This is a genomic window from Nonomuraea sp. B5E05 (assembly GCF_039880665.1).
Taxonomy (GTDB): domain Bacteria; phylum Actinomycetota; class Actinomycetes; order Streptosporangiales; family Streptosporangiaceae; genus Nonomuraea.
Genome location: NZ_JBDPMJ010000037.1, coordinates 1 through 55905, shown reverse-complemented (window position 1 = coordinate 55905; position 55905 = coordinate 1). Strand labels below are relative to the sequence as shown.

General features: G+C 70.5%; 53 protein-coding genes (1 of these 53 only partly in view). 33 read left to right on the top strand and 20 right to left on the bottom strand.

Annotated elements, in window-relative coordinates; genetic code table 11:
- Positions 1 to 666: the 3' portion of an alpha/beta hydrolase gene (locus tag ABGB01_RS40980; protein WP_347779300.1), read on the top strand. 51 nt of this gene lie to the left of the window's left edge; only the last 666 of its 717 coding nucleotides appear in the window; its start codon lies off the left edge, out of view; the stop codon is at positions 664 to 666.
- Between the two features lie 344 nt (positions 667 to 1010).
- On the opposite strand, the gene ABGB01_RS40975 is transcribed toward ABGB01_RS40980, so the two are convergent.
- Both ABGB01_RS40975 and ABGB01_RS40970 read right to left on the bottom strand, forming a co-directional pair.
- Positions 1011 to 1307: a hypothetical protein gene (locus ABGB01_RS40975; RefSeq protein ID WP_347779298.1), complete on the bottom strand. Its 297-nt coding sequence runs from the start codon at positions 1305 to 1307 to the stop codon at positions 1011 to 1013.
- A 51-nt stretch (positions 1308 to 1358) separates the two neighbouring features.
- Positions 1359 to 1859, bottom strand: a complete 501-nt coding sequence (locus ABGB01_RS40970) for a hypothetical protein (protein ID WP_347779297.1) — start codon at positions 1857 to 1859, stop codon at positions 1359 to 1361.
- Between the two features lie 206 nt (positions 1860 to 2065).
- Here ABGB01_RS40970 and ABGB01_RS40965 point away from each other — a divergent pair, with 206 nt between their 5' ends.
- The 7 genes from ABGB01_RS40965 (at position 2066) to ABGB01_RS40935 (ending at position 10898) form a co-directional block, all read left to right on the top strand.
- The gene (locus ABGB01_RS40965; RefSeq protein WP_347779295.1) at positions 2066 to 4978 is read left to right on the top strand and encodes a BTAD domain-containing putative transcriptional regulator; all 2913 of its coding nucleotides are present in this window, start codon (positions 2066 to 2068) and stop codon (positions 4976 to 4978) included.
- 135 nt (positions 4979 to 5113) lie between these two features.
- A complete protein-coding gene (locus tag ABGB01_RS40960; RefSeq protein ID WP_347779293.1) occupies positions 5114 to 5608 on the top strand; it encodes a hypothetical protein in 495 nt (164 codons plus the stop codon).
- 228 nt (positions 5609 to 5836) lie between these two features.
- Positions 5837 to 6127, top strand: coding sequence for a hypothetical protein (locus ABGB01_RS40955; protein WP_347779292.1), 291 nt, complete (start codon positions 5837 to 5839; stop codon positions 6125 to 6127).
- A 3-nt stretch (positions 6128 to 6130) separates the two neighbouring features.
- Positions 6131 to 10105 (top strand): toxin glutamine deamidase domain-containing protein, encoded by a 3975-nt coding sequence (locus tag ABGB01_RS40950; RefSeq protein WP_347779291.1) that lies wholly within the window; start codon positions 6131 to 6133, stop codon positions 10103 to 10105.
- A 32-nt stretch (positions 10106 to 10137) separates the two neighbouring features.
- Complete coding sequence (locus tag ABGB01_RS40945) at positions 10138 to 10383, top strand: hypothetical protein (protein WP_347779290.1); 246 nt, start codon at positions 10138 to 10140, stop codon at positions 10381 to 10383.
- 15 nt (positions 10384 to 10398) lie between these two features.
- Positions 10399 to 10653: a hypothetical protein gene (locus ABGB01_RS40940; protein ID WP_347779288.1), complete on the top strand. Its 255-nt coding sequence runs from the start codon at positions 10399 to 10401 to the stop codon at positions 10651 to 10653.
- 68 nt (positions 10654 to 10721) lie between these two features.
- Positions 10722 to 10898 carry a hypothetical protein gene (locus ABGB01_RS40935; protein ID WP_347779286.1) on the top strand — a complete coding sequence of 59 codons (177 nt, stop codon included), beginning with the start codon at positions 10722 to 10724 and terminating at the stop codon, positions 10896 to 10898.
- 97 nt (positions 10899 to 10995) lie between these two features.
- Here ABGB01_RS40935 and ABGB01_RS40930 read toward each other — a convergent pair whose 3' ends face one another.
- Positions 10996 to 11778 (bottom strand): SDR family oxidoreductase, encoded by a 783-nt coding sequence (locus ABGB01_RS40930; RefSeq protein ID WP_347779284.1) that lies wholly within the window; start codon positions 11776 to 11778, stop codon positions 10996 to 10998.
- Between the two features lie 136 nt (positions 11779 to 11914).
- On the opposite strand from ABGB01_RS40930, the gene ABGB01_RS40925 reads away from it, so the two are divergent.
- The 6 genes from ABGB01_RS40925 (at position 11915) to ABGB01_RS40900 (ending at position 15983) form a co-directional block, all read left to right on the top strand.
- Positions 11915 to 12268: a hypothetical protein gene (locus ABGB01_RS40925; protein WP_347779283.1), complete on the top strand. Its 354-nt coding sequence runs from the start codon at positions 11915 to 11917 to the stop codon at positions 12266 to 12268.
- 12 nt (positions 12269 to 12280) lie between these two features.
- Complete coding sequence (locus ABGB01_RS40920; RefSeq protein WP_347779282.1) at positions 12281 to 13678, top strand: HAMP domain-containing sensor histidine kinase; 1398 nt, start codon at positions 12281 to 12283, stop codon at positions 13676 to 13678.
- Positions 13675 to 14337: a response regulator transcription factor gene (locus ABGB01_RS40915; RefSeq protein ID WP_347779280.1), complete on the top strand. Its 663-nt coding sequence runs from the start codon at positions 13675 to 13677 to the stop codon at positions 14335 to 14337. Before ABGB01_RS40920 ends, ABGB01_RS40915 begins: the two co-directional genes overlap by 4 nt.
- Before the next feature lie 88 nt (positions 14338 to 14425).
- Entirely contained in the window at positions 14426 to 14971 is a 546-nt protein-coding gene (locus ABGB01_RS40910) for a DUF4956 domain-containing protein (RefSeq protein ID WP_347617679.1), read from the top strand.
- A complete protein-coding gene (locus ABGB01_RS40905) occupies positions 14968 to 15765 on the top strand; it encodes a polyphosphate polymerase domain-containing protein (protein WP_347779279.1) in 798 nt (265 codons plus the stop codon). Before ABGB01_RS40910 ends, ABGB01_RS40905 begins: the two co-directional genes overlap by 4 nt.
- A gap of 59 nt (positions 15766 to 15824) precedes the next feature.
- Positions 15825 to 15983, top strand: a complete 159-nt coding sequence (locus ABGB01_RS40900; RefSeq protein WP_347779277.1) for a hypothetical protein — start codon at positions 15825 to 15827, stop codon at positions 15981 to 15983.
- Positions 15984 to 16070: 87 nt separating this feature from the next.
- Here the strand turns inward: ABGB01_RS40900 and ABGB01_RS40895 are convergent, their stop codons facing one another.
- Positions 16071 to 17201 (bottom strand): MFS transporter, encoded by a 1131-nt coding sequence (locus tag ABGB01_RS40895; RefSeq protein WP_347779275.1) that lies wholly within the window; start codon positions 17199 to 17201, stop codon positions 16071 to 16073.
- Positions 17202 to 17363: 162 nt separating this feature from the next.
- Here ABGB01_RS40895 and ABGB01_RS40890 point away from each other — a divergent pair, with 162 nt between their 5' ends.
- Entirely contained in the window at positions 17364 to 17945 is a 582-nt protein-coding gene (locus tag ABGB01_RS40890) for a TetR/AcrR family transcriptional regulator (protein WP_347616091.1), read from the top strand.
- A gap of 188 nt (positions 17946 to 18133) precedes the next feature.
- Positions 18134 to 18718 carry a DUF6879 family protein gene (locus ABGB01_RS40885; protein WP_347779273.1) on the top strand — a complete coding sequence of 195 codons (585 nt, stop codon included), beginning with the start codon at positions 18134 to 18136 and terminating at the stop codon, positions 18716 to 18718.
- Between the two features lie 21 nt (positions 18719 to 18739).
- Here the strand turns inward: ABGB01_RS40885 and ABGB01_RS40880 are convergent, their stop codons facing one another.
- The 3 genes from ABGB01_RS40880 to ABGB01_RS40870 are packed head-to-tail and all read right to left on the bottom strand — an operon-like array spanning position 18740 to position 20685.
- On the bottom strand, positions 18740 to 19153 hold the full coding sequence (locus ABGB01_RS40880; RefSeq protein ID WP_347779272.1) for a DNA-binding protein: 414 nt from the start codon (positions 19151 to 19153) through the stop codon (positions 18740 to 18742).
- Positions 19135 to 19419 (bottom strand): hypothetical protein, encoded by a 285-nt coding sequence (locus tag ABGB01_RS40875; protein WP_347779271.1) that lies wholly within the window; start codon positions 19417 to 19419, stop codon positions 19135 to 19137. Before ABGB01_RS40875 ends, ABGB01_RS40880 begins: the two co-directional genes overlap by 19 nt.
- 42 nt (positions 19420 to 19461) lie before the next feature.
- The gene (locus ABGB01_RS40870; RefSeq protein WP_347779270.1) at positions 19462 to 20685 is read right to left on the bottom strand and encodes an acyl-CoA dehydrogenase family protein; all 1224 of its coding nucleotides are present in this window, start codon (positions 20683 to 20685) and stop codon (positions 19462 to 19464) included.
- 121 nt (positions 20686 to 20806) lie between these two features.
- On the opposite strand from ABGB01_RS40870, the gene ABGB01_RS40865 reads away from it, so the two are divergent.
- Positions 20807 to 21490: a TetR family transcriptional regulator gene (locus ABGB01_RS40865; protein WP_347779268.1), complete on the top strand. Its 684-nt coding sequence runs from the start codon at positions 20807 to 20809 to the stop codon at positions 21488 to 21490.
- A gap of 28 nt (positions 21491 to 21518) precedes the next feature.
- Here the strand turns inward: ABGB01_RS40865 and ABGB01_RS40860 are convergent, their stop codons facing one another.
- The 4 genes from ABGB01_RS40860 to ABGB01_RS40845 are packed head-to-tail and all read right to left on the bottom strand — an operon-like array spanning position 21519 to position 26243.
- Positions 21519 to 23435, bottom strand: coding sequence for a DUF6807 family protein (locus ABGB01_RS40860; RefSeq protein ID WP_347779266.1), 1917 nt, complete (start codon positions 23433 to 23435; stop codon positions 21519 to 21521).
- The gene (locus ABGB01_RS40855) at positions 23435 to 24487 is read right to left on the bottom strand and encodes a mandelate racemase/muconate lactonizing enzyme family protein (protein WP_347779265.1); all 1053 of its coding nucleotides are present in this window, start codon (positions 24485 to 24487) and stop codon (positions 23435 to 23437) included. Before ABGB01_RS40855 ends, ABGB01_RS40860 begins: the two co-directional genes overlap by 1 nt.
- On the bottom strand, positions 24484 to 25356 hold the full coding sequence (locus tag ABGB01_RS40850; protein WP_347779263.1) for a 5-dehydro-4-deoxyglucarate dehydratase: 873 nt from the start codon (positions 25354 to 25356) through the stop codon (positions 24484 to 24486). The genes ABGB01_RS40855 and ABGB01_RS40850 overlap by 4 nt, the downstream gene beginning before the upstream one ends.
- On the bottom strand, positions 25353 to 26243 hold the full coding sequence (locus ABGB01_RS40845; protein ID WP_347779261.1) for an NAD(P)-dependent oxidoreductase: 891 nt from the start codon (positions 26241 to 26243) through the stop codon (positions 25353 to 25355). The genes ABGB01_RS40850 and ABGB01_RS40845 overlap by 4 nt, the downstream gene beginning before the upstream one ends.
- A gap of 192 nt (positions 26244 to 26435) precedes the next feature.
- Here ABGB01_RS40845 and ABGB01_RS40840 point away from each other — a divergent pair, with 192 nt between their 5' ends.
- From ABGB01_RS40840 to ABGB01_RS40815, 6 genes are all read left to right on the top strand, one after another.
- A complete protein-coding gene (locus tag ABGB01_RS40840) occupies positions 26436 to 27389 on the top strand; it encodes a LacI family DNA-binding transcriptional regulator (protein ID WP_347779260.1) in 954 nt (317 codons plus the stop codon).
- A 213-nt stretch (positions 27390 to 27602) separates the two neighbouring features.
- A complete protein-coding gene (locus ABGB01_RS40835; protein ID WP_347779259.1) occupies positions 27603 to 28565 on the top strand; it encodes a sugar ABC transporter permease in 963 nt (320 codons plus the stop codon).
- Entirely contained in the window at positions 28549 to 29415 is an 867-nt protein-coding gene (locus ABGB01_RS40830; protein WP_347616080.1) for a carbohydrate ABC transporter permease, read from the top strand. Before ABGB01_RS40835 ends, ABGB01_RS40830 begins: the two co-directional genes overlap by 17 nt.
- Before the next feature lie 46 nt (positions 29416 to 29461).
- Positions 29462 to 30745: an extracellular solute-binding protein gene (locus ABGB01_RS40825; protein WP_347779257.1), complete on the top strand. Its 1284-nt coding sequence runs from the start codon at positions 29462 to 29464 to the stop codon at positions 30743 to 30745.
- A gap of 22 nt (positions 30746 to 30767) precedes the next feature.
- Entirely contained in the window at positions 30768 to 32060 is a 1293-nt protein-coding gene (locus ABGB01_RS40820; RefSeq protein ID WP_347779256.1) for a Gfo/Idh/MocA family oxidoreductase, read from the top strand.
- Positions 32050 to 33090, top strand: coding sequence for a hypothetical protein (locus tag ABGB01_RS40815; RefSeq protein ID WP_347779255.1), 1041 nt, complete (start codon positions 32050 to 32052; stop codon positions 33088 to 33090). Before ABGB01_RS40820 ends, ABGB01_RS40815 begins: the two co-directional genes overlap by 11 nt.
- 55 nt (positions 33091 to 33145) lie before the next feature.
- Here ABGB01_RS40815 and ABGB01_RS40810 read toward each other — a convergent pair whose 3' ends face one another.
- From ABGB01_RS40810 to ABGB01_RS40780, 7 genes are all read right to left on the bottom strand, one after another.
- Positions 33146 to 34930: an ABC transporter substrate-binding protein gene (locus ABGB01_RS40810; protein WP_347616076.1), complete on the bottom strand. Its 1785-nt coding sequence runs from the start codon at positions 34928 to 34930 to the stop codon at positions 33146 to 33148.
- Positions 34931 to 34948: 18 nt separating this feature from the next.
- Positions 34949 to 35224 carry a DUF2160 family membrane protein gene (locus ABGB01_RS40805; RefSeq protein WP_347779253.1) on the bottom strand — a complete coding sequence of 92 codons (276 nt, stop codon included), beginning with the start codon at positions 35222 to 35224 and terminating at the stop codon, positions 34949 to 34951.
- Between the two features lie 2 nt (positions 35225 to 35226).
- The gene (locus ABGB01_RS40800; RefSeq protein ID WP_347779252.1) at positions 35227 to 36033 is read right to left on the bottom strand and encodes a carbohydrate ABC transporter permease; all 807 of its coding nucleotides are present in this window, start codon (positions 36031 to 36033) and stop codon (positions 35227 to 35229) included.
- Positions 36034 to 36037: 4 nt separating this feature from the next.
- On the bottom strand, positions 36038 to 36991 hold the full coding sequence (locus tag ABGB01_RS40795; RefSeq protein ID WP_347779250.1) for a sugar ABC transporter permease: 954 nt from the start codon (positions 36989 to 36991) through the stop codon (positions 36038 to 36040).
- A complete protein-coding gene (locus tag ABGB01_RS40790) occupies positions 36988 to 38082 on the bottom strand; it encodes an ABC transporter ATP-binding protein (RefSeq protein ID WP_347779248.1) in 1095 nt (364 codons plus the stop codon). The genes ABGB01_RS40795 and ABGB01_RS40790 overlap by 4 nt, the downstream gene beginning before the upstream one ends.
- Positions 38075 to 39166 carry an ABC transporter ATP-binding protein gene (locus ABGB01_RS40785; RefSeq protein ID WP_347779246.1) on the bottom strand — a complete coding sequence of 364 codons (1092 nt, stop codon included), beginning with the start codon at positions 39164 to 39166 and terminating at the stop codon, positions 38075 to 38077. Before ABGB01_RS40785 ends, ABGB01_RS40790 begins: the two co-directional genes overlap by 8 nt.
- Positions 39167 to 39284: 118 nt before the next feature.
- Positions 39285 to 39836 (bottom strand): TetR family transcriptional regulator, encoded by a 552-nt coding sequence (locus ABGB01_RS40780; protein ID WP_347779244.1) that lies wholly within the window; start codon positions 39834 to 39836, stop codon positions 39285 to 39287.
- Between the two features lie 99 nt (positions 39837 to 39935).
- Between ABGB01_RS40780 and ABGB01_RS40775 the strand changes: the two genes are divergently transcribed.
- Positions 39936 to 41075 (top strand): FAD-dependent oxidoreductase, encoded by a 1140-nt coding sequence (locus ABGB01_RS40775; RefSeq protein WP_347779243.1) that lies wholly within the window; start codon positions 39936 to 39938, stop codon positions 41073 to 41075.
- A 42-nt stretch (positions 41076 to 41117) separates the two neighbouring features.
- Here ABGB01_RS40775 and ABGB01_RS40770 read toward each other — a convergent pair whose 3' ends face one another.
- The gene (locus ABGB01_RS40770) at positions 41118 to 41921 is read right to left on the bottom strand and encodes a methyltransferase domain-containing protein (RefSeq protein ID WP_347779242.1); all 804 of its coding nucleotides are present in this window, start codon (positions 41919 to 41921) and stop codon (positions 41118 to 41120) included.
- A 165-nt stretch (positions 41922 to 42086) separates the two neighbouring features.
- Between ABGB01_RS40770 and ABGB01_RS40765 the strand changes: the two genes are divergently transcribed.
- Together ABGB01_RS40765 and ABGB01_RS40760 are read left to right on the top strand one after the other, a co-directional pair.
- Positions 42087 to 43658 (top strand): DUF4434 domain-containing protein, encoded by a 1572-nt coding sequence (locus tag ABGB01_RS40765; RefSeq protein ID WP_347779241.1) that lies wholly within the window; start codon positions 42087 to 42089, stop codon positions 43656 to 43658.
- Between the two features lie 182 nt (positions 43659 to 43840).
- Positions 43841 to 45205 (top strand): HAMP domain-containing sensor histidine kinase, encoded by a 1365-nt coding sequence (locus tag ABGB01_RS40760; protein ID WP_347779239.1) that lies wholly within the window; start codon positions 43841 to 43843, stop codon positions 45203 to 45205.
- An 11-nt stretch (positions 45206 to 45216) separates the two neighbouring features.
- Here the strand turns inward: ABGB01_RS40760 and ABGB01_RS40755 are convergent, their stop codons facing one another.
- On the bottom strand, positions 45217 to 46227 hold the full coding sequence (locus ABGB01_RS40755; protein ID WP_347779237.1) for a LacI family DNA-binding transcriptional regulator: 1011 nt from the start codon (positions 46225 to 46227) through the stop codon (positions 45217 to 45219).
- Positions 46228 to 46369: 142 nt separating this feature from the next.
- Here ABGB01_RS40755 and ABGB01_RS40750 point away from each other — a divergent pair, with 142 nt between their 5' ends.
- The 7 genes from ABGB01_RS40750 (at position 46370) to ABGB01_RS40720 (ending at position 55751) form a co-directional block, all read left to right on the top strand.
- Positions 46370 to 47659, top strand: a complete 1290-nt coding sequence (locus ABGB01_RS40750) for an extracellular solute-binding protein (RefSeq protein WP_347779235.1) — start codon at positions 46370 to 46372, stop codon at positions 47657 to 47659.
- A 74-nt stretch (positions 47660 to 47733) separates the two neighbouring features.
- Positions 47734 to 48615 (top strand): sugar ABC transporter permease, encoded by an 882-nt coding sequence (locus ABGB01_RS40745; RefSeq protein WP_347779234.1) that lies wholly within the window; start codon positions 47734 to 47736, stop codon positions 48613 to 48615.
- On the top strand, positions 48612 to 49454 hold the full coding sequence (locus ABGB01_RS40740; protein WP_347779232.1) for a carbohydrate ABC transporter permease: 843 nt from the start codon (positions 48612 to 48614) through the stop codon (positions 49452 to 49454). The genes ABGB01_RS40745 and ABGB01_RS40740 overlap by 4 nt, the downstream gene beginning before the upstream one ends.
- Positions 49455 to 49456: 2 nt before the next feature.
- Positions 49457 to 50827, top strand: coding sequence for a cellulase family glycosylhydrolase (locus ABGB01_RS40735; protein ID WP_347779231.1), 1371 nt, complete (start codon positions 49457 to 49459; stop codon positions 50825 to 50827).
- Between the two features lie 103 nt (positions 50828 to 50930).
- Positions 50931 to 51293: a nucleotide pyrophosphohydrolase gene (locus ABGB01_RS40730; protein ID WP_347779229.1), complete on the top strand. Its 363-nt coding sequence runs from the start codon at positions 50931 to 50933 to the stop codon at positions 51291 to 51293.
- A gap of 46 nt (positions 51294 to 51339) precedes the next feature.
- Positions 51340 to 54492 carry a BTAD domain-containing putative transcriptional regulator gene (locus ABGB01_RS40725; RefSeq protein WP_347779228.1) on the top strand — a complete coding sequence of 1051 codons (3153 nt, stop codon included), beginning with the start codon at positions 51340 to 51342 and terminating at the stop codon, positions 54490 to 54492.
- 44 nt (positions 54493 to 54536) lie between these two features.
- Entirely contained in the window at positions 54537 to 55751 is a 1215-nt protein-coding gene (locus ABGB01_RS40720) for an amidohydrolase family protein (protein WP_347779226.1), read from the top strand.
- The last annotated feature ends 154 nt before the right edge of the window (positions 55752 to 55905 follow it).

Below are 55905 nucleotides of genomic sequence, written 5' to 3'. Positions count from 1 at the left end.
CTTGGCGAGCTGGTGATCTTCTTCGATGCGCCATCTGAGCTGTACTGGCCGGGGGTCACCGACCGTCCGGTGAGCGCCCACAACCTCCTCTGGCTGGGCGTGGTGATGACCGAGGGGCCGGACTGGCCTCTGGAGGCCAAGGTGCTCCTCGCCCTCGACGGCGGGCCGGTGCCTGATGACATGCCGGGCCCTCCCGGCAACGGGCCCGTGGGCGGCGAGTTCGCCGAATTCCCCACCGCGATTCTCTACGAGGACTGGAACCTGTCGCTCCGGGACTACAACGCGTACGCCGACGTGATGCGCGGCGCCAACGCGGTGGCCCCGGACATGCGGTACAACCCGATGCCAATGGGCGACATGCCATTTTGCCAGGGCCACCCGGTCAACAACCCGCAGTACCGGCTGCGATATACGGGTCGTGCTCCGCTGCTGGTGGGCGCCTCCACGCACGACCCCTCCACGCCGTACGAATGGTCGGCCAACGTGGCCCGCCAGCTCGGCCCCAAGGCCGTGCTGCTCACCTACGAGGGCTGGGGCCACGGCCTCTACGGCGGGACCGAGTGCACCACCGCGGCGATGGACAAGTACCTGATCTCGCTGACCGTGCCTCCGCAGGGCCTGCGCTGCCCAGCGGACCAGGAAGTCGGAGCCGAGGTCAAGCAGTAGTAGACAGGGCCGACGTCCGCGCTGACGCCGGCCCCACATCTGTTGCCGAGCCGGTCCAGCAGACATGGTCGGACAGCCTGGGCGCGACCATCCGGCCCGGGCAGGCGGCAGGATGAACCGTATGGAGGGTGAGCAGGACGGCGGGCGCCGGTTCCGGGATCCTGGGGTCCGGCTGTGGCATTTCGCCAGGGAGATCCTGGCCCGTTGCCCGCGGTGCTACGGGCGAAGGCCCGCTCCTTGGACGACGCGGCGTCGAAGGAGCGGGCCTCACCTCGGATGGGTGTTCATGGTGCTGCGGGACAGGGCCGGCGCGGGTTCACACCTCGGAAGACGGCACTGGGTGATCAGGAGGGAACGGAGACGCTGAGGCGCTCACCGACCGGCGTGGTCGGGCCCGGACGGACCGTTCGCGCCGAGCCGGTGCATCCGGGGCCGGTGTACACGGTGACGGCCGTGTCGGTGGCGTTGGTCACGGTGGTGAAGGGCGAGGCGGTGCGGTAGCAGCCCGGACGGGGGTCGGAGAGCGTCGAAGTGTGCCCGGCGCCGCTAAGGATCAGCCGGCCGTCCGCGGCCGTGGCGGGCGTGGCGGTGACGGCAAGCAGCCCGATCGTCGCGCATGCTGCCGCGGCGAGTCCTTTCATCGAGTTGTCCTCTCTTCATGTGTCCGTAGGTGGTGTGGGCACAGGCAGGGATCAGCAGATGAAGGAAACCTTCTTGGATTTCCGGTGCGCGAGCTTCTTGTTCGAGCCGTTGTAGAAGGTCGCCTCGGAATAGTAGGCGCCGTGGAAGGGGCAGTTCGTGTCGAAGTAACGCCCGAGAGTTCCCTTGCTCACTTTGAAGCACTTCGTATGGAGAGGGCCGGCGGGGATCGGCGGCTGGCCCGCGTACCAGGCCGTTATGCAGATCTTGCGCACCTTGGGGGCGTCCGTCTTGATGGCGGAGAAACGGAGATTGCCGTTGGCCAGTCTCTTCGGGGGTACTGCCGCGTACCACGCGGCGGCGCTGATTGCCTTGGTCATGGAGGTGCGGTTTTCGGCTGCGTCGGCTGGAGTCGCCAGTGCCGGGACGGTCGCGAGGGCGACGAGCAGTGTGGTGATGCGATGAAGAGGAGCGCTGGACCTCTGTTTCAACTGACACTCCTTGTTTGAGGTGAGCGGAATGCGGATCGCTCGGTGCAACGGGTCAGATGCCATTCCCCCGGTCTCCGCCATCGAGTTGTTCCGGCCTGACGGCGATTGCCGCGACGGTGGCCGCGGTGCGGTGGCGGATGAAATGGTGCGAGTCATATCAAGCGGTAGATCGACGGTCGCACACGGGTGTTAGTGTCGGCGTATGACCGGGCGTATGAGCCGGGCGTCACCAGGTCCAGTCACTCGTGCCGCTGTGAAAGGTCTCGCACATGGCCGAATTGACCTTCAGCGTGCTCGGTCGGCTTGAGGTCACCGCCCCGGCACACACTGGTCCGATCGGTGCCGGTCCGGCCGGCGAAGGTTCAGCGGGAGACGGCCCCGGCAGCGTCGGTCCGGTCGACATCGGTCCGCGCAAGCAGCGCATGCTGCTCGGGTTGCTGCTCTGCTCGGCCAACCGGCCCGTCGCCCCGTCCCGGCTCCTCGACGCGCTGTGGTGGGGTGGCGCACCCCCTTCGTCCTCGAAGGTCAGCATCCGGCTCTACGTGCACAACCTGCGGCAGGCCTTCGGGCAGGAGCGGCTCACGTCGACCAGGCACGGCTACATGCTCGCCGTCCATCCGGGGGAGCTGGATTCGCAGCGCTTCGAGGAGCTCCTGGCGCGCGGCCGGCGAGCCATGGCGGAAGAGGACGTCGCCGGCGCGGCCTCGCTCCTGCGTGAAGGGCTCGATCTGTGGCGTGACCCGGCCTACGCCGGGCTGACGGACTGCCCGCCGCTCGGCGAGGAGTCGGCCAGGCTGGAGGAACTGCGGCTGGAGGCGCTCCACGAGCGGCTGGCCGCCGATCTCTCCCTCGGCCGCTGCGCCGACGTCATCCCCGAACTGCACGCGCTCGTCGCCGACCACCCCACGCGGGAGCGGTTCACGGCACAGCTCATGATCGCGCTCTACCGGGTCGGGCGGCAGGCGGAGGCGCTGCGTGCCTACCAGCGGACCCGGCATGCCCTCGTGGACGAGCTGGGACTCGAGCCGGGTCCGGAGCTGCGGGATCTGCATCAGGCCGTGCTGCGCGGCGACTCGGTTCCTGAGCGGGCCGAGCCGGGGGTCAGGGCGGTGAAGGCCGGCGATGCCGCCGTGCCGGCGGTGAAAGCGAGGAAGGCCACCGTGCCGGCCGAGCTCCCCGCCGACATGGACGCGTTCACCGGCCGGGCGGCTGAGGCAACGCGGCTGTGCGCGGCCCTCACGGACGACGGCCGCCGCTCCGCCGCCGTCTGCGCCATCGCCGGGTCGGGCGGCATCGGCAAGTCCGCCCTGGCCGTGCACGTCGCGCACCAGGTGGCGAACCACTACGGCGACGGCCGGCTCTACGTCGACTTACACGGCTCCACCCCGGGTGTCAAGGCACTCGAACCGGCCGAAGCGCTCAGCCGCATGCTGCGTTCTCTCGGTGTCGGCAGCTCCGCCATACCGGCCGACACCGACGAGGCGGCGGCGCGGCTGCGCACCCTCACCGAGCGCAAGCGGATCCTGCTGCTCCTCGACGACGCCGTCGACGCCGCCCAGGTGCGGCCGTTGCTGCCCGCCAGCCCGACCTGCGGGGTGTTGGTCACCAGCAGGAAGGTGCTCGTCACCCTGGACGGCGCCGTCCACGAGCGGCTCGACGTCCTGCCGGAAGACGACGCGCTCGCGCTGCTCGCCCGGCTTCTCGGCGCGGCCCGGGTGGCCGCGGAGCCCGACGCAGTGGCCGAGGTCGTACGCCTGTGCGGCTCCCTGCCCCTGGCCATTCGCATCGCCGCCGCCCGCCTGACCGGGCGTCCCGGCTGGAAGGTGCGGACCCTGGCCGACCGGCTCGCCGCCGAGGAGAACCGCCTGGCGGAGCTGGAGATCGACGACCGGGCGGTCCGTACGAGCTTCATGCCCAGCTACCGCGACCTCGACTACCTGGCGGCCCGCATGTTCCGGCTGGCGAGCCTGCTGGACACCGCCGACGTGGGGGTGGATGCTGCCGCCGCCCTCGCCGGCGTGCCGGTCGGGCGCGCCGGATCCCTGCTCGACCGGCTCGCCGACGCCCAGCTGGCCGAGACGCGCGGCCCCGGCCGGTACGGCATGCACGACCTGCTCCGGTTGTTCGCCCGTGAGAGGGCCCAGGAGGACGAGACCGAGGAGGAGAGCCGGCAGGCCGTGGAACGGGTGCTGCTGTGGTATCTGGCCACCGCCCGCACGGCCACCAAGGTGGTCGCCGCCACGCGACGGACGCGGCTGCTCGACCTCGGCCCGGAGACGGACCAGCCCGGCGTGGCCCTGGAGCGCGCCGACGACGTCTACGCCTGGGTCGACGACGAGGCGCGCAATCTGCCCGCGATCGTCCGTCAGGCCGCCACCCCCGACCTGGCGGTGGGCCTGGCCGCCGCACTCTACGCGCCGCTCTACCTGCGCGGCCGCTGGAGGGAGCAGATCGTCATCGGGCGGCTCGCCGTAGAGGCCGCCGGCCGTACGGATGATGCCCGATATCACGCGGTGACTCACGGCGACCTGGGTGGAGCACTGACCCGGTTCGGCGACCTCGAAGAGGGAGTCGGTCATTTGCGGGCGGCGCTGGCGGCGTACCGGGAGATCGGCGACCTGCGGGAGGAGTCGAGCCAGCTCAACCTTCTCGGCGTCGCCTACAGCAAACTGCGCCGGTTCGACGAGTCCATCAGCTCGTTCCGCCAGGCCCTTGAACGCGACAGGAAACAGGGCAACCGGCCCATCGAGGGGATAACGCTCACCAACCTCGGCAACGCGTACCAGAAGGCAGGGCGGCTCGGCCACGCCGTCGAAGCGCACACCGAGTCGCTGGCCATCGCCGAAGAGGTGGGGAACGCGACCGGGGTGGCAGTGGCGCTGGGCCATCTCGCCGAGATCGACCGCATGTCGGGAGTGCCCGCGGCCGCCGTGAAGCGCTACCTGGCGGCCCTGGACGCAGACCGTACGGCGAACATGCTGGAGACGCCTCTCGAAGCCGAGCACTGGTGGGGGCTCGGCCAGGCCCACGACGACCTGGGGGACCGAGACCAGGCCAGGAAGTGCCGCAGCAGATGCGCCGCCATCCTCGACCGGCTCGACCTGATCAGCGCGGACGAACGGCGGATCATCGACACCAGCGACAACCCGGACACGCCGGAAGTGATCAGCAGGAACATGTAGGCGCGCAGGACGCCATTTTCCCGGTGTTCCAGCTTTGGCGAAGGGTCCTGTCCGTCCTGTCGCGTCGCTAATCTCCCTCGCATGACATACCCACGGTCTGAGAGGTCTCCGCGGCCGTCGGCTCGCTGGTATCTGGTGCCTGTCGGAGTTCTGGCCGTGGTCACGGCCGGCCTGTGGCTGCTCTGGTGGCTGCTGGAGGTGCCGCCGGATCCCGTCGCCGAGCTGCGGGCGGGGCAGGAGCAGACCGTACGGCTCGACCGCGAGGGCCTGGCGATCTTCCGGGAGCCGCCCAACTACGCGACCTTCTGCGAGGTGAAGGACTCCGCGGGCCGGGCGATCGAGCTCGACCACAGCCCGGGCCCGAGCACGACCGTCGGTGGCAAGGACTGGGTCGTCACCCTCACCTCCGACAATCCGGTGCCGCCGGGCACGTACACGATCACCTGCGGTGCCATCGACGACTCGGGGACGTTCGCGGTGGGGCCCGGCATGTTCCGGCTTCCTGACGCCGTCGAGGAGCGGATGGACGTCATCCCGCCCGTCATCATCCTCGGAGGTCTTCTCGTCGCGGCCACGTCCGCGACGGTGATCTTCATCCGCCGGCGGCGAAGCCGATCAAAGGCGGGATGAGCGGTCCGCTGGACGTGCTTCCGTCGAAGGTGCGGGCCATATTTCGACGTTTTTTGATGCATTCTGCTCTGCGGCGCAGCGACAGTACGATGGCCTGATGCCGCAATCCGAAACTGCGTTCACATTATTTCGCCGATAGTTGACCTGATATCCGGCCGCACATGTCACGTGACGCTGGATCGGCGCCATAACGCACCTAAGGAAAGGCGGAATGTGAACGTCAGGCGCATGGAAGTGCAGCCTGAAGGGCTGTCCGGCGACGCCGCGCGGCTGCACGCCCTGGCCGGGGAGCTCGACACGATCAGGTCGACGCTGGAGGGGGAGATCGCCGCCAACGAGGGCTGGGAGCGGAACGACGAGGCCGGCCGGCAACTCGCCGAATCGCTCGAGCCCAACAGCGACGTCGCGATGCACCTGTTCGGCCAGGTGGTCACGCAGCTGTCCGGAACCGCGGAGGAGGTCGTGGATACGGGTCGCCTCGCGGCGGAGACCGACGGCGGCATGGGGTCGAAGGCCTGATCCATGGAGTTCCCCGCCTGGGCCGAATGGGCGGCCGGATGGCTCGGCGGCTGCAAGTGGCCGGATGTCGACATCGAGGCCATGCGCCGCCTCGGCGACGCGTGGCTGCGCGCCGCGGACGACACGAAAGCGCTTCTTCCCGCTCTGGACGAGGCCCTCGGCCAGGTGATGTCGCACAACAAGGGCGACTCGTCCGAGGCGTTCTCAAGCCGCGCGACCGAGTTGCGCGAGTCGGCCGCCCGGCTCGAACAGCTCTGCCGGGCCATGGGCACGCAGTTCAAGGACGCCGCCACCGAGATCGAGTACGCCCAGATGATGATCCTCGCCACCCTGGCCGTGGTGGTCGTGTCGATCGTGCGGCTCGTGACCGCGCTCTGGGCCGGCGGGATCACCGCGGCTGCGGTCGCGGCCCGGCTGGCTCAGCAGCGCATGCGGATCACGCTCATCTACCGGCAACTGCTGCAGGCCATGCTGCGGTACGCCGCCGTCGACTTCGCGACGGGGGCCAGTCTGTCCGTGGCGGTTCAGGGCATACAGGCGTTCCAGGGCGACCGCGATCGGATCGATCTCGGCAAGGCCGCCATGGAGGGTTTCCAGGAGGCCATGGAGTCGGTGGTGCAGAGCCTCACCCAGGGCGCCCTGAACCGCAGGGGCGCGCCGGGCACGGCCGGCATCGCCGACGCCGGCCGAATGCTGCTGCTGCGATCCGCCGGCCACAGCGCGTTCAGCGGTGCCACCGGGGGCGCCGCGGCGGCCGCTGTCATGGGCTTCATCACGGGGCAGCCCGTCTCGCTCGAGGACATGGCCCGGGCGGGCGTCTCCCAATCCGTCATCGGCACCGCCACGGACATCCGCGAGCTGATCACCCCGTTCGACGCCGGCCCGACCCCCACCGCGCCGCCGGCTGGTTCTTCGGGGGCCGCCGGCTCCGCTCCCGGGTCCCTTCCCGGCCTTCCGGGGTCCGCCGGCCCCGCTTCCGGGCCTCCTCCCAGCCCTTCAGGGACCGCCGAACACCCTTCCGGACCTCCCGGGGTGGCGGGCCCCGCCGCCGCGCCCGTTTCCGGGCTTCCCGGAGTCGCGGGCCCTGCCGCCGCGCCCGTTTCCGGGGTCACCGGCCCCGCACCCGCAGCGGACCCGTCTCTCCCGCCCGCCGCACCTGCGGCCGCCACCCCCGACCCCACGCCGGTTCCGTCGGCCGGGTCCGCACCGGTCTCGTCCGATTCCGCGCCAACGTCGGTTACCTCCGCGCCGGTCTCGTCCGATCCCGCGCCGATCCCGGCCGGCTCCGCGTCGGTTCCGGTCGGCGCCGATGCCGCCACGCCTTCGTCCGCCCCGGCCCTTCCGGCGCCCGGCCTCGCGGGACACGAAGACGGCGGGCCGGCGCCCGGCGCACCTGCCCGCGAACCGCAGGGTTCCAGCGCGGGCGTGGCCCAGCCTGCGCCTGCCTCGGCGTCCGGTCCTGCCGCGCAGGAATCGTCGCCGCCCGACGTGGGTGCCCCGCCCCCTTCTCCCGCGACGACGGCCTCGGCTCAGACACAGGGAGCGTCGTCGCCCGCGACGACGGGAACGCCCCCGGCCGTCCACAACACTCCAGCCGGTCCCAGCTCGAACAGCGGTTCCGGATCCATCGACCAGGTGCCGCCCCTGGAGTCGCTTGCCAGGAGGCTGGACGGCTCACAGGCCGAAGCCGCACCGGCGTCGGGCCCTGTTTCGCCCGCGCGGCCGGGTTCACGCGCGGGGGAGGCAGTCCCGGCACCGGGTCCGAACGCCGTAGACGTCGAGGTGGTCGGCGGTGTGGTCGTGGATCTTGGGGGTTTGGACGCCGTGCCCGCCGAGCGCGTACGGGAAGCCGTGCACGACCTGGCGCGAGACTATCCCGCACAGTTCAGGACGCTGGAGGTCGTCGGCGTGCGGGACCCCGCCGGCCACTTCCCGTACGATCCGAACCTGCTCGCGTACCAGGACGGGGCGGGCGGCAGTTCCGGCCTGTACCTCAACGCGTCCGCCATCAACGAGCACGTCAGGACGTCCGGTCCGTCGCTGGAGGAGGAGACGGGGTGGACGGTGCCGGGAGGCGGGTCGCCGGGGGGAATCGTCCATCACGAATTCGGCGAGCACCTGGCGGAGCGGATCCTGGAGGACGCGGCCATGCGTGCGGAGCTGAACCGGGTCGTCTCCCAGGTTCTCGGCCGGCCGTACGACATCGCGGGGACACACGATCAGGCGCTGGTCGCCGCGGTCGAGCACGGGCTGTCCACGTACGGCGCGACCACCCCGCGCGACATGATCGCCGAAGCCTTCACCGAATACCGTGCCATGGACAGGCCACGGCCACTCGCCGATGCCGTGGGCCGGTTCATCGACCGGCACTTCTCCGGCGAGAGCGGCGCCGGACCGGTCGTCGCGCGGAGCATGGACGCCCCGGCCGTCGCGGCGCCCGAGATGGTCCACGCCCGCCGCCGCAGCGAGTCAGGCGCGGGCGGCCGCGACATCAAAGGGCTGCGGCGGCTGGACGAACGGCTGCACGAGGCCCAGCAGGATTTACGGCGCAACGACTCGGCCGAGCAGCGTGCGGCCCGGCTGGTACACAAGTTGGAGAGGGGACGCGGCCCGGAGCAGATCGCGGCCCTGGTCGACGCGGTGCGCCCGCGGTCGGAGTGGATGCGCTTCCTGCTGGACAGCGCCGCCAAGCGGGCAGCGTCACGGGGTGCCGGTCGCGGCGGTTCCACGTCGCCCGCGCAGCCCTCCGCGGCCGGGGGGCACAGGCCGCCTGCGAAGCCCTCGGCGGCGGGAGGGCACAGGCGTGTCGTCGTGCCGGACGAGCCGTCCGACTGGGGTGAGACCTACGAATCGCCGGCCGAACGGAACCGCTGGCATGCCCTGATGGACGAGGCGAACCGGCTCGCGGACGCCTATGACCGGTCGAACGATGACGAGGAGGTCGCGGAGATCCTCGAGACTGCGGCGCGGTTCGCGCAGGCGCACAACCTCGCCGGTGCCGACAGGACGAACTGGTACAAGTTCAAGGGAGCCGCCGAGCTGGACGACTGGGTGGCCTTCAAGGAGCACGACGACATCACCACGGGGATCGGCTTCATCGGCGACGTGCTGCTGGCGGACTTCGGCCTCACCATGGACCAGCTCCTCGGCGTGGGAGGAGCACGGGGCGGCGCGGAGAAGCGGGGCACGCCCTGGGCAGACGAGACACCCACGCCTCCGCACGGCGGCCGGCCTGTCTTCGTCGACGACACGCCCACGCCTCCGCACGGTATCCGGCCCGTCTTCGCCGACGACACGCCCACGCCTCCGCGAGGCTTCCCCGCCGTGCAGCCGGGCAACGTCCGCCCGCCCGCAAGGCCCGCGGGCAACGCGCCGAACAACGTCATCCGGCCGATGGACCCGCGGACGCCGGGCCAGGCGCCGCTCATGCATCTGCGCCCCATGGGGACGGAGCACCTGCACCATTACGAGGCACTGCGGCCCGATCACGCCCAGGACATGCGCGCGGGCTATGAAGTGGTCAAACACCTCCTCCACCGCATGGGACGCCAGCCCTCCACCATGGACGACCTGCGAAGGATCCTCCCGCACATCAACCCCACCAACTGGCAGACCAACTGCCCCGAGACCTCCCTCGCGGTCGACGAAATCCTGAGCGGACGCCCGGCGGTCGCCGGACCGTGTGTCGGAGCAGAGCACGCCCAGTCGGAAAGGACCTTCTCGGCCCGTGCCACGGAACGGCACATGGGGCTGCGCAGCTTCTGGGACATCGACGCACTCGTCCGGATGGCCGGCCCTGGAGCGCGCGGCATCGTCGTCGCGCGTCCCAACGGGGCTCCCGACGCCACCGGACACGTGTACAACGTCATGAATCTGAACGGGGAGGTCATCTATATCGATGCGCAGCTACGACATATCGGTCCGACCCACAGCGCCAACACAGATTTCACCCTGTTCCACTTCTTCCGTACGGGGTGAGGGGGACGTACGCCGAGGGAGGACGAGGAGACATGAGGCGCCGGCCCAGCATCTGTGACGCGTGCGCCAGGTTGCGGCAGCAGCCGGACGTCGGGCCCGCCGGGCGGTACACGCCCTTCTGTGAGGCGTTTCCCGACGGAATACCGGCCGAGATCTACACCGGCGGGTTCGACCACAGGCGTCCGTGGCCGGGCGACGGCGGGGTCAGGTTCGCGATGCGGGCAGGCGGGGAACGCGCCTTCCAGGCCTACCGTCGGGGCGCGGCGGCCTGGCCCTGACCCGGGGCGGCCGGTGTGCCGGCTGATGCCCAGGCTCTGCGCGATCTGCTGCTGGGTCAGGCCGTCGGCGACCCGCTCGCGGCGAGGTTCACGCTCGCACTGGCACTGTGCGGGCTCGGCTGGACACCGTGCACGATCCTGCTGGCCGTGGACGCGCCACCGGCCATGGCCGTGGCGAGCCTGTCGATGGCGGCGGTGGCGATCTGGGCCGGTGCTGCCCGTGCCCTGCCTCGCTCGCCGGCAGCGCGCACCGCGCTATCGCCGCGCTAACCGGCGGCGAGTGCCCCTGCCGATAATCGCCACAACCGTCAGTAGGCAGCGACAGAAGGAGGCAGGACGTGAGAGTGATCATCGACAGGGCTCTGGCGTTGGTACTTCCGGAGGAGAAGGCGGCGGCCGTGTGCGCGTACCAGTACAAGTGCTTCACGAACGGCTGGCACAGGAGGTTGTGCTGCTCCTCTTCCGCCGACAACTGCTCGCCCTGGCAGCGGCTCGGCCCCAGCTGCCCGGTCTAGCGAGAGGGCCTGCCACGGGCCGTACCGCCGGAGGCCATCGCCGCGGCGCCGATCCGGGGGCCGGCGACGCGGCGCGGTCCGCGGGCGGGCCGCTGTTTCAGGTCGTCAGCGAGTCGACGAAGCGGGACATGCCGGTGAGCCACCGGTCGGGGTCCTCGGCCTTGCGGCGGACGTACTCGGCCACTTCCGGATGCGGAAATATGTGGAACCGTTCCGCCGCAAGGCCCTCGATCACCGCGCCCGCCACGTCCTCCGCGTCCAGAACGGGCGCCGAGGCGCTGACGGCCCGGGCGGTCAGGTGGCCGTCCTCCAGACCCTGCTCCAGCATCGCCGTGCGCACCCCTTGCGGGCACAACACGCTGACCCCGATGCCCTGGGTGGCGTAGTGGATGGCCAGCCATTCGGCGAACGCGATCGCCGCCGCCTTCGTCACCGCGTAGGGCGCGTCGCCGGGGCAGCTGATCAGCCCGGCCGCCGAGCAGGTGTTGAGCAGATAGCCCCCGCCGCGGGCGATCATGGAGGGCACGGCGGCGCGGGCGGCGTAGACGTGGGCCAGCACGTTGACCGCGTAGAGGCGGTTCCAGTCCTGGTCGGAGGCGTCCAGGCCGTGGCCGTCGATGACGCCGGCGTTGGAGCAGAACAGGTCGACGGGGCCGAACGGGGTGTCGACGAGCGCGGCGACCTCCTGCTCCGACGACACGTCCACGCGTACGGCGGCCGCCCGGTCGCCGATCTCCTTGGCCACCGCGCTCGCCCCGGCGGCGTCGAGGTCGGCGACCACCACGCCCGCCGCCCCCTCAGCGGCGAACCTGCGGGCCATCGCCCTGCCGATCCCGCCGGCCGCGCCCGTGACGACGACGACCTTGCCCTCTACGCGCATCCGTGCTCCTCCTGAAGCTTGAGCCGATCGGCCGATAACAGAACAACATTCTACTGCCTTGGCGCGCGGCCCCAGATGAGAGTTCTCTCATCCACACCTCAGCGTGGTCTCCTCGAAGGGCGTCAGGCTCGACCCCATGAAACAGCGGGGAACCGTGATCCTTCTCGTCCTGGCGGCGGCCGTGGCGGGATTCATGTCGGTGGGGCTGGTGCAGGCGGCCGAGGAGCCCGACCTGGGCGGGCCCGTCGTCGTGACGCCCTCACCGGACGGGCACGACACGTACGATCCCCGGACGTCCGATCCCGGCCCGAGCGGCCAGAAGACCTCCGAGCCCGCCGTCTCCGGCTCGCCGTCCAAGAGCCCTGAGCCCCGCCACAGCGTTGGCCCCACACCGCGCACGACGAAGGCGGAGCCGGTCAGGCCACCCTCGCCGAGACCGGGCGGTGGCGATGACGACGATGATGGTGACGATGACGATGACGACGACTGACGGGGAGGTCGCATGCGGGTGAGCGCCCGTGCCCGGATCGTGGGCTGGATGCTCGCCGTCGTCGGTCTCGCCCTGTCAGTATCGATCTTCGCGACCTGGTCCGTCCTGCTCGCCCGGCTCGACAGCCGGATCAACCTCGAGATCAGCAACGAGGTGGACAAGCTGCGCGCCTACGTCGACCCGAAGACCGGCCACTCGTTCACCGCACTCGAAGACCTGCTCGACGGCTACCTGTCGGTCAACACGCCCGACCGGTGGGAGACCTTCTTCAGCATCGTCGACGGCGAGGCCCACAAGGTCACCGCCATCCCGCCGCCCGTACGCATCGACACCGACGCCGAGCTGGTCGCCGACATGGCCGAGGCCACCGAGGCCGAGCGCGGCACGGTCGAGAGCGCGCAGGGCCCGGTCAAGTACGCCGTCATCCCGGTGCGCGTGCAGGGCGACCCCCGCCAGGGCCACTTCGTCGTGGCGATCTTCTACGAGCGGCACCGCGACGAGATCGTGGAGGCGGTGAGCACGCTCGGGTTGTCCGCTCTGGCCGCGATGGCGCTGTCGGGCGGCGCCGGCTGGCTCGTGGCCGGACGCGTGCTCGCCCCGGTCCGGCTGGTCAGGCAGACCGCGGAGCAGATCAGCGACTCCACCGACCTCACGCGCCGGCTCGACGTGCCCGGCAACGACGACGTGGCCGCGCTGGCCGCGACCTTCAACCACATGCTCGACCGGCTGGAGCGCACGTTCGTCGGGCAGCGGCGCTTCCTGGACGACGCCGGCCACGAGCTGCGCACCCCGATCACCGTCATCCGCGGCCACCTGGAGCTCATGGGCGACGACCCCGCCGACCGCGCCGAGACCATCGCCCTGGTCACCGACGAGCTCGACCGCATGAACCGCATCGTCGACGACCTGCTCACCCTCGCCAAGGCCGAGCAGCCGGGGTTCCTCACGGTCGACGACGTCGAGCTGGCCGACCTGACGGTCAGCGTGGTCGCCAAGGCCCGCGCGCTCGGCGAACGCCGGTGGCGGGTCGACGAGGTGGCCGAGGCGCGGCTCCCGGCCGACCGGCAGCGGCTCACGCAGGCGCTCATGCAGCTGGCGGCCAACGCCGTGCGCCACACCGCCGACGGCGACCTGGTCGCCGTCGGCTCCGCCGTCCGCGACCGGCAGGTGGAGCTGTGGGTACGCGACAGCGGCCCCGGCGTGCCGCCCGCCGATCGCGAACGCATCTTCGGGCGGTTCGTGCGCGGCACGGGCCGCACCGGCGGCCACGACGGGGCCGGCCTGGGGCTGGCCATCGTCCAATCCATCGCCGAAGCCCATGGGGGCGACGTCAAAGTGACGGAGGCTCCGGGCGGAGGAGCCCGCTTTGTCATGACCCTGCCGCTGCGGCAGGTATGGAGGCAGTGGTGAACCGCATCCTGATCGCCGAGGACGAGTCCAGGATCGCCTCCTTCGTCGAGAAGGGGCTGCGGGCCAACGGCTTCGTGACCGCCGTGGTCGGCGACGGGATCGCCGCGTACGACCTGGCCTGCGCGGGCGGGTTCGACCTGCTCATCCTCGACATCGGGCTGCCGCTGAGCGACGGGTTCACGGTGTTGCGGCGGTTGCGCGAGTCGCGGGTCACCATGCCCGTGATCATCCTGACCGCGCGCGACAGCGTGAGCGACACCGTGGCGGGGCTGGAGGGCGGCGCCGACGACTACATCGCCAAACCCTTCGCATTCGAGGAGCTCCTGGCCAGGGTGCGGCTGCGGTTGCGCGCGGAGCGCACGCCCGAGGTGACCGTGCTGCGGGTCTCGGACCTGTCGCTGGACCTGCGCACGCGGCGGGCGTACGTGGGGGACCGCGCGGTCGACCTGTCGGCCAGGGAGTTCGCGCTGGCGGAGATCTTCTGCCGCCATCCCGACCAGGTGCTGACCCGCGAGCAGCTGCTCAGCCACGTGTGGGGCTTCGACTTCGACCCTGGCTCCAACGTCGTGGACGTGTACGTACGCTATCTGCGCCGCAAGATCGGCGCCGAGCGCATCGAGACCGTCCGTGGCACCGGTTACCGGATGAGAGTCGCCTAATCATCACCTCACGGTTGCTTCACCCCCTACGTAGAGGCTGTTCATCAACGGCACTACAGAGGGAGAAAACGTGGCAACCGGGCTGGTGATGGACCTCGCGGCGATCGTCGCGCTGGCGTACGGGCTCTACTATCGGCGGCACCACCGGCGCGACCTGTTGTTCGCCTACGTCGCTCTCAACGTGGGCATCTTCGCCGTGGTGTCCCTGCTGCTCGTCCAGCGGGTCGACATCGCGGTCGGGTTCGGGCTGTTCGGGGTGTTGTCGATCATCCGGCTGCGGTCCAGCGAGATCACCCAGCAGGAGATCGCCTACTACTTCATCGCGATCGTGCTGGGGCTGGTCAACGGCCTGGCCGGGGCGTGGCCGCTGACCGCGCTGCTGCTGAACGGCGTGCTGCTGGCGATCATGTACATCGCCGATCATCCCCGGCTGCTCGGCCGCACCCGGCAGCAGGTCGTGACGCTGGACGTCGTCCACGCCGACCCCGACCTGCTCCGCGCGGACCTGGAGAGCCGGCTGCGCGCGAGGGTCCTGCACGTCGTGGTGACCCAGGTCGACTACGTACGCGACGTGACCGTGGCCGACGTGCGGTACGCCGTCACGTCGCCCGAGGCGATGGGGGTGCGGCGATGACGGACGCGGACGTGCTGCTCGCCGGGGTGGCCGCGGCCGCCAGGCCGGTCGGGCTGGCGGACGTGCCCGAGCTGATGAGCCGGGTCGACAACAAATATCTCGTGACGGGCGCGACCATGGCCAGGCTGGCGGGGGAACTGGGGGACCGGTTCTCCGTGCTGCGGATCGGCGGGCGACGGCAGTTCCGCTACACCTCCACCTACTTCGACACCCCCGACCTGCTCACCTTCCGCCAGCACCGGCAGGGGAGGCGGCGCAGGTTCAAGCTCCGTACCCGTACCTACCTGGACGGTGGCGGGCGGTGGCTGGAGCTCAAGCTCAGCGGCGCGCGCGGCAGCACCGACAAACACCGCATCCCGTACGACGGCGTGCCCGCGCACGTCCTCACCCAGGAGGCGCGCGACTTCGTGCACAACACGCTGGTCGGGGAGCTGCGCCTCACCCCGCCCGCCGTGCTCGGACCGGTGCTGTCCACCGACTACCGGCGCGTCACGCTCATCGACCAGGCGGGGGCGGCCCGGCTCACCTGCGACACAGGGCTGCTCTGCCACGACGGGCGCAGGCGCGTGCCCGCGCGGCGCGACCTGGTGCTGCTGGAGTCGAAGTCGGCCGACGGCAGGGCCCTGGTCGACAGGGTGCTGCGCGGGATGGGGGTGCGGCCGGTCAGCGTGAGCAAATACTGCATCGGGATGGCGGCGACGCGGAACCTGCCGGGCGGCAACCGCTGGCGCCCGGTGGCGCGGCGCTATCTCGAACCCCAGGAGGACCTTTCCGGTCTGAGCCGGGTGGCATAGTTCGACCGTAAACTGATCACGACCCACGTCAGGAACGGCGGGACGGAGCCGGCGCGACCGTGGTCTTGCCCGAGCCGGAGTTGCCGCGCAGCACGATCAGCCGGGTTGGAGCCGACGAAGTGCATCCGATGCTCGACGGAACGTCGCTCAACTGGTCGGACACGGCGTCGAAGGTAGCACCCCTCAACCTCCTGAGCGGCCAGTTCAAGCAGGAGTGATGTGAACGTACTCGCATCTGGGACCTGTATCGATGTCCGAAGTCGATGCGCGGTGAACGTGATCGCCGCAGATCGGCGAGACGGGTGTCATCGAAGGCTGTCGTTTCGGCGTGCACTCCACACCGCCAGCCCGGCCCCCAGGATGAGAACGCCGGCGAGCCAGAGGATGCCCTGGAGCGGCAGGGCATCGACGATCGTGCCGCCGGCCAGCGCGCCGAGACCGATCGAGAGGTTGAACACCGCCACCCACAGAGCGGAGGCTTCCTCGACCGCTTGCGGCGCGGACCTGATCATCCACGTTTGGAGACTCGTGGAGACCCCGCCGTACACCAGGCCCCAGACGACGAGCAGCGCCACCCCACCCGCCGCGGTGAGCCCTGCTATCGGGTAGAGCAGCACGGTCACCCCCAAGGCGGCGGCGATGGTGAGGACCGTCCGATGGAGCCTGTTCGCCACGGCGGCACCCGCGATGAAGTTCCCTGCGACGCCCGCCAGGCCGAATCCGAACAGCAGAGGCCCGACGAGTTGCTCGTCGATGCCGGACAACTGCTGCAGCACCGGGCTGATGAACGTGTAGGCCGCGAAGTGGCCGGTCACGATCAGGAAGGTCGCCAGGATGCCGACCCGGACGCCCTGATTGCGGAACTGGTCGGCCAGCCGCCGCAGGCCGACGGGCTGAGCCGCCGTCAACGGTGGCAGCACGGCCAGCAGGGCGACCAGCACGACCAGGGCGAGCGCGCTCAGCGCGCCGAACGCGATCCGCCAACTCGCCAGCCCGCCGATCACCGTGCCGATGGGGACGCCGAAAACGTTCGCCGCCCCGACGCCGCCGAAGATGATCGCCGTGGCCCGCGGCACGAGCGGGGCGGGGACGAGCCGGACGGCCAGACCCCCGGCGATGGCCCAGAACCCGCCGATCGCCACCCCGACCAGCACCCGGGCGCTGATCAGGAGCGGATAGTCCGGGGCCAGGGCGGAGGCCACGTTGGCGAGGGTCATGAGTCCCATCAAGGCGACGAGCAGGAGCCGGCGATCCATCCTGCCGACGAGTACCGGGACCACCGGTGCCGCGATGGCGGCGACGATGCTGGGGACCGTGACCATCAAGCCGGCCGTCCCCTCAGAAACCGACAGCGCCGATCCGACGGGAGTGAGCAGCCCGATGGGGAGCTGCTCGGCCGTGACCAGGAGAAATGTGCCGAGGGCCACGGCGGACACCGCGATCCATGGATGCTTCGCTGACGTGTCTCGCCCGGTCGTCGTAGGGTCCGTTGCCGTCACGTCGTGTCTCCCTTCACTCATTCGGGAGCGATCGCTCCCATATGACGGCACACCCTAATACGGGAGCGCCCGCTCCACAACGTTGGTAGAGTGGCGACCATGGCACGACCCAGGGAGTTCGACGAGCAAGACGTGATCGCCAAGGCGACCGACCTGTTCTGGCGTCGCGGCTACAACGCCACGTCCGTCCGTGACCTGGGCGCCGAGCTCAGACTCAAGCAAAGCAGCCTGTATCGCACCTTCAACGACAAGCGCACACTGTTCTTGCGGACGCTGGACCACTATCGGGCGACGGAGTCCACGCAAGCGGAAGAACAGCTCAGCGCCGCCGGCCCCAGCCTCGAAGTCCTGCGGGAATGGCTGATCTGGATGATCAGCCACGAGGCCGGTCGCGGCTGCTTCGTGGTCAACACGGCTGCCGAACTCGGCACCACCGACCCCGAGATCCAGCAAAAGACCGAGGCCGCGTTCGAAGTCACCAGGAAAACCCTGGCGTCACTGCTCCGCCGCGGCATCCGCGACGGCGACCTGCCCGCCACACTGGACGTTGACGCCGCAGTGGAGCTGCTGTTCACGACGGTGCTTGGACTACGCGTACGCGAACGCACCGGACACGACCCCCAACGGCTCGCCACGGCGATCGACTTCACGATCAGAACGCTCGCGACCTCCGCGACCTGACCACGCCTGTCCCGGCCGCGGAGCGGCGAGGGACCGACCGCCCCCGCCGTGATTCGGCAGGGTTGTGATAGCCGGGCCTGCCCGTATGCATCGAGCGCGTACGCGCCGCACCAGGCTGGCCGCTTCCGTTTATCCGAGGGCCGGCCGGTGATAGGCAGGGTAACGGCCGGCGACGAGGGACAGTTTCCATGCTTGAGCGCATCCACGAGATACCGGCCGTCTCGCTGAGCGCCGACGACTACCTCGACGACTTCTGGCCCAGCTACCGCCGGATGGACGGCGTGTTGTGGAAGGTCGAGCGGGTGCAGAGCTTCTCCGACGCCGGCGAGCCGGGACGGGCCGCGCTGACGGCGGGCGACCGGGTCCGCTCCTTCAGGCTGATCGACGACGGGCAGGCCGCGTCCGGGGGGTTCGCGCGCAGGCGGCTGCGGATCGTCGAGCCGCCCCTCACCTCCTACCTGCGCTGGGAGATGCACGTGCTGGCATCGCGCGGCGCGGTGGGCGAGGAGGTGCGGGTGCTCGCCGCCCAGCAGGTGGCCGACCTGGAGATCGACCGGCGGTTGCCCGAGCTGGTGGTGCTGGGGACCTCGGTGATGTACGAGGTGACGTACGACGCTCTCGGCCTGCACAGCGGCGCCCGGCGGATCGACGACCAGGAGGTGATCGCCGCCTGCCGGGGCGATCTGGACAAGTTGTTCGCCGCGGGCGAGGACCTTGAAGGCTATTACGAGCGCGAGATCCTCCCGCTCACCGCACCGCGGGTGCCTTCCTGACCAGCGGAGAGCATTCGGCGCTCATATCCCGACGAGGTGTACCCGATCTCCGCAGAGCTTCTTCATGTCGTCCACATCCGAGGTCAGCATGACGACGGGCCGTTGTTGTCGTATGGCCATTTCGGCGACCGCAGCGTCGATCGCGTACTTGTGTCCGTGCAGCCCCGTGCCGAGCAGAAGAGCGGACGCCGCTCTGGCCTCCTTGTCGCTGATCGGCGAGATGCGGAAGCCTGACAGGAGCCAGGCCAGCCGGGCCTGGTCGGTGCGGCGATGTGTGGCCTCCACGATGGTGAGCGCGTTGATCACGACCTCCATGCCCCGGTGACGAGCCTCGGCCACCTGCGCGACCGTGGGCTCGTGGTCGTCGAGCAGCTTGGAGAGACCCTCGCAATCCAGGACGAGGGTCCCCTCGTGGCTCAGCTTGCGGCGGGCCACTGGGCCTCATCGGCGAACACTTCGTCGAAGATCTGACGCGCTTTGTCCTGCTCCTGCGCGGATATCGCGCCCTTGCGCCGCTCGTAGTCGGCGAGATATTCGTCCAGGATCTGGCCTCGCAGCTCGCGCTCGACCGCCGCCGCGACGTAGGCAGAGAATTCGCGCTTGCCGACCCTCTCGCTTATGGCCGCAGCCGTGCCTTCCGGCAGGGAAAGGCTGACCCGGGTCGCAGGACCTTCGCCGATGCCGTACGAATCTTCTTTCATGGGGACAGATTATCAATGAAGTAGGAAAATGTCCTGCCGACATTAGAGGGGCAGGTCGCCGGTGGCGGAGGCGGTGGAGCCGGTGGCCTGGTAGGCGGCGATGGTGCGTTCGGCGATGCGCATCTGGTGGATCTCGTCGGCGCCGTCGGCGAAGCGGGCCCAGCGGGCGTGCTGGAACATGTGCGCCAGCGGCGTGTCCGTCGAGTAGCCGAGCGCCCCGTGCACCTGGATGGCCCGGTCGATGATGCGGTTGAGGCTGTTCGCGACGAAGTGTTTGGCCATCGAGACCTCAGTGCGGAAGTCCTCGCCCTTGTCGATCTTCGAGGCGGCGTGCAGCACCATCAGCTTGCACTGGTAGAGCTCCATGGCCGAGTCGGCGATCAGCCACTGGACGCCCTGCTTTTCGGCCAGCAGGGAGCCGTGGCTGTAGCGGGTGAGCGCGCGGCCGACCATCATGTCCAGGGCGGTCTCGGCCTGTGAGATCCAGCGCATGCAGTGGGCGAGCCGGGCCGGGCCCAGGCGATGCTGGCCGAGCCGGTGGCCGTTGCCCCGGCCGCCGAGGATCTGGCTGCCGGGCAGCCGCAGGTCCTCGATGAGGATCTCGCTGTGGCCGGTCGAGCCGTGCATCGTCTCGACCTCGCGCACGTCGTTCCAGCCGGGGTCGGGCAGGTCGACGAGGAAGGCGGTGTTGGCGCCGCGCGAGCCGGCCGGCACGTCCTGCTCGGTCCTCGCGATGAGGATGGCGAAGTTGGCGCGGCGGGCGTTGGAGATGAACCACTTGTGGCCGTTGATCACCCACTCGTCGCCGTCGCGTACGGCGGTCGTCTGGATCAGGGTGGGGTCGGAGCCCGCGACCTCCGGCTCGGTCATGGCGAAGCACGACATCTTGGTGCCCTCCAGGAGGGGCCGGAGGTATTTCTCCTTCTGCTCGTCGTTCGCCCAGTGCAGCAGAGTGTGCATGTTGCCCTCGTCGGGGGCCTGGCAGTTGAGCACCCACGGGCCGATGCGGGTCTTGGCCGCCTCCGACTGCACCATGGCCAGCTCCACGTGGCCGAGGCCCATGCCGCCCCACTCCTTCGGCATGTGGGGCAGCCACAGGCCCTCGGCCCTGGCGAGGGAGCGCAGGTGGAAGATCGTGCGGAGGTAGGCGTCGCGGTCGCCCTCCGCCACCTCCTCCATGGCGGGGGCCACGGTGCCCTGGATGAAGGCGCGGACCCGCTTGCGGATCTCCTCGTGCTCGGGGGCGAGGGTGAAGTCGATGGCCATGCTGCTCCTTACGGTGAATCGGTGGGGTGGTGCCTCCCCGGTCAGCCCTCAATTTCACCGATAGTACTATCGGTGAAAATCCGCACAAGGGGAGACGCGTCACGGGAGGGGAAGGCCGTCGATGACGAGCACACCGCTCAGCAGGAGCGAGGCGAAAGACCTGACCCGGCGCAGGCTGATCAGGGCCGCGCTCGCGATCCTCGACGAGGAGGGCGAGGCCGGGCTGACCACCGTCAAGGTCGCCAGGGCCGCCGGCATCGCGCAGTCGAGCTTCTACGTGCACTTCAAGGACATGCAGGACCTGCTGAGGGTGCTCGCCGAGGAGGGCGGCCGGCGGCTGCGCCACTCCATGCGCGAGGCGCGCAGGGCCGCTCGCGAGGCCCCCGGCGACCTCGAACGCCACCGCGACACCTTCCGCATCCCCCTGGAGGCCATCTGCCGCCACCCCGAGCTGCTCCGCATCCAGTTGCGGGCCCGGCACGACCCGTCGTCCTCGCTGCGCGGCTTCGCCACGGAGACCGCCGCCGCCTACCGCGAGCACCACGCCACCGACCTGGCCGCCCTCGGCTACACCGCCGACGACGAGCACGACAGGCGGCGGCTCGAAATGATCGCCGACGGCATCAACGCGGCCACCAACGCCCTGGCCATCGGCCACCTGGAGGGCCGCTACCCCGACCTCGACGAGGCGGCCGACATCCTGGTGGCCCTGTCGCGGGGGGCGCTGCGCCTGCTCAGGTCCGGCGCGGGCCGTGACGAGGGCCCGCGCCCTCCGGAGCCCGCCGACCCGGCGCCGCGCGACTAGGGCGCAGCGCCCGGCGGGCGGTCAGGGCTCAGAGCGCGGCGGCGAGCGCGACGGCCGCCGCGTGGTCGAGCCGGCCGTCCACCACCGCCGTGACGACACGCCTGGTCAGCGTGTCCGCGACGATCAGCGGCCGGTCCCAGGCCAGCGCCTGGCCCACCCCCGGATACTCCTCGACGCGTACGAACCAGGGGTCGTCGCCGTCCTGCGCGAACACCAGCGTCCAGTCCCGCCCGTCCGGGTCGGTGCCGGACATGGCGATCCAGCGGTCCCGGCTGCCGTGCACCGCCCGCTCGTCCCCCGGCAGGGTCGTCCTGGCGGTCGAGGAGCCGGGGGCGCGCCAGAAGAAGCCGCCGTAGCCGGCGCCCGCGCGGCCCTTGGTGGCCGAGCTGTTGATCTCCAGCTCGGCTCCGGTGAGGTTGGTGAGCGTGAACGCGAAGTCCAGGGCCCAGGCGTCCTGGAGCGGCCGTACGGTGATCGTGCGCTCCTCGCGGGCCATCAGCCTGCCGCCGGGCCCGATCCACTCCAGTTGCTCGACGAAGCCGCCGTCGTCGAGCCGCGAGAACGCCACGTGCCGCTGGACGCCGTGGTCGTCGAGCCAGGTGGGCCCCTGGTCCCTGACGTAGGTGCGGCCGCCCCAGAAGTTCGCCCCGCCCAGGTCGGCGATGGCCACCCCGGCGCCGAGGTGGTGGACGTGGTCCTCGGGCCTGACCTCGGTGACCTCGACGCCGCCCAGCGTACGCACCCGGTGCAGGTAGGGGCGGGGGGAGCCGGTCGCCGGCAGGTCGGGCCGCGTCTCGTAGCGGGCCACCGGGCGGTCGCCGGCCAGCAGCTCCACCCGGGTCCATGGCACGTCCAGCTCGGAGTAGAGCGCCAGCCGCTCGGCGCTGCGGGCGGTGAGGCCGGCGATGTCCGGCAGGACCCGGCGCACGACCGCGCCCCCGCCGTCCCGCTCGACCTCCTGGTGCCGCTCGGCGATCGGCAGCGGCTCGGGCGCCAGCCGCACCGCGTCCAGCACCTGCGTGAACCTCTCCGTACGGGCCAGCGGGACCAGCAGCGGGGTCCCCGCGCGCACGTGGTCGAGCAGGTTGTCCAGCAGGTCGGTACGGTCGTACACGGTGGTCGTGACCGACCCGTCCGGCAGCTCGACCCTGACGCTGTCCTGGGTGTAGACGAGCGTGGCCCGGCCCGCGTCGCCGTGCACCACCAGATACGGCTCGTGCCGCTCCGGCGCGCACAACGACACCGCGACGGTGAGCACGAGGCCGTCGTCGAGGCGGATCCGCACGCAGGACGTGTCGTCCGACTCGATCGTGTTGGCGCGGTAGAGCTCGGTCTCGATGTCCGCGATCGGGCTGTCCACGAGGGCCAGGGCGGTGGCCACGGCGTGCGCGAACGGGTTGGTGAGCGCGCCGTCCACCACGTCGGCGCCGTCCAGCCGGCGCCTGCCCGACCAGGCCGAGCGGGTGAAGTAGGAGGCGGGACGCTCCCAGGCGCCCGCGCCGCCGATGCCGCGCACCCGTCCGAGGCCGCCGCCCGCGATCAGGTCGCGCAGCGCCGGGATCGCCTCGGAGCCGAGCGACTGGAAGCCGACCTGGCAGGCCAGCCCCGTCTCCGCGACGGCGGCGGCGATCTTCTGGTGCGCCTCGGGCGTCGCGGCCGGCGGCTTCTCCAGCAGCACGTGCGAGCCCGCGTGCAGCGCGGTCACCGCGAGGTCGGCGTGGGTGTGGATCGGCGTGCAGATGATCGTGATCTCCGCGCCGGTCTTCGCGATCAGCTCGCGCAGGTCGGGCGACTGCAGGGGCGCGCCGAAGCCGACCTCGACCGGGCGCACGTCGCAGATCCCGGCCAGCTCGGCCACGCCGGAGTCCGACAGCAGGTGCAGCTGACGCAGGTGGTGCCGGCCGTGCCCGTGGGCTCCGGCCAGCACGATCCTCGCGGGCGTCATCACGACCACCTCAGCCCGAGCCCGGCGTGCGCGCCCGCGCGGAGGGCGCCGCCGGAGATCTGCACCGGGTACGGCTCGGCCAGCAGCCCGAGGGCGGCGAACGAGGCGTCCTCCACGTCCTCGACCATGGCGGGCAGCGGCAGGGCCAGCGCGAGCTGCCCCGACATCTCGCTCAGCAGGTGCGGGTAGACCGGCACGTCGTACGTCCTGGCCAGCTCCACGATCCGCAGGAACGGCGTGATGCCGCCGACCCGCGCCACGTTCGGCTGGACGACGTCGCACGCGCCGGCCGCGAGCAGGTCGCGGAAGCCGTACGTGGTGTAGACGTTCTCGCCGACGGCGACCGGCACGTCGGTGGAGCGGCGCAGCTCCACGTGCGCGGCCACGTCGTCGGCGGGCAGCGGCTCCTCGATCCAGTGCAGGTCGAACGCGCGCAGCGCGGCGAGGGCCCGCCGCGCCCGGTGCAGGTCCCACCGCTGGTTGGCGTCGATCATCAGCAGCCGGTCGGGGCCGATCACCTCGCGGACCGCGGCCACCCGGGCCACGTCCTCGGCCAGGTCGGGACGGCCCACCTTGATCTTGACGCCCCGGTAGCCGGCCGCCACCCAGCGGCGGGCCTGCGCGACCAGCTCCTCCAGGGGGTAGTGCAGGTTGACGCCGCTGCCGTAGACCGGGACCTCGTCGCGCCGCCGCCCGAGCACGCCGGCCAGGTCGCGCTCGCCGCAGCGCAGGTCCCACAGCGCCAGGTCGACGCCGGCCAGCGCGACGGTGGTGATCCCGCCGGGGCCCGCCTCCCGCAGGCGCCGCCAGAGCCGGTCCCACACCACCTCGGGGTGCGGGTCGAGGCCGATCAGCGCCTCCCGCACGTCGTGGTCGAGCAGCGCCTTGACGGCGTGCGCGCCGATCTGCGGCGTCCACGAGAAGCCGCTGCCGGTGCGCCCGTCCGCCAGCGTGACGTGGGTGACGATCACGTGGTTGGCCGGCACGTCCGCGCCCCAGGGACGGGGCAGCGGGACGCTGCGCAGCTCGGTACGCAGCTCGGCGACGGTCATGACGCCACCAGTTCGAGACCGGTCTTGATCAGCGCCTCCAGCTCCTCGAGATGCTCGCCGGTGACGTCCACCAGCGGCGGGCGGACGCCGCCCACGTCCAGGCCGCGCAGCCGGACGCCGGCCTTGACCAGCGAGACCGGGTAGCCGGGGACCTTGCCGCGCAGCCGTACGAGGGGGGCGTAGAACTCCGTCAGCAGCCGCTCGTCGCCCTTCAGGTAGGCCGTGGCGATCTCCGGCGCGAACGCGAACACCGCGCTGGAGTAGAGCTCCACGCCGATGCCCCGGTAGGCGGGCATGGTCAGCTCGGCCGTCGGCAGCCCGTTGAAGAACAGGAACCCGGGGAACATCTCGCGCACGGCCAGCACGGTCCGCTGCATCCGGTCGATGTCGCCCAGGCCGTCCTTGAGCCCGATCACCCCGGGGATCCCGGCCAGCTCGACCACGGTGTCGGGCTCCAGCACGACCGTGCCGCGCTGGTAGATGATCACCGGCAGCTCGGCGGCGATCGCCGACACGTACGCGGCGTAGCCGTGCCCCGGCCCCTGCGCCAGGTACGGCGGCATGAGCAGCAGCCCGTCCGCGCCCGCCTCCTTGGCGGCCCGCGCCTGGCTCAGCGCCGCGCCGAGCGGGCCGCCCGCGCCCGCGAACACCGGCACCCGGCCGCCCACGGCCTCGGCCGTCACCCGCACCGCGCGGGCGTGCTCAGACTCCGACAGGGCGGAGAACTCGCCGGTGCCGCAGGCTGCGAAGACGGCGCCCGGGCCGTGCTCCATGCGCTGGGAGACGTGCTCGGCCAGCACCTCCTCGGCGAGCCCGCCGCCGGCGTCGAACGGGGTCACGGGGAAGAACAGCACACCGCTGAGATTCATCGAACGTCCTTGAGTTCGGTGCGCCAGCTCCGCTTCGGCTGCCAGCCGAGCAGGCGCTCTGCCTTGGTGATTGAGAAGGCCGGGGTGGTGCCGGTGAGCCCGGCCGCCAGCTGCTCGGTGCCGGGCACGGCCTGGGGGAGCAGCTCGGCCAGCGGCTTCCTGGCCAGCGCGTCGGCGGCGCCGGCGAAGAAGACCTCGCCGTTCGGCAGCTCCGGCAGGGCCTGGGCGAGCACGGCGATCATGTCGGCGGCGTCGCGGGAGTCGATGTAGTTGAACAGCGAGACACCGGCGAGCTCCGGCCGGTCCAGCCGCTCCTTGACGGTGTGCCCCGACTGGGTCGGCGCGCCCGCCCACTCCTCGGGCGGGATGACGAAGCACGGCCGGACCGCGGCCATCCTGGTCCTCCCGGCCACGGCGAAGGCCTTCATCGTCTGCTCGGCCGCCACCTTGGACAGGTTGTAGGCGTTCCACGGCCGCACGGGGTGTTCCTCGTCGATCGGCAGGTACGCCGGCGCCCAGCCGCCGGGGGCGCCGTACCCGAGCACGGTGGGGCTGCTGGCCACGACCACGCCGGCCACGCCGAGCGCCACGGACGCTTCGCAGACGTTGTACGCCAGCTGGGTGTTGACCTTGTAGATCACCGACTCCGGGCGGCTGAAGGGGGTGGCGATCGCGGCCAGATGGATCACCGTCTCCGGCCGGAATCGGGCGATCGTCTCGAACGCCTCTCCCGTGTCGGTGAGGTCGGCGGGTAAGGTGGCGGCGGCCTCACCTGGGGTTCCTGGGGCGCGGTCCACGCCGATGACCTCGTGCCCGGCCTTCGCGAGCGTTGTGACCACGCTGCGGCCGAGGCGTCCTGCGCTTCCGGTGACGAGGACTCTGCTCACCGTGAGGGGCTCCTTCAAGACTGCAAACAGTTGCACTAAACCTTTGTGTCAGGAAGGGCAGGGCGTCAAGAGGTGATTTCATGACCGGCGGTCTAGCTGGGGTTTTCTGGTTGCTCAGGGTGCGGGATAGTACAGCAAGCGCTTTCATCTGCCCCATGGCCTCTGCAAGCGGTTGCGTTAGGGTGTGCGATTGTGACTGTGACGATTCGTGATGTGGCCCGGGCCTCCGGTGTGCATGTATCGACCGTGTCGCGGACGTTCTCCGCGCCGCACATGGTGAACGCCGCCACCCGCACGAGGGTGCTGACGGTGGCCGAGGAGCTCGGATACCGGCCCAACAGGGCGGCCAGGGCGCTCACGACCGGGCGCACCCACAATCTCGGCCTGATCGTGGCCGACATCGCCAACCCGTTCTTCCCGCCGCTGATCAAGGCCGCCCACGCGGCCGCCAGGCAGCGCGACTACCACCTGTTCGTGGCCGACACCGACGAGGAGCCGGCCGCCGAGGAGGAGCTGGTGCAGGCGTTCTCCAAGCAGGTGGACGGCGTGGTGCTGTGCAGCCCGCGCTCGTCCAACAAGGCGCTGGAGCGGCTGGCCGAGCGGGTGCCCTTCGTGGTGATCAACCGGCGGCTGCGGGGGGCCGCCACCGTGCTGATGGACGTCGGCCACGGCGCCAGGCTGGCCGTCGAGCATCTGGCCGGGCTCGGGCACCGCAGGGTGGCGCTGGTGTCGGGTCCCGCCGGCTCGTGGACGAGCGCGGAGATCCGCGCCGCCGCCGAGCAGGTGCCGGGAGTGGAGCTCGCCGTCATCGGCCCCAACGCGCCCACGGAGCGGGGCGGCTTCGCCGCGGCGGGCCGGGTGCGCGACGCCGGGGTGACCGGCGTGCTGGCCTACAACGACCTGGTCGCGATCGGGCTCATCGAGGGCCTCGGCGATCTGGGGCTGAGCGTTCCCGCGGACGTGAGCGTCGTGGGGATCGACGATATCGTTCCAGGACGGCTCAACCGTCCCAAACTCACCACGGTCGCCATGCCCACCGCCGCGGCGGGGCGGCTCGCGGTCGATCTGCTCATCCAGGAGGTGAGCGCCACCACCTCGTTGGAGACCCGGCTGGTCGTCAGGGATTCCACGGCTGCTCCGCGTTAGCGGAGAACTGCAAACGGTTGTACTAAACGAGGGGCAAATTCATCTGACTTCTGTCGAGGCCAACTCGTCTAGCTGGGCAAACACCTCAACGATATATCGGTAACGGCTAGGTAACGCCTGCAAAGGGTTGACGCATCTTTCGTGCCAGCTATAGGAAAGCGCTATCCAGTACTCATCTCGCCGGAGGGTTCTTCATGAGGAGTGAGTTCCGTCATGGCTGACTCGGTGGCGGTGAAGCCCCGGGAGGCGGTGACCGGACCCGCGCGTGGTGGCGGACACCGCTCCACGAAACGCTCCCGTCGCGAGGCGCGGGCCGCCTATCTCTTCCTGGCCCCCTGGTTCGCCGGCCTGCTCGTCATCACGATCGGCCCGATCCTCGCCTCGCTCTACCTGTCGTTCACCGACTACAGCCTCCTGGAGGAGGCCAAGTGGGTCGGCTTCGACAACTACGTCAAGATGTTCACCGAGGACCCGAGGTACATCTCCTCGCTGAAGGTCACCACGATCTACGTGGTCGTCTCGGTGCCGCTGCAGCTCGCCTTCGCGCTCGCGCTGGCCCTGGTGCTCGACCGAGGGCTGCGCGGCCTGGCGATCTACCGCTCGATCTTCTACCTGCCCTCGCTGCTCGGCGGCAGCGTCGCGATCGCGATCCTCTGGCGCAAGGTCTTCGGGGCCGACGGCCTGGTCAACGCGCTGCTCGGGGCATTCGGCATCCAGGGCCCCGGCTGGGTCGGCCACCCCGATTACGCCCTCAGCACGCTGATCATCCTGCACGTGTGGACGTTCGGCGCCCCCATGATCATCTTCCTGGCCGGGCTCCGCCAGATCCCCAGCAGCTATTACGAGGCCGCCGCGGTCGACGGCGCCGGCCCTCTGCGGCAGTTCAGGGCGATCACGCTGCCGCTGCTGACGCCGATCATCTTCTTCAACCTGGTGCTCGAGATCATCAAGTCGTTCCAGTCGTTCACGCAGTCGTTCATCGTGAGCAACGGCACCGGCGGCCCCGCCGACTCGACGCTGTTCTACACGCTCTACCTCTACCTGAACGGTTTCAGGGACTACGACATGGGCTACGCGGCCGCGATGGCGTGGGTCCTGCTGCTCATCATCGCCGGGCTGACCGGGGTGAACTTCCTCGCTTCCAAGTATTGGGTCTTCTATGGCGACACCAAGTAGGCCGCTTCCGGTTCTGTTCCGCCCGCTCAAGGGCGGACCGGTGGTCAAGCACCTCCTGCTGATCGGCTTCGGCGTGATCATGCTCTATCCGCTGCTCTGGATGGTCTCCAGCTCGCTCAAGCCGGAGGAGCTCATCTTCCGGCAGCCCGGCCTGCTGCCGAACGAGGTCACGCTGGACAACTACACCGAGGGCTGGACCGCGCTGAAGCACCCCTTCGGCTACTACCTGTGGAACTCCGCGGTCATCACCGCGCTGTCGGTGGTGGCGAACCTGGTGGCCTGCTCGCTGGCCGCCTACGCCTTCGCGCGGCTGAACTTCCCGCTGAAGAAACTCTGGTTCACGATCATGCTGGGCACGATCATGTTGCCGCACCACGTGGTGATCGTGCCGCAGTACATCATGTTCTCCGAGCTGGACCTGATCAACACGATCTGGCCGCTGGTCATGCCGAAGGTGCTGGCCACCGACGCGTTCTTCATCTTCCTCATGGTGCAGTTCATCCGCACCCTGCCGAGGGAGCTGGACGAGGCGGCCGAGATCGACGGCGCGGGCTACTGGCGCATCTTCATCAGGGTCGTCATGCCGCTCTCGCTGCCCGCCCTGGCCACCACCGCGATCTTCACGTTCATCTGGACGTGGAACGACTTCCTCAGCCAGCTGCTCTATCTCAACAACCCGGACAACTTCACTGTCCCGGTCGCGTTGCGGACGTTCCTGGACTCTAGTGGAGAGTCGTCGTGGGGCCCTATGTTCGCCATGTCGATCATCGCGCTCGGCCCGATCTTCGGCTTCTTCCTGGCCGGGCAGAAGTACCTGATCCGTGGTGTCGCCACCACGGGACTGAAGTAGTTACCCCACCCCCCAACCCAAGAAGACCCCCCTAGGAGGTAGAGCCGTGAGCTCTGGCAAGAAGATGTGGTCGGCGGCCCTGCTCGCCACCGCCGTGCTGGCGGTCACCGCGGCCTGCGGCAGTGACAGCGGCGGCGAGAGCGCCGACGGCAAGGTCAAGGTGCGCTTCTCCTACTGGGGCAGCGACGCGCGGCAGAAGATGACCGAAGAGGCGATCAAGAAGTTCGAGGCGAAGAACCCGAACATCGACATCGAGGGCGAGTTCTCCGACTTCGGCAGCTACTACGAGACGCTGGCCACCAAGGTCGCGGGTAACGACGCGCCGGACGTCATCACCATCGAGATCCGCGGCCTGCGCGAATACGCCGAGCGCGGCGCGCTGGCCGACCTCGCCGGCAAGGTCAACACCGCCGACATCGACGCCAAGGTGCTGGCCACCGGCTCCCTCGACGGCAAGCAGTACGCCATCCCCACCGGCGTCAACGCCTTCAGCCTGGTCGTCAACCCGGACCTGGTCGAGAAGAACGGGCAGAAGCTGCCCGACGACACCACGTGGACCTGGAAGGACTACGTCGACCTGGCGACGAAGATCACCGCGGAGAGCGGCGGCAAGGTCTTCGGCACGCAGCAGAGCTTCAACCCGGGCTACCTGCAGATCTTCGCCGCCCAGCGCGGCGAGCAGTTCTACCAGGGCAACAAGCTCGGCATCTCGCCTGACACGCTCAAGGCGTGGTGGGCCAACATGCAGGACCTGATCAAGTCCAAGGGCACCCCCGACGCCGCCAAGAGCGTCGAGATCGGCGCCCAGAGCGTGGACCAGTCGCTGCTCGGCACCAACACCGGTGCGATGGGCATGTGGTGGAGCAACCAGCTCGGCGCCATCAACAAGGCGTCGGGCCAGGAGGTCGGCCTGCTGCGGATGCCGAAGGCGGAGGGCGCCACCACCGGCGGCATGTTCCTGCAGCCGGCGATGCTCTACACCGCCTCGTCGAAGACCGAGCACCCGGCCGAGGCCGCCAAGTTCATCGACTTCATGATCAACGACCCCGAGGCGGGCGAGATCATCCTGAGCGACCGCGGCCTGCCGGCCAGCTCCAAGGTGCTGGCGGCGGTCAAGGACAAGCTGCCGGCCACCGACATCAAGACGCTCGACTTCATCGACGAGGTCAGGAGCGAGCTGTCGGACCCGCCGGCCGCGCCGCCCAAGGGCGCCAGCGCCATGGAAGACATCCTGACGCGGTATTCGGAGGAGGTCCTGTTCGGCAGGATGACCCCCGACGACGCCGCACAGAAGTTCCTGACCGAGGCCAACGCCTCGATCGCGGGCTGATCCTTCGCGACAAAGGAGAGACATGAAGTACGCGTTCGTCGGGCTCGGGCACCGCGCGCAGATGTACGTCGACGCGCTGCTCGGGGAGTGGCGCGACGCCGGCACCATCGTCGCCCTGTGCGACACCAACCGCACCCGCATGGACTACTACGCCGAGCGGATCGGTGCCCAGGTGCCGCGTTTCTCGCCCGCTGAGTTCGGCAAGGTGCTCGAGCTCGCCGACGCGGTCATCGTCACCACGGTCGACGCCGCGCACGCCCGTTACGTGTGCGCGGCGCTCGACGCCGGCAAGGACGTCGTCGTCGAGAAGCCGCTCACCGTCGACGCCGAGGGTTGCGCGGCCATCGCGGCGTCGGCCGAGCGCAGCAGCGGCAAGCTGATCGTCACCTTCAACTACCGCTACTCGCCGCGCAACTCCGCCGTGCGCCGCATCCTCGTGGACGGCGCGATCGGCGAGGTGACCTCCGTGCACTTCGAGTGGACGCTCGACACGATCCACGGCGCCGACTACTTCCGCCGCTGGCACCGCGACAGGGACAGCTCGGGCGGCCTGCTCGTGCACAAGTCCACCCACCACTTCGACCTGGTCAACTGGTGGCTGGCGGCGGCGCCCGAACTGGTCTTCGCCCAGACCGACCTGCGCTTCTACGGCGCCGAGAACGCCAGGAAGCGCGGGCTCGACCCCCGTCCCGAGCGCGGGCAGGGCGCCCCCGGCCTGGGCAGCGACCCGTTCATCCTGGACATCTCCGCCGACCCGCGCCTCAAGCGCCTCTACCTCGACGCCGAGCACGAGGACGGCTACGTGCGCGACCAGGACGTCTTCGGCGAGGGCGTCACCATCGACGACAACATGTCCGTGCTGGTGCGCTACACCAACCGCGCGATCATGACGTACTCGCTGCACGCCCACGCCCCCTGGGAGGGTTACCGCGTGGCCTTCAACGGCACGGAGGGGCGGCTGGAGCTGGACGTCGTCGAGCGGGAGTGGACCCCGCCGCACGCCGCCATCGACCCGAGCGCCGCCTCCAAGGAGCACGCGTCGGGGGCGTGGGAGCGGCTGACGCTGCGCCGCCACTGGAGCAGGCCGGAGGAGGTGCCGATCGAGAGCGGGGCCGGCGGGCACGGTGGTGGGCATGGCGGTGGCGACCGCCTGCTGCTCGACGACGTCTTCCGCGGCCCTGGCGGCGACCCGCTGGCGCGGCAGGCCGGCTACCGCGACGGCATCCGCAGCGTGCTGACGGGCGTCGCGGCCACCATGTCCGCCCGCACCGGGGCCCCCGTGGTCCTGGAGGACGACGGCACGCGTGTTCGCTGAGCTGGCGGAGATCGCCGCGGCGCAGCGCGGGCTTCACCCCGTGCTCGGGGGGCCCGAGCTGCGCGCGGCGGCCCGTACGGCGATGGGGGTGCTCGACCTGGCCGCCGGTGACGTGCGGGTCGAGCGCACCTGGACCGACGGCGACCTGGCGGGCGAGGAGCTGTCCTGGTCGGTGGGGTTCGGGCCGCGCACCCGCGCGTTCCTGCTGCGCCCGCGCGACGCGGACGGGCCGCTGCCCGGGGTGGTGGCGCTGCACTGCCACGCCGGGATGAAATGGGCCGGGAAGGAGAAGATCGCCGACGGTCCCGAAGGGCCGTCGCCCGAGGTGATCAGGCTACGGCAGGACCTGTACGGCGGGCGCGCGTTCGTCAACGAGCTGGCCCGCCGGGGCTTCGCGGTGCTCGCGCACGACGTGTTCGTCTGGGGCAGCCGCCGCTTCCCGCTGGAGACCGGGGACGGCCCGGAGAGCGAGGCCGACCGCTACGACCTGGCCGCCGTCGCGCACGAGCACGTCGTGGCCAAACACTGCGCGATGCTCGGCACGTCGTTCGCGGGCGTGGTCGCGGGCGAGGACCTGGCCGCGGCGGCGTACCTGCGCTCCCGGCCGGACGTCGGGCCGGTCGGGTGCGCGGGCCTGTCGGGCGGCGGGCTGCGCGCCGGGCTGCTCGGCGCCTTCGACCCGCAGGTGCGCGCGGTCGTCGTCGCGGCGATGATGTCCTCCTACCGCGACATGCTCGGCGGGCACGTCGCCAAGCACACCTGGATGTTCTACCCGCCGGGGCTGCCCCGGCTGGGCGACTGGCCCGACCTGGTGGCCGCCCGCGCCCCCGGCCCTCTCATGGTCCAGTACGCCCTGCGCGACGACCTGTTCCCCGAGCCGGGGATGCGGCGCGCCCACGCCACGATCGGCGAACGTTACCGCGACGCCCCGGAAGCGTACGAGGCGGTGTTCGCCGACGTGCCGCACAGCTTCGACGTGCCCATGCAGGAGCGGGCCTTCGACTGGCTGGCCCGCCGGTTGGCGGGCTGACGGACGGCCGCCGCCCGGCCTGCCACGGGCGGCGGCGCTCCTGCCACGTGCGGTGCTAGTCGGACTTCTTCCAGGTGGCGATGAGCTTGTCGTAGTCGAGCGTCTCGGGCTTGCCGCGCTCGTCGGTCAGCTTCGGCGCGGGGGCGCCGGGCTGGTCGTACCAGTACTGGGCGTCACGCTCCGGGTTGAGCTTCGGCGCGCACTGGCCGCCGTAGCCCTCCCGCTCGCGTGAGAGCCGCTCCAGCCGGGACAGGATGTCGTCCTGCTGCTTGGCCAGGTTGTCCATCGACTGCTGCGGCGTGGTCTCGCCGGTCACGGCCGTGGCCACGTTCTGCCACCACAGCTGGGCCAGCTTGGGGTAGTCGGGCACGTTGGTGCCGGTCGGGGTCCACTGCTTGCGGGCCGGCGAGCCGTAGAACTCGATGAGCCCGCCGTACTTCTTGGAGTTCTCGGCGAAGTAGTCGCTCCTGATGTCGGAGTCGCGGATGAACGTCAGGCCGACGATCGACTTCTTCAGCGACACGGTCTTCGACGTGACGAACTGCGCGTACAGCCAGGCGGCGGCCCTGCGCTCCTCCGGCGTGCTCTTCAGCAGCGTCCACGAGCCCGCGTCCTGGTAGCCGAGCTTGTTGCCCTCCTTCCAGTACGCCCCGTGCGGGCTCGGCGCGATGCGCCACCTGGGCGTGCCGTCCTCGTTGACCACGGACAGCCCTGGCTTGGTCATGTCGGCGGTGAACGAGGTGTACCAGAAGATCTGCTGGGCGATGTGGCCCTGGGCGGGGACCGGGCCCGCCTCGCTGAAGTTCATGCCCGCCGCTTCCTTGGGGGCGTACTTCTTGAGCCAGTCGACGTACTTGGTGAGCGAGTAGACCGCCGCGGGGCCGTTGGTGTCGCCGCCGCGCGTGACGGACGAGCCGACCGGGCGGCAGTTCTCGACCCTGATGCCCCAGTCGTCCACCGGCAGGCCGTTGGGGATTCCGGGGTCGCCGTTGCCCGCCATGGACAACCACGAGTCGGTGAAGCGCCAGCCCAGCGACGGGTCCTTGCGGCCGTAGTCCATGTGGCCGTAGACCTTCTTGCCGTCGATGGTGCCGTCGCCGTTGACCTTGTTGGTGAAGAAGTCGGCGATGTCCTCGTAGGCCGCCCAGTTGACCGGCACGCCGAGGTCGTAGCCGTAGGCGTCCTTGAACTGCTTCTTGATGTCGGGGTCGGTGAACCAGTCGTAGCGGAACCAGTAGAGGTTGGCGAACTGCTGGTCGGGCAGCTGGTAGATCTTCTTGTCGGGGCCGGTGGTGAAGCTGATGCCGATGAAGTCGTCGAGGTCGAGCGTGGGCGAGGTGACGTTCTTGCCCTCGCCGGCCATGTAGTCCGACAGCGGGAGCACGTAGTCGCCGCGCGAGTGGGTGCCGATGAGGTCGGAGTCGTTGACGTAGGCGTCGTAGATGTTCTGGTCGCCCTGGATCTGGGTCTGCAGCTTCTCGATGACGTCACCCTCCTGGATCAGATCGTGCTTGATCTTGATCCCGGTGATCTCGGTGAACGCCTTGGCCAGCTGGCGCGACTCGTACTCGTGCGTGGTGATCGTCTCGGAGACCACGTTGATCTGCATGCCCCGGTACGGGGCCGCGGCCTTCATGAACCACTCCATCTCGGCGAGCTGCTCGTCCTTGCTCAGCGTGCTCGGGGTGAACTCCTCCGACACCCACCGCTGGGCGGCGGCCCGGCCGTCGGCCTCCTTGAAGTCGCTCGTGGGCTTGTCCGCGCCCTGCGTGCAGCCGGCCACCACCAGGATGAGCGCCGCCGCCCCCATGGTCGCGGACCTCGTCGTCCGTCGCCTCATCGTCTGACTCCCTTTCCGTTAGCCCCATATGCCGATCGCGACCGCCACGAGCAGCGCGCAGCCGAGCGCGATCCACATGGACAGGTCGGTGATTGCGATCCAGCCCGCCAGCACGACGGCGGCGCTGATCAGGCCGATGTAGAGCCGGTCGCCCCGATCGGTCTCGATGCGCAGGAAGCCCCGCCTGGCCACGGGAGGCGAGATGCGGCCCCAGACCGTCATGACGATCAGCAGCACGGCGAGTCCGGCGAAGACCAGGGCCGTGGGGACGGTCCAGACCATCCAGTCGAGCACGGCTACACCCTCCCCATGGCGAAGCCCTTGGCGATGTAGTTGCGGACGAACCAGATGACGATCGCGCCCGGCACGATCGTCAGCACTCCGGCGGTCGCCAGCAGGCCCCAGTCGACGCCCGCCGCGCTCACCGTCCGCGTCATCGACGCGGCGATGGGCTTGGCGTTCACCGAGGTGATGGTCCTGGCGATCAGGAGTTCGACCCAGCTGAACATGAAGCAGAAGAACGCGGTCACGCCGATGGCCGAGCGGATCATCGGCAGGAATATCCGGATGAAGAAGCGCGGCAGCGAATAGCCGTCGATCGCGGCGGTCTCGTCGATCTCCCGGGGAATTCCCGACATGAAACCCTCGAGAATCCAGACGGCGAGCGGCACGTTGAAGAGCATGTGCGCGATGGCCACGCCGAGGTGCGTGTCGAAGAGGCCGACGCTCTGGTAGATCTGGAAGAACGGCAGCAGGAACACCGCCGGCGGCGCCATCCGGTTCGTCAGCAGCCAGAAGAACAGATGTTTGTCACCGGCGAACCGGAAACGCGAGAAGGCGTAGGCCGCGGGCAACGCCACGATGAGCGACATCACGGCGTTGAGCGAGGTGTAGATGATGGAGTTGAGATAGCTCGAATACCACGACGTCTCCCCGAAGAACGTGGCGTAGTTGTCGAACGTCACGCGTTCGGGGATGAGCGAGAAACTGCCGAGGATGTCCTCGTTCGGCCGGATCGACATGCCGAACATCCACAGGATCGGCAACATGAGCGTGGCCACGTAGAGCCAGAGGACCGTGCGCGCCCACGGGAGCCGTCTCATCGGTTCACCTTCCCGACCTGGTCAGCACGGTGAAGAAGACGTAACAGAGGACCTGGACGAACAGGAAGTAGAGCAGCGAGAACGCGCCCGCCGGGCCCAGGTCGAACTGGCCGACCGCGATCTTCGACAGCAGGATGCTCAGGAACGACGTCGCGTTCCCGGGGCCGCCGCCCGTCACCACGAACGGCTCGGTGTAGATCATGAAGCTGTCCATGAACCTGAGCAGGATCGCGATCGTCAGCACCCCGCGCAGCCGGGGCAGCTGGATGTGGCGGAAGGTCGCCCACGCCGAGGCGCCGTCGATCTGCGCGGCCTGGAAATACGGCTGGGGGATCGAGCGCAGCCCCGCGTATGCCAGCAGCGCCACCAGCGGCGTCCAGTGCCACACGTCCATGACCAGCACGGTGAGCCAGGCGTCGGTGGAGTCGAGCGTGTAGTTGAAGTTGACGCCGAGCACGTTGTTGATCGCCCAGCCGCCCAGGCCGATGTCGCCGCGGGCGAAGATCTGCCAGATGGTGCCCACCACGTTCCACGGGATGAGCAGCGGCAGGGCGACCAGCACCAGCGCCACCGACACCGAGACGCCGCGGCGCGGCATCGCCACGGCGATGGCCACCCCGAGCGGGATCTCGATCAGCAGCACCTGCGCCGAGAACAGCAGCGTGCGCACGAACGCCCCGCGCACCTCGGGGTCGCGGGCGACGTCCCGGAACCACTCCAGGCCGACGAAGATGCGCTCGCTCGGGCTGAAGACGTCCTGGACGGAGTAGTTGACCACGGTCATCAGCGGGATCACCGCCGTGAACGCCACCGACACGACCACCGGCAGGACCAGCCACCACGCGCGGTTGTTCTTCGGCCTGGGGTCCACCCGGGCGTCCTTGGCCTCCTCGGCCGGAGGGGGCGCGGGTTCGGCGGCGCCGGCCGGGCTCTGCGCGACGGTGGTCTGGTCGGTCATGTCGGCCCCCTTCCGTTCAGCGGCGCGAGGGAGCCGCACCTGACCTCGTCGCGGAACAGGAACGTCCGCTCGGCGGGGAAGTGGAGGAACACGGCCTTATCCGGCTCGCAGGCGGAGCCCGCCTCGGTCTTGACGACCACCGGGTGCTCGCCGACCCGGGTGTGCACGAGGTCGTACGCGCCCATGCGGTCGATCCCGGTGACCGTGGCGGAGGCGCCGGGGGAGGCGTCGGGCCCGGCGATCCGGACGAACTCGGGCCGCACCCCGATCCTGACCGGTCCCGGCGGCAGCCCGTCGGGCGCGGCGCCCACGTCGGTGGTGCCGACGCGTACGACGGCGCCGTCGATCTCGGCGGGCACCATGTTCATGCCCGGCGAGCCGATGAAGTGCCCCACGAACTCGTGCGCCGGCGACAGGAACAGCTCGGCCGGCGGGCCGGCCTGCACCATCGCCCCGTCGTTGAGCACCACGACCTCGTCGGCGAAGGTCAGCGCCTCCGTCTGGTCGTGGGTGACGTAGATCAGCGTGTGGCCGGTGTCGCGGTGGATCTCCTTGAGCTTGCTGCGCAGCGTCCACTTGAGCGCCGGGTCGACCACGGTCAGCGGCTCGTCCAGCAGGACCGCCGCCACCTGGGGGCGCACCAGGCCACGGCCCAGGCTGACGATCTGCTGGCGGCCCGGGTCGAGCCGGCGCGACCTGCGGCGCAGCACGTGGTCGAGGCCGAGGAGCTGGGAGACCTGGCGAACGCGCTGGTCGACCTCTTTCTTGGGAAATTTCCGGTTGCGGAGGGGGAAGGCGAGGTTGTCGTAGACCGACATCTCCTCGTACAGGACCGGGAACTGGAAGACCTGCGCGATGTTGCGGCCGGCCGTCGGCACGCCGGTGACCTCGCGGTCGCCGAACCAGATCCGGCCCGCCGTGGGCGTGATCAGGCCGGAGATGATGTTCAGCAGCGTGGTCTTGCCGCAGCCGCTCGGCCCCAGCAGCGCGTACGCCCGGGAGCTCTGCCACGTCCAGGTCATCGGCTTGAGCGCCCACGTGCGGCCGCCGTCGTAGCTGTGCCCCACGCCTTCGAGGCGGATGTCAGCCATGCAGGTCGACCTCCGCGGCGCTGGTGGCGAGCAGGCGTCCCCCGGACTCGTCGAAGACGAAGACGTGCGCCGGGTCCACGTAGGCGACCGTGGACTCGCCCGGCGTGAAGAGCTGGGTGCCCTCCAGGTGGGCGACCAGGTGGAGGCCGCCTTGGAGCAGCAGGTGCAGGAACGTCGCGCTGCCGGTGACCTCGGCGAGCCGGATCTCGGCGGGCAGTTCGAGCGCGGCGTCGCCGTTGGGGGTGATGCCGACCTGGTGGGGGCGCACGCCGAGCATGACGCGGTGGCCGTCGGCGTGGGCGCGGGGCGCGGGGAACGAGGTGCCGAGGCACTCGATGCGGCCGTCGCGTACGACGCCGGGCAGCAGGTTGAGCGGCGGGTCGCTGAGCGTGGCCGCCACGGCCAGCGTGGGCGGGTGGGCGTACATCTCGGCCACCTCGCCGGTGTGCCGGACCCTGCCCTCTCCCAGGACCACGGTCGGCGCGGCGAACGTCAGCGCCTCGTTCGGGTCGGCGGTGGCGTAGAGGACGACGCCGGGGGAGCCGGCGAACATGGTCTTCAGGTCGGCGCGGAGTTGTTCGCGCAACTTGAAGTCCAGGTTGGCCAGGGGCTCGTCGAGCAGCAGCACGTCGACGGGGCGGGCCAGGGCGCGGGCGATGGCGGTGCGCTGCTGCTGGCCGCCCGACAGCTCGGCGGGCCGGCGGTCGAGCAGCCCCGCGATGCCCATGAGCTCGGCCACCTCGCGGACCCGCCGGTCGATCCCGTCGCGGCGGAACTTCGGGTCGAGGCGGAGCGGCGAGGCGATGTTCTCGTAGACGGTCAGGGACGGGTAGTTGATGAACTGCTGATAGACGAAGGCGACCGAGCGTTTGCGCACGGAAATGCCGGTCACGTCCTTTCCGTCGACCACCACCCGGCCGGAGTCGGGCGGCAGTAAACCGGCTGCGACGCGCATCAATGTCGTCTTTCCCGCGGTCATGGGGCCGACGAGGGTGGTCATTCCATTCGGTAATTCCAGGTGAATGTCGTCGAGCCAGGTCTCCCCGCGCCGCCGCACGAAGACGCCATCGAGTATCAGCGTCACGGTGCCCGGTCCTCTCTGCCGGCGCATGATCAGTTCCTCTGCTCTCCATCTAACATGATCTGGTTGTGCGTGCAAAGGGGGCAGTTGCTAACACAGTTAATGGCGGGGCTGTTGTGCGTCAGGATTCGATGCCGAGATAGTGGTGAACGGCCGGGCCTATCGCCTCGACGACTTCTTCCCTGGTCAGCGCGACCATGGGAGGGATGGCCAGAACATAACGGCATAGGGCCATTCCGAGTATTTGCGCCGAGACGAGTCCGGCCCGGACCGGAGCGCCCTCCGGATCTCCGGTCAGGGCGGCCGCGACGGGAACGAGCTGTGCGACGAAGACGGTGCGCATGCGCTCGGCCGCCGCCGCGTTCGTGACGCCCGTGCGCAGCAGGATCTGCAGGGTCTCGTCGGACTCCCAGCGCTCCAGGAAGTGGCGCACGAGCGCGGCGGCGACCTCGCCGGGCGGCGTGCCGAGCAGGTCGGGCAGGTTCAGGTGGATGGCGCACGCCGCCGCGAACAACCGGTCCTTGTTGCCGAAGCAGCGCATGACCTGGCCCGGGTCGACGCCCGCGTCGGCGGCGATGGCTCTGATCGTGGCCCGGTCGTAGCCGTCGGCGGCGAACCGCTCGCGGGCCGCGGCCAGGATGATCGCTTTCGTCTCGCTGGAGGATCTCCTCATGCCAACAACTGTAGGCCAACAACTGTTGACATCCAGGGTGGCCGGATCTAACGTCAACAGTTGTTGGCCTACGAACGTTGGCTCTCCTGAGGAGGAGACATGATCAACACAGACGTGCTCGTCGTCGGCGCCGGCCCGGTGGGGCTGGCCACCGCCGTCGTCCTGACCCGGCTCGGCCACCACGTGGTGGTCGTCGACGGGCAGGCCGAGGGCGCCAACACCTCCAGGGCCGCCGTCGTGCACTCCCGCACCCTCGAACTGCTGGAGCCGTACGGCGTCACGCAGGCGCTCGTCGAGCGCGGGGTGCACACGCCCCGCTTCACCATCCGCGACCGCGATCGGCTGCTGGTGCCGGTGCCCTTCGACGGGCTGCCCACGCGCTACCCGTACACGCTGATGATCTCCCAGGCGGACACGGAGGCGTACCTGCTGGCCCGGCTGAAGGAGCTGGGCGGCGAGGTGTTGCGGCCCGTGCGGGTGACCTCGTTCGCGCAGGACGCCGGCGGTGTCACCGCCGCGCTCGACGACGGGCGCTCGGTCCGGGCCGCCTACCTGGTGGGCGCCGACGGCATGCACAGCCTCGTACGCGAGCAGTCGGGCATCGCCTTCGGCGGCGGCACCTACGCCGAGTCGTTCACCCTCGCCGACGTGCGGCTGAGCGGCGGCGTGCCGCCCGACGACGTCATCCTGTACTTCTCGCCCGAAGGCCTCGTGGTGGTCGCGCCGCTGCCCGACGGGCTGCACCGGATCGTGGCCACCGTCGACGAGGCCCCGCACGAGCCCGGCGTGGCGTTCGTGCAGCGGCTGCTCGCCACGCGCGGGCCCGAGGCCGTGCCCGCCGTGGTGGAGGAGGTGGTGTGGGGATCGCGCTTCCGCGTCCACCACCGCATCGCGGAGACGTACAGGAAGGGGCGGGTGCTGCTGGCCGGCGACGCGGCGCACGTGCACTCGCCGGCCGGCGGGCAGGGCATGAACCTCGGCATCGAGGACGCCGTCATGCTGGGCGAGACGTTGTCAAAAGTGCTCGGAGGCGGCTCGCCCGACCTGCTCGACGGCTACGCCGCGGCCCGCCGCCCCGTCGCCGAGAAGGTCGTGGGGCTGGCGAGCCGCCTGACGACGCTGGCCACCATGAGCGCCGCCAGGAGGCCGCTGCGCAACCTCGTGCTGCGGCTGGCGGGCCGGCTGCCCGCCGTGCGCCGCCGCCTGGCCTGGCAGCTGTCCGGCCTGGACCGGCGCTGAGCGCCGGCCGCCCGCATGGCGAGGACGTGGCCTTCTACGGCATCAGGCGGCCTCAAGGACGAAGAACAGGAAACACACGAAGGAATCCGTGGGCCTGTCCGCGAAGGCGTCGGGGAAGAGCTCGCGTGCGCCCGGCGCTGGGGGTGGCTCGCTCATGACCGCGATCCGGAAGCCCGCTGCGGAGAAGGCGTCGGTCATCGCGTGCAGCGGCCGGCCATAGAAGCGCATCAACGCGGTGTGCCCGCCGAGGGTCCATTCCTCACGAGTCTCGCGGACCCCGAAATAGCCGCCGCCGGAACGGGCCGCCTCCAGGAAGTCGACGAACGGGTGGTTGACGGACACGATCAGCCGGCCGCCGGGCCTCAGCACCCGCCGCAGCTCGGCCAGCGGCGCCGTCCAGTCCGCCAGGTAGTGCAAAACCAGGGAGGCGACGACATCGTCGAACGCGGCGTCGGGGAACGGCAGCCGATCGCTCAGGTCGGCCAGGTGCAGGTCCGCATCGTCGCCGAGCCGCCGCCGGGCCAGCTCCAGCATCTTGGCGCTGGAGTCGAAGCCCGTCACGACGGCGCCCCGGTCGCGCAGCGCCGCGGACAGCGGGCCGGAGCCGCAACCGGCGTCGAGGATCCGCCGGCCGGCCACGTCACCGGCCAGGTCCAGCATCGCGGGCCGCTCGTAGTAGGCGTTGATGAGGCTGGTCTCGTTCTCGGCCGAGTACGCCTCGGCGAAGCTGTCGTAGTCGTTGGGCACCGCCCGCTCCGTGCCCTCGGAGACAGGACCAATCCACGACGGCTGCAGGGGGGCCGGGATGTCCGACGGCCCGGCGGGACTCTTGGAAGCGAAAGCCATACGGGCGATCCTGGCACCTTCTAAGGAAGGATGGAGTCCACGTAGCCGCGTCCACCCGCACCGCCGCGCCCGTCGTGGCCGAGGCGAGCGGCGAGCTCAGTCCGCGATCAGCCGCCCCCGGGCACGCACCGGGTCCGGCGCCGGTGCGTAGGCTGGGGTGCGGGCGTGGAAGGGGCGTGGGTGCACCGGATCCTCTGGTCGATCGTCGCGGTCGCTCTCGTCGTGGGCGCGTTCGTGCCCGGCAGCTCCGAGCCCGAGGAGTGCCCGCCGCGCGACACCCGGGTCGCCGCCCCCTACGCGATCACCGGCTACTGGGTCATCCCGCGGGCCGACCGCTGCGTCACCCAGCGCATGGTGGAGGCGATCCACACCATCGGCGGCGACACGCTCGTCACGTTCGGCCCGCGTTTCAACGCCCGCGAGGACCCCGAGTTCGCCGCCTGCCGCGTCGACGGCCGCCCGTGCGCGCAGGTGCCGGGCAAGCGGATCCGGCGGGTCTACACGTACACGACCAGCGAGGAGTTCGGCAAAGGCATGCTGCGCTGCCCCGGGCTCGAGCGGCGGATCGAGAGCGGGGACCGCGTCTTCTACCGGCTGTCGCTGGCCGATGACTGCCGCGAACGCGAGCACGACCTCGTGCTCGTCGCCACGGACGGCGACGGCCTGGGCAACCTGATGGCCGAGGCGGCGGCGTACGGCATGAAGGTCTTCCCCGGGCTGCCCGCGGCCGCGCAGCGGGAGGACAAGCCGTGGGAGCCCGACCACGACCACACCGGCGCGCTGAACGCCTTCACCGCTCGGGTGCTGGCCGACTACCGGGCGCGCTTCGGGGCGTCCGGCGCCTTCGGCGGGGTCTACCAGTCGTTCGAGCTGGCCATGCGGGACCGCGCGCCGAAGGACCCGATCATCGAGCTCTACGCCGCCCAGCACGCCGTAGTCGCCGGCGCCCTGCCGGGCAAGCCGATCCTGGTCAGCCCGTACATCGACGCCCGCCGCGGGCGCGGGTTCCCGCCCGAGCAGGCGGGCGACGGCATGGAGGACATCGCGGCGACGCGGGCCGGCGCGCCCATGGCCATCGCCGTCCAGGACGGGCGCGGCACGGGCAAGGTGCCGGTCCACGGCCCGCACGAGGCCGGCGCCACGGTCGTGCCGCGGCTGGTGCCCGTGGTGGGCGAGGTCAGCAACGCCCAGGCCTACTACGGGGCCACGCGCGAATACGTCGAGGCGGCCGCCGCCAAGGTGCCCGACGGGGTGGAGCTGTGGGTGAACGTCGAAGGCTTCGAACCCACCCCGGCCGCCGGCGAGTGCGGGCGGGTCGATCCGCCGCCGCTGCGCGGGCGGACCACGAAGAGCCGGCTCGACTCGCAGATCATGGCCTCGGGCCCGCACGCCACGAAGATCATCTCGTACGGGTGGGATCCGTTCTTCACCTGCCAGGCCCGCCACGACACGCCCTCGCTGGCCGACGACATCGCGAGCGGCTGGCAGCAGCCCATCATCGTCAACGCCGTCAGGCAGGACAGGAACGGGCGGGCCGGCATCCTGGTCCAGGGCCACAACCTGCGGGGCGGCTCGCTGCGCTTCGACCCGCAGGGCGCGGTGGTCCGGCAGGAGTGGCACTCCGGCGGCCGGTTCGAGTCGGCCTGGGCACCGTACGTTCCTCCGGGCCCCTGGACCTCCGTCACGGCCACGAACGGCGCCGGCCGCACCAGCACGAGCCCGTACGTGATCCGCTAGGCGAGCGCCGCGACGAGGATGCCGGCGAGCAGGGTCGCCTCGCCGCCGCCTTCGTCCCGCCCGGGGTCGACGACGAGAGGCTCGCCGGCAGGTGGCGGGTCCCATGCGCTTTTGTCGAGGAATCTCCCTGGATTGGCGGTGAAGGTCAGGCCTGTGATGTTCTGATGGCCGGGGGATGGCGCGTGAGGGCATGGATGGGCCGGTCGTTGCGGGTGCGGCTGGCGATGTTCGCCGGCAGCGCGATGCTGCTGCTGATCATTGTCGTCAGCGCATTCGTGCTGCACGGCATCCGCGACGAGCTCGCCGACATCCAGGCGCAGGAGATGTCGGGCAGGGCCGTGTCCGTGCTGCTCAAGATCAAGGAGAACCGCCTGCCCCAGGTGCTGGATAACGCCGGGCTCGACGGCGTCCAGGTCATCGACCCGTCGGGGCGCCCGGTCACCTCGACGATCAACCTGGTCGGGCTGCCCAGGCAGACGACGGCGATCCCCCGGGACGGCCAGGCCAACGCAGTCGCTGAGCTCTGCGGGCTGAGCGGCTTCCCCGGCGAGTGCAAGATCGTGGTCGCCGTGACCGCGTACCAGCCGGACGGTGAGTGGATCATCTACGCCTTCGAGCCGGCGATGCCCTGGTACGTCGGACCCCAGGTGATCCTCTCGCAGGTCGCCCTCGCGGCGGCGCTGGTCGCGCTGACCTGGTTCGCGGTGTGGCGCGCCACGACCAGGACACTCGCCCCCGTCAGCGCCATCACGAAGCGGCTGGCCGAGATCACCGCGTTCGGCGGCGGGATGCGCGTGCCCGTGCCGCAGAGCGATGACGAGATCGCGGCCCTGGCCGAGACCGCCAACCGCACCCTGGAGCGGCTGGAGACGGCGATGCGGGAGAAGGAGCTCGCGATGGAACGGCAGCGCAGGTTCGCCGCCGACGCCTCGCACGACCTGCGCAGCCCGATCACCGCCATGCGCGCCCAGATCGAGGAGGCCCGGCTCTACCCCGAGGAGACCGACTGGATGGAGACGAGCGACGAGGTGCTCGCCAGCCTGGACCGGTTGCAGGGGATCGTCTCCGACCTGCTGGTGCTGACCAGGCTGGACGCGGGCGCCCCTAGCCGTCGTGAACCCGTGGACCTGGCCGAGTCGGTCGCAGCCGAGGTCGTGCGGCGGCGTTCGAAGCGGGTCGTCACCGACGTGCGGCGGGACGTGGTCGTCACGGGTGACCGGCTGCAACTGGCCCGCCTGCTGACGAACCTCATGGACAACGCCGACCGGCACGCCGAGAGCCAGATCACCGTGACGGTGCGGAAGGAGGACGGGCAGGCCGTGCTGGAGGTCCTCGACGACGGCGAGGGCATCGCGCCCGACCAGCGCGAGGTCATCTTCGAACGGTTCGCCCGCCTGGACGCCGCGCGCAACCGCGACGCCGGTGGCAGCGGGCTCGGGCTGCCCATCGCCCGCGAGATCGCCACGGCCCACGGCGGCACGCTGACCGTCGAGGACTCCGAGCGCGGCGCCCGGTTCGTCTACAGGATGCCGCTCCGAGACGCGTGAGCCCCGACGGTTCACCCGTACGCGGCCGTGCTCTCCCGGACGATCAGCTCCGTGGCCAGCTCCACCCGCTTCGTCTCCGGCACGTCACCGTGGCCCATGGCCAGCACCGTACGGGTGGCCAGGGCCGCCATCTCCTGCAGCGGCTGCCGCACGGTCGTCAGCGGCGGCCAGGCCGACTTGGCCAGCGGCAGGTCGTCGAAGCCCACCACGCTCAGATCCTCGGGGACGCGCAGCCCGCGCTGCCTGGCCGCCTCCAAGACGCCGAACGCCATCAGGTCGCTGTGCGCGAAGATGGCCGTGGGCGGGTCGTCGAGGTCGAGCAGGGCGTGGGCCTGGTCGTGGCCGGAGTCGACCAGGAACGTGCCGCGCCTGATCAGCTCGGGCGCCACGGGCAGCCCGGCCGTCTCCAGCGCGGCACGATAGCCGTCGATCCTGGCCTGGCTGCAGAGCATGTCGGACAGGCCGCTGATCATGCCGATCCTGCGGTGGCCCAGCTCCAGCAGGTGGCGGGTCGCGGCGAGGCCGCCGTTCCAGTTGGTGGCGCCCACCGAGACCACGCCGGGGGCGGGCTCGCCCTCGGGGTCGACCACCGCGAACGGCAGCGAACGGGCGCTGAGCTGGGCCTGGATGCCGGTCGACAGCTGAGAGGCGACGATCACCACACCGTCGGTCCTGCGCGCGGCCAGGCGTTCGAGCCAGTCGCGTCCCGGGCCTGCGTGCGTGTGCAGGACGGAGATGACCACGCTGGCCCCCGCCTCGTGGGCCGCGCCTTCCGCGCCCCGCACGATCTCCATGGCCCACGGCGACTCGATCTCGGCGAACACCAGGTCGACCAGGCCGGCCGGGGTGTCGTCCTGGCTGATGCGCCGTTGGTAGCCGTGCTCCTGCAACAGCCGCTCGACCCGGTGGCGGGTCGCGGGAGCGACTTCTGGACGTCCGTTGATGACCTTCGAGACCGTCGGGATGGAGACTCCGGCCTCCTCCGCGATCAGTGCGATCGTCACCCGCCTCTTCGCTGACACGTTCGGGAGTGTATCCGAAAGTTTCGGTTTGCCATCGCTCGGCCCCCAGGTGTTGACGCTTTACGTCGTGTTTACTTACGCTCCGAGCGTAGAAAGTATCGGGGGTTTGGCGAAATTTTCGATTCCTGAGGAAGGGACCCCTATGCGACGCAGTGTGGTGCTGATCGCGGCCCCCGTGCTGATCGCCGGGCTCATGACCGGCTGCGGCGGCGGAGAGTCCGCGTCACCCCAGGGCGATGGCGGCTCGCCCGGCAAGGTCACGCTCGAGTGGTGGCACCTGTCGACCGCCGACCCGCTCAAGACACTCTGGGCGCAGCGCGCCAAGGAGTTCATGGCCAAGAACCCGAACGTCACCATCAAGGCCACCGTCCTGGAGAACGACGCCTACAAGGCCAAGCTCACCACGGTGACGCAGTCGGGCAAGGCACCCGACATCTTCGCGACGTGGGGCGGCGGCGTGCTCCAGCAGCAGATCGACGCGGGACTGGTCAAGGACCTTTCCGGCGACGTCGCCGACGTCCTGCCGAACTTCACGCCCGCCGCGCTGAGCGCGTACCAGTTCGACGGCAAGACGTACGGGCTGCCGACCGACATCGGGCTGGTTGGTTTCTGGTACAACAAGAAACTTTTTGAGAAGGCGGGCATCAGCGAACCCCCCGCCACCTGGTCGGCGTTCCTCGAAGACGTCAAGAAGCTCAAGGCCGCGGGCATCACTCCGATCGCCCTGGCCGGCAAGGAGAAGTGGCCGGGCCACTACTACTGGGCCTACCTCGCCATGCGCATCGCCGGCCTCGACGCGCTCAAGCAGGCCGCCACCGACCACGACTTCACCAAACCGGACTTCGTGGCCGCGGGACAGCAGGTCAAGGCGCTGGCCGACCTGCAGCCGTTCCAGAAGGGCTTCCTGGGCGCCGGCTACGGCACCCCTGACGGCCAGGCGGCCACGATGGGCAACGGCAAGGCGGCCATGGAACTGATGGGCCAGTGGGCGCCGGTCACGCAGGAGGACGCGGGCGAGGGCCTCGGCGACGACCTCGGCTTCTTCCCCTTCCCCGCCGTCGAAGGCGGCAAGGGCTCGATCGGCGACGCCTTCGGCGGCGGCGGAGGGCTGGCCGTGGGCGCCGACGCGCCCAAGGAGGCCGTCGACTTCGTCAAGTACATGACCGAGATGGAGAACCACTCGAAGGCCGTCGAGGCGGGCGGCGTGCTGCCCGTGCTCAAGGGCGAGGAGAGCGCGGTCAAGGACGCCAACCTCAAGCAGGTGGCGACCCTGCTCGCCGAGACCACCGGCTACCAGCTCTACCTCGACCAGGCCTACCCGCCGGCCGTCGGCCAGCAGGTCAACGACAGCGTGGCCGAGCTCATCGGCGGCACGAAGACGCCGGAAGAGGTCTCCCAGGACATCACGGAAGTGGCCAAGAGCGAAGAATGACGACACTCACCAGAGGGCCGGAAGCGGTCAGGCTTCCGGCCCCCGCCCCTGCCAGCAGCCGGCGCGGACGCTGGGTGACCATCACCCTGTTCCTGCTGCCGGCGCTCGTCCTGTTCCTCCTCCTCGTCGTAACCCCCATGCTGGTGGCCGTCTACTCCAGCGCGTTCAAGTGGAACGGCTTCGGCGGGCTGCCGACCGACTTCATCGGCTTCGACAACTTCACCCGGCTGTTCAGCAGCGAGATCTTCGCCCAGGACCTGGGGCACCTGCTGGTGCTGGTCGTGTTCTCGATCTGCGTGCAACTGCCGTTCTCGCTGGCCCTCGCGATGCTGCTGAACCAGCGCATCCGCGGGCGGGCGCTCTACCGGGTCGTGTTCTTCGCGCCGTACGTGCTCTCCGAGGTGATCACGGGCGTGCTGTTCTCGCTGATCCTGGCGCCGGACGCGGGCATGGCCAACCAGCTGCTGTCGGTGTTCGGGGTCGAGTCGGAGTGGCTGGCCGACCCCGACACGGTGATGCCGTCGCTCTTCCTGGTCATGACGTGGAAATACTTCGGCTTCCACATGATGATCTATCTCGCGGGCCGGCAGAACATCCCCAACGAGCTCATCGAGGCGGCGCAGATCGACGGCGCCACGGGCTGGAAGACGTTCAGGCACGTCACGCTGCCGCTGCTCGGCCCGACGATCCGGATCAGCATCTTCCTGTCCGTCATCTACACGATCCAGCTGTTCGACCTCGTGTGGATCCTCACCGGAGGCGGGCCGTCGCACTCCTCCGAGACGATGGCCGTCACGATGATGGAGTGGGGCTTCAAACGCACCCAGGTCGGCTACGCCAGCGCGATCAGCGTCGTGATGTTCGTGCTCAGCCTCGTCTTCGCCCTCGTCTACCAGCGTTTCGTGATGCGCCGCGACCTCGAGGGCGCGTCCACTTCCATGGGAGGCCGCCGATGAACCACGGCAAGGCGGCCCGTGTGCGCCGCACCACCCTGCCGCTCCACCTCATCGCATGGATCGTCGGCGCGTTCATCCTGATCCCGGTCGTCTACGCGGTGCTCGGAGGGTTCAAGCAGAACAGCGAGCTGTCCTCGAACCCCTTCGGCCTGCCCAGGACCTGGGCGACCGGCAACTACACCGAGGTGCTGGCCTCCGGCTCGTTCTGGTTGCAGATGTGGAACAGCACGTTCATCGCCGTCACCACGACCGTGGTGACGGTCGCGCTGTCGGCGCTGGCGGCGTTCGTCTTCGCCCGGTTCGCCTTCCGCGGCAGGGAGTTGTACTTCACGTTGTTCACGGCCGGGCTGATGTTCCCGTTCGCGGTGGCCATCCTGCCGATCTTCGTACTGCTGCGCACGCTAGGGCTGCTCGACAACCCGATGGGCGTGATCCTCACCCAGGCCGCCTTCGGCCTGCCGCTGACGATCATCATCCTGCGGGGTTTCTTCCGCAGCATCCCCGGCGAGCTCGAAGAGGCGGCCACCATCGACGGCTGCTCCCCGTTCGGCTTCTTCTGGCGCATCCTGCTGCCGATGGCCAGGCCCGCCATCGCCACCGTCTCCGTCCTCGCCATCGTGGGCAGCTGGAACAACTTCATGCTGCCGCTCGTGGTCTTCAGCGAAGAGGCGAGCTGGACGCTGCCGCTCGGCATCCAGCAGTTCCAGGGCCAGTACGCCTCCGACACCGCCCGCATCCTCGCCTACCTCGTCCTGGCCATGGTGCCGGCACTCGGGTTCTACGCCGTCGCAGAACGCCACCTCGTCGGTGGTCTCACCGCTGGTGCTACGAAAGGGTGAACATGCTTCACGTGTCCGGAACCCAGCTCGTCGCGGACGACCACACACCGGTACGACTACGCGGGGTGGGCCTCGGGGGCTGGATGAACATGGAGAACTTCATCACCGGTTATCCGGCCAACGAGAGCTCGATGCGGCGGGCCGTGCGCTCGGTGCTGGGCGAGGAGCGGGCGGAGCTCTTCTTCGACCGGCTGCTCGCGTCGTTCTTCACCGAGCAGGACGCCGACCTGCTGGCCGGGCTGGGGATGAACTGCGTGCGCATCCCGGTCAACTACCGCCACTGGGAGTCCGACGACCGGCCCTTCGAGATCGACCCGCAGGGCTTCGGCCACCTCGACCGGGTGATCGGGCTGCTCGGCGAGCGCGGCGTCTACAGCGTCATCGATTTGCACGCCCTGCCCGGCTCCCAGAACCAGCACTGGCACTCCGACAACCCCACGCACGTGGCCGGGTTCTGGCAGCACCGCCACTTCCAGGACCGGGCGGTGCACCTCTGGGAGGTCATCGCCGACCACTACCGCGACCATCCCTGGGTGGCCGGCTACAACCCGGTCAACGAGCCGGGAGACCTCACCGGCAAGGTGATCGGGCCCTTCTACGATCGGCTGGTCAAGGCCGTGCGCGCCGCGGACCCGGGGCACATCCTGTTCCTGGACGGGAACACGTACGCCACCGACTTCTCCATATTTCGGGAAATGTACGAAAACACGGTTTTCGTCCTGCACGACTACGCGCTCGCCGGCTTCGCCCACGGCGGGCCGTACCCCGGCTACACCCGAGGCGAGTGGTGCGACCGCGACGAGCTGGAACGCGCCTTCGCCAGACGCTCCCGCTTCCAGCGCGAGACCGGCACCCCCCTGTGGGTGGGCGAGTTCGGCCCCGTCTACACCGGCGACCCCGCAGTGGACGCGCAGCGCTACCAGATCCTCCGCGACCAGCTGGAGATCTACGACGGCCACGGCGCGGGCTGGTCGTTGTGGACCTACAAGGACGTGGGACTGCAGGGCCTGGTGCACGCCGCGGGGCCGTACCTCGACAGGTTCGGCGACTTCATCGCCAAGAAGCGACGGCTCGGGGTGGACCGCTGGGGCTCCACCATGGAGGAGTCGGCCGACGCCCTGGCTCCGCTGCACGCGCTGATCGAGACGGAGTTCCCCGGCTGGGAGCCCTACCCGTGGGGCGCCCGCTACCAGACCGACGACCTCATCCGGCACATCCTCATGGCCCAGGCGCTGCTGCCGGAGTACGCGGAGCTCTTCCGCGGGCTCGACGACGGGGAGCTGACCGCCCTGGCCGACTCCTTCCACCTCGACCGCTGCGTACGCCGCCGGCCCCTGCTCGACCTGCTCTCCGACAACCTCGAACCCCACTGACCTTCATCGGTCGGTCCGCCGTGGATGCCCGGTGCCCGCACGGGTGATCCACAGGGTGCGCTCCTCGTCGTCGATGGCGTTCCACTCGGTAGGGTCCTGTTCCGTGACGACGGAGCTGGAGGACCTCGCCGTACGGTTGCGGGAGTTCGCGAAGGTCAGGGAGTGGGAGCAGTTCCACACGCCGAAGAACCTGGCGATGGCGCTCGCGGGCGAGGTGGGGGAGCTGGTGGCGGAGTTCCAGTGGCTCACCGCCGAGGAGTCCAGGAGCCCCGGCGACGAGGCGCTCGCGAGGATGCGCACCGAGCTCGGCGACGTGACCCTCTACCTGGTGCGCCTGGCGGACGTCCTGGGCGTCGACCTGGTGGAGGCGGCCAGGGCCAAGCTCGACGACAACGACCGCCGCTACGACCCCGACGTCTATCGCGGTTCGGCCAGGAAGGCGCCACCGTCCCCTGGCACCACCTGAGAAGGGCTTCTTCTCGCTGTCCCTGGCCCCACATATGGTGACGAGCATGCGATTCGGGGTGTTGGGGCCGCTGGCCGTGTGGACGGACGCCGGCGAGACCGTCACGATTCCCGGCCGCAAAGTCCGGGCGCTCCTCGTGGACCTCCTCGTCCACGAGGGCCATCCGGTGTCCGTGGACCGGCTGGTCGACGACCTCTGGGGCGAGGAGGCGCCGGCCAACCCGGCGGGCGCGCTGCAGGTCCGCGTGTCCCAGCTGCGCAAGGCGCTGGAGGACGCCGAGCCCGGCGGCAAGAACCTGATCGTCTCCCGCGCCCCCGGCTACCTGCTGCGACCCGATGACAGCCCTGATGACAGGGCCGTGGACGCCGTCCGCTTCGCCGAGCTGGTGGCCCAGGCCGAGGCGGCGGGCAGCACGCGGGCCAGGGCGCGGTTGCTGGGCGACGCGCTGGCGTTGTGGCGGGGTCCCGCGTACGCCGACTTCGCCGACGAGGCGTACACGAGGACGTCCGTGCTCCGGCTGGAGGAGCAGCGGCTGTCGGCGCTGGAGCAGCACGCCGAGGCCCGGTTGGAGCTGGGCGAGCACGGGCTGCTCCTCGGCGAGCTCGGCGACCTGGTGGCCAGGCATCCGCTCAGGGAGCGGCTGAGAGCCGTGCACATGCGGGCTCTCTACCGGGCCGGGCGGCAGAGCGAGGCGCTGGCCGGTTACGGCGAGCTGCGCGAGCGGCTGGCCGGCGAGCTCGGCCTCGACCCCGGCCCCGAGCTGGTGGCGCTCCACCAGGCGATCCTCGGGCAGGACCCCCAGCTCAACGTGCCCGCCGCGCGCCCCGTGACCAACCTGCCCGCCCCCGTCGGCAGGCTGATCGGGCGGGAGCAGGCGCTGGCCGAGGTGTGCGCGCTCGCAGGCGACGAGCGGCTGGTGACGCTCACCGGCAGCGGCGGGGTCGGTAAGACCCGGCTGGCGCTGGAGGCCGCGAACCGGCTCGTGGACGACTTCGCCGACGGCGCGTGGCTGGTCGCGCTCGACCAGGCGTCCCGCTCGCCCGCCGAGGCCGTCATGGCGGCCCTGGACATCAGGGAGGACGCCGGCGGCGACCCCGCGGGGCAGCTGACCGCAGCGCTCAGGCCCCGGCGGATGCTGCTCGTCCTGGACAACTGCGAGCACGTGGTCGAGCAGGTCGCCGAGCTGGCCGAGCGGCTCCTGCGGTCCTGTCCCGACCTGCGCGTCCTGGCCACCAGCAGGGAGCCGCTGGCGGTGGCGGGCGAGGTGTTGTGGAGCGTGCCGCCGCTGGACGTGCCCGCCGGCGCGGACCTTTCGACCATGGCCCGATCCGACGCCGTCATGTTGTTCGTGTCCAGGGCCGCCGCCTCCGCCCGCGGCTTCCGGCTCGACGCGGGCAACGCCCAGGCCGTCGCCCAGCTGTGCCGGCGGCTCGACGGCATCCCGCTGGCCCTCGAACTCGCCGCGACCCGGGTGCGGGCGCTCGGCGTGCACGGCGTGGTGGCCCGGCTCGACGACAGGTTCCGGCTGCTGGCCTCAGGGCAGCGCGGCGCCCCCGCCAGGCAGCAGACGCTCACCGCGGTGATCGACTGGAGCTGGGACCTGCTGTCCGACGGCGAACGCCGCGTCCTGCGCCGCCTGGCCGTGCACGCCGACGGCTGCACGATGGAGTCCGCGGAGGCGGTCTGCGCCGAGAGCGGCCTCGACGTGCTCGACCTGCTGGCCCGCCTCGTCGACCGCTCGCTCGTCGTCGTCGCCGACACTCCTGCCGGCGTCAGGTACCGGCTGCTGGAGTCGGTGTCCGAATACTGCGTGGCCCGGCTGGCCGACGCCGCCGAGCTCGACCGGGTACGCCTCGCGCACCTGCGCCACTACCTGGAGCTGGCCGAGCGGGCCGAGCCGGAGCTGTACGGGCCCGGACAGCGCGACTGGCTGCTGCGCCTCGACGCCGAGGCCGCGAACATGCGGGCGGCCCTGGACACGGCGATCGCGGAGAAGGAGGGCGACCGCGCGGCCCGGCTGGTCAACGCGCTGGCCTGGTACTGGTTCCTGCGCGGCAGGCTGGCCGAGGGCCGGCGGTCGCTCGCGGAGGCGCTGGCGATCGAGGGGCGGCCGTCCCCTGCCAGGGCCAGGGCCGCCGCCTGGCACGCCGGGTTCGCGCTCATACTGGGCGAGGAGGTCGCGTACGAGACCGCGCTGGCGGCGATCGACGACCCGGGCACGCGGGCCAGGGCCGAGCTGTTCGTCGGCCTGCACCTCAGGGACATGCCGACCGGGCAGGAGCTGACCAGCCGGGCGCTGGCCACGTTCCGGGCCCTCGGCGACAGGTGGGGCATCGCCGCCGCGCTGACCCGGCAGGCCAGAGACGCGTTCACCCAGCGCGACCTGGACGCGCTCGAACGCGCCGCGGGGGAGAGCGCGCGGCTGTTCACCGAGCTGGGCGACCGCTGGGGGCTGCTGCGGGCCACCGAGTGGCTGGCCTCCCAGGCCGAGATGGCCCACGACGCCGAGCGCGCGAACCGGCTGTTCGGCGAGGGCCTGCGGATGGCCGAGGACCTCGGGTTGTGGGCGGAGGTCGCCACGCAGACGGCGTGGCTGGGCTGGACCGCGTTCTCGAGCGGCGACTACGACAGCGCCGTCGAGATCTGCGAGCGCGCCATGAAACTGGCCATCGAGCAGGGCTACAAGGAGGGCGAGGCCATGGCCAGGATGGGCCTGGCCTTCGCCGCACGCCGCGCCGGGCTCCCGGACCTGGCCGAGGAACATCTGCTCCGCCTGCTCGAAGGCGTGCCGCGCGACCCGGACACCGAGCCCTCCCTGCACGTCCCGTCCACGCTGATCGAGCTGGGATTCCTCACGGAAGGGCGCGGCGACCCGGCCGCGGCCCTAGACCTGCAGCTGGAGGCGCTGGCCGCCGCCACGAAGATCGGTGACCCCAGGACGATGGTGTGGGCCGTCGAGGGCGCGGCCGCCGCGACGGGGCCGCCCGGCGAGGCCGCCCTGCTGCTGGGGCTGGCGGCCGTGGCCAGGGAGCACAACCAGACCCCCGCCGGGCCGCCGGAGCAGGTCGAGATCGACCGGGTCACGGCCAGGGCACGCGAGGCGCTGGGGGAGGAGGGGTTCGCGGCGGCGTACGCGGAGGGCACGGCGTACAAACTGGACGACGTGCACGACCTGCTTCATGGTGGCATGCGGCGCTGACGATCCCCTTCTCGGTGCCCGAAGGACCATGACAGGGTGAGATCATGCGGATCATTCGCGCGGCCAGAGTGCTCACCGGACGTCCCGGAGAGGTGATCGCCGAGGGAGAGGTTCTCGTCGACGGGGCGACGATCGTCTCGGTCGGGCCGCGCGGCAGCGCGGGCGAGGTCGGCGAGGTCGTCGAGCTGCCCGGCCACACGGTGCTGCCCGGCCTGGTCGACGCGCACGTGCACCTGGGGTTCGACGCCGCGGTCGACCCGGTGACGCGGCGGAGCGCCGAGAGCGACCAGCATCTGCTGCTGCGGATGGCGGAGAACGCGCGCAAGCTCGTGTCCGCCGGCGTCACCACCGCCCGCGACCTCGGCGGGCGCGACTTCCTCGACCTGGCGCTCCGGGACGCGATCGAGGAGGGGCTGGCCGTCGGCCCGCACATCGTGGCCGCCACCAGGCCCATCACGATCACCGGCGGCCACTGCTGGTACATGGGCGGCGAGGCCGACGACGAGGTCGCCATCCGCCGCGTGGCCAGGGAGAACCTGCGGGCCGGCGCCGACTGCCTCAAGGTGATGGCCTCGGGCGGCCAGATGACGCCGGGCGCGCCCCCGAGCTGGGTGCCCCAATACACCACCGAGCAGCTCAGAGTGGTCGTGGAGGAGGCCGGCGCGCGCGGCAAGGGCGTCGCCGCGCACGCCCACGCCCACGCGGCGATCCGCAGTGCGCTCGAAGCCGGGGTCACCACGATCGAGCACTGCTCGTTCTTCACCCCCTCGGGCCATCGTTACGACTCCAAGCTCGCCGACCTGGTCGCGGCCGGCGGCACGTACGTCTGCCCGACCCTGCACGGCGTGTTCTGGCGCTCGCGCGAAGTGCTCGGCGCCGAGATGCTCGACGACTGGCTGAGCGGCATCGTGGCCATGCGGGAGGCGGGCGTGCGGCTCGTCGCGGGGACCGACGCCGGGTTCGCCTCCGGCGGCGTGGCCAACCGTACGGACGGATTCGTCGCGAGCCTGGAGGTGTTCGCGGAGGCCGGGTTCGGCAACGCGGAGATCATCGAGCTGGCCACCGTGCGGGCCGCCGACGCCTGCGGGGTGGGGGAGGTCGCCGGCAGCCTTGAGGCGGGCAAGCGGGCCGACCTGATCGCGGTCGCGGGCGACCCGCTCACCCGCCTGTCCGACCTGCGCAACCTCGCCCTCGTCCTGGTCTCTGGCCGATCCGTGGGCCAGGCGGGCGTGGACACGGTGACGTCGTCCGCGGGCTGACGTGCTCGCGGACGGCTAGGCTCCTCCCATGTTGCGTCCTGGAAGCTGGTCCAGGCCTGCGGGTGAAAGTCCCGTCCGGGTAAGCATCGGAGCGCCCGGTAGCAGGCCCCGGTTCGTCGTGGAGACATGGCGGGCTGAGCGGGGTGTCAAGAGC

Excerpts from the sequence above, each read along its gene's own strand:
- ABGB01_RS40975 (WP_347779298.1), bottom strand. The coding sequence starts at position 1,307 with ATGAAAGGACTCGCCGCGGCAGCATGCGCGACGATCGGGCTGCTTGCC.
- ABGB01_RS40970 (WP_347779297.1), bottom strand. The coding sequence starts at position 1,859 with ATGGCATCTGACCCGTTGCACCGAGCGATCCGCATTCCGCTCACCTCA.
- ABGB01_RS40965 (WP_347779295.1), top strand. The coding sequence starts at position 2,066 with ATGGCCGAATTGACCTTCAGCGTGCTCGGTCGGCTTGAGGTCACCGCC.
- ABGB01_RS40955 (WP_347779292.1), top strand. The coding sequence starts at position 5,837 with ATGGAAGTGCAGCCTGAAGGGCTGTCCGGCGACGCCGCGCGGCTGCAC.
- ABGB01_RS40950 (WP_347779291.1), top strand. The coding sequence starts at position 6,131 with ATGGAGTTCCCCGCCTGGGCCGAATGGGCGGCCGGATGGCTCGGCGGC.
- ABGB01_RS40945 (WP_347779290.1), top strand. The coding sequence starts at position 10,138 with ATGAGGCGCCGGCCCAGCATCTGTGACGCGTGCGCCAGGTTGCGGCAG.
- ABGB01_RS40930 (WP_347779284.1), bottom strand. The coding sequence starts at position 11,778 with ATGCGCGTAGAGGGCAAGGTCGTCGTCGTCACGGGCGCGGCCGGCGGG.
- ABGB01_RS40925 (WP_347779283.1), top strand. The coding sequence starts at position 11,915 with ATGAAACAGCGGGGAACCGTGATCCTTCTCGTCCTGGCGGCGGCCGTG.
- ABGB01_RS40920 (WP_347779282.1), top strand. The coding sequence starts at position 12,281 with ATGCGGGTGAGCGCCCGTGCCCGGATCGTGGGCTGGATGCTCGCCGTC.
- ABGB01_RS40910 (WP_347617679.1), top strand. The coding sequence starts at position 14,426 with ATGGACCTCGCGGCGATCGTCGCGCTGGCGTACGGGCTCTACTATCGG.
- ABGB01_RS40905 (WP_347779279.1), top strand. The coding sequence starts at position 14,968 with ATGACGGACGCGGACGTGCTGCTCGCCGGGGTGGCCGCGGCCGCCAGG.
- ABGB01_RS40890 (WP_347616091.1), top strand. The coding sequence starts at position 17,364 with ATGGCACGACCCAGGGAGTTCGACGAGCAAGACGTGATCGCCAAGGCG.
- ABGB01_RS40885 (WP_347779273.1), top strand. The coding sequence starts at position 18,134 with ATGCTTGAGCGCATCCACGAGATACCGGCCGTCTCGCTGAGCGCCGAC.
- ABGB01_RS40875 (WP_347779271.1), bottom strand. The coding sequence starts at position 19,419 with ATGAAAGAAGATTCGTACGGCATCGGCGAAGGTCCTGCGACCCGGGTC.
- ABGB01_RS40870 (WP_347779270.1), bottom strand. The coding sequence starts at position 20,685 with ATGGCCATCGACTTCACCCTCGCCCCCGAGCACGAGGAGATCCGCAAG.
- ABGB01_RS40865 (WP_347779268.1), top strand. The coding sequence starts at position 20,807 with ATGACGAGCACACCGCTCAGCAGGAGCGAGGCGAAAGACCTGACCCGG.
- ABGB01_RS40860 (WP_347779266.1), bottom strand. The coding sequence starts at position 23,435 with ATGACGCCCGCGAGGATCGTGCTGGCCGGAGCCCACGGGCACGGCCGG.
- ABGB01_RS40855 (WP_347779265.1), bottom strand. The coding sequence starts at position 24,487 with ATGACCGTCGCCGAGCTGCGTACCGAGCTGCGCAGCGTCCCGCTGCCC.
- ABGB01_RS40850 (WP_347779263.1), bottom strand. The coding sequence starts at position 25,356 with ATGAATCTCAGCGGTGTGCTGTTCTTCCCCGTGACCCCGTTCGACGCC.
- ABGB01_RS40835 (WP_347779259.1), top strand. The coding sequence starts at position 27,603 with ATGGCTGACTCGGTGGCGGTGAAGCCCCGGGAGGCGGTGACCGGACCC.
- ABGB01_RS40830 (WP_347616080.1), top strand. The coding sequence starts at position 28,549 with ATGGCGACACCAAGTAGGCCGCTTCCGGTTCTGTTCCGCCCGCTCAAG.
- ABGB01_RS40820 (WP_347779256.1), top strand. The coding sequence starts at position 30,768 with ATGAAGTACGCGTTCGTCGGGCTCGGGCACCGCGCGCAGATGTACGTC.
- ABGB01_RS40810 (WP_347616076.1), bottom strand. The coding sequence starts at position 34,930 with ATGAGGCGACGGACGACGAGGTCCGCGACCATGGGGGCGGCGGCGCTC.
- ABGB01_RS40800 (WP_347779252.1), bottom strand. The coding sequence starts at position 36,033 with ATGAGACGGCTCCCGTGGGCGCGCACGGTCCTCTGGCTCTACGTGGCC.
- ABGB01_RS40795 (WP_347779250.1), bottom strand. The coding sequence starts at position 36,991 with ATGACCGACCAGACCACCGTCGCGCAGAGCCCGGCCGGCGCCGCCGAA.
- ABGB01_RS40790 (WP_347779248.1), bottom strand. The coding sequence starts at position 38,082 with ATGGCTGACATCCGCCTCGAAGGCGTGGGGCACAGCTACGACGGCGGC.
- ABGB01_RS40780 (WP_347779244.1), bottom strand. The coding sequence starts at position 39,836 with ATGAGGAGATCCTCCAGCGAGACGAAAGCGATCATCCTGGCCGCGGCC.
- ABGB01_RS40775 (WP_347779243.1), top strand. The coding sequence starts at position 39,936 with ATGATCAACACAGACGTGCTCGTCGTCGGCGCCGGCCCGGTGGGGCTG.
- ABGB01_RS40770 (WP_347779242.1), bottom strand. The coding sequence starts at position 41,921 with ATGGCTTTCGCTTCCAAGAGTCCCGCCGGGCCGTCGGACATCCCGGCC.
- ABGB01_RS40750 (WP_347779235.1), top strand. The coding sequence starts at position 46,370 with ATGCGACGCAGTGTGGTGCTGATCGCGGCCCCCGTGCTGATCGCCGGG.
- ABGB01_RS40740 (WP_347779232.1), top strand. The coding sequence starts at position 48,612 with ATGAACCACGGCAAGGCGGCCCGTGTGCGCCGCACCACCCTGCCGCTC.
- ABGB01_RS40735 (WP_347779231.1), top strand. The coding sequence starts at position 49,457 with ATGCTTCACGTGTCCGGAACCCAGCTCGTCGCGGACGACCACACACCG.
- ABGB01_RS40725 (WP_347779228.1), top strand. The coding sequence starts at position 51,340 with ATGCGATTCGGGGTGTTGGGGCCGCTGGCCGTGTGGACGGACGCCGGC.
- ABGB01_RS40720 (WP_347779226.1), top strand. The coding sequence starts at position 54,537 with ATGCGGATCATTCGCGCGGCCAGAGTGCTCACCGGACGTCCCGGAGAG.